The sequence below is a fragment of the Microbacterium sp. CGR1 genome, from assembly GCF_001266755.1.
Classification (GTDB): domain Bacteria; phylum Actinomycetota; class Actinomycetes; order Actinomycetales; family Microbacteriaceae; genus Microbacterium.
Genome location: NZ_CP012299.1, coordinates 2,707,323 through 2,763,254, shown reverse-complemented (window position 1 = coordinate 2,763,254; position 55,932 = coordinate 2,707,323). Strand labels below are relative to the sequence as shown.

The 55,932-nt window shown below is 69.0% G+C and carries 56 protein-coding genes (2 of these 56 running past the window's edge); 31 read left to right on the top strand and 25 right to left on the bottom strand.

Annotation, left to right across the window (positions count from 1 at the left end):
- The 6 genes from AKG07_RS13390 to AKG07_RS13365 all read left to right on the top strand — a co-directional run.
- Window positions 1–623, top strand: the 3' portion of a protein-coding gene (locus AKG07_RS13390) for an SGNH/GDSL hydrolase family protein (RefSeq protein WP_053098375.1). Its footprint begins 109 nt before the window's first position; the window shows 623 of its 732 coding nt (coding positions 110–732); its start codon lies beyond the left edge, outside the window; its stop codon occupies window positions 621–623.
- A 99-nt stretch (window positions 624–722) separates the two neighbouring features.
- Window positions 723–2,087, top strand: a complete 1,365-nt coding sequence (locus AKG07_RS13385) for a threonine/serine exporter family protein (protein ID WP_082297941.1) — start codon at window positions 723–725, stop codon at window positions 2,085–2,087.
- 206 nt (window positions 2,088–2,293) lie between these two features.
- On the top strand, window positions 2,294–2,653 hold the full coding sequence (locus AKG07_RS13380; RefSeq protein ID WP_053098373.1) for a PadR family transcriptional regulator: 360 nt from the start codon (window positions 2,294–2,296) through the stop codon (window positions 2,651–2,653).
- A gap of 1 nt (window position 2,654) precedes the next feature.
- Entirely contained in the window at window positions 2,655–3,026 is a 372-nt protein-coding gene (locus tag AKG07_RS13375) for a DUF1048 domain-containing protein (RefSeq protein WP_053098372.1), read from the top strand.
- The gene (locus tag AKG07_RS13370) at window positions 3,023–3,808 is read left to right on the top strand and encodes an ABC transporter ATP-binding protein (protein ID WP_053098371.1); all 786 of its coding nucleotides are present in this window, start codon (window positions 3,023–3,025) and stop codon (window positions 3,806–3,808) included. Before AKG07_RS13375 ends, AKG07_RS13370 begins: the two co-directional genes overlap by 4 nt.
- Entirely contained in the window at window positions 3,805–4,572 is a 768-nt protein-coding gene (locus tag AKG07_RS13365; RefSeq protein WP_053098370.1) for an ABC transporter permease, read from the top strand. Before AKG07_RS13370 ends, AKG07_RS13365 begins: the two co-directional genes overlap by 4 nt.
- 248 nt (window positions 4,573–4,820) lie before the next feature.
- Here the strand turns inward: AKG07_RS13365 and AKG07_RS13360 are convergent, their stop codons facing one another.
- From AKG07_RS13360 to AKG07_RS13335, 6 genes are all read right to left on the bottom strand, one after another.
- Window positions 4,821–6,293 carry a lipase maturation factor family protein gene (locus AKG07_RS13360; protein ID WP_053099333.1) on the bottom strand — a complete coding sequence of 491 codons (1,473 nt, stop codon included), beginning with the start codon at window positions 6,291–6,293 and terminating at the stop codon, window positions 4,821–4,823.
- A gap of 190 nt (window positions 6,294–6,483) precedes the next feature.
- Window positions 6,484–8,784, bottom strand: a complete 2,301-nt coding sequence (locus AKG07_RS13355; RefSeq protein WP_150115134.1) for a GEVED domain-containing protein — start codon at window positions 8,782–8,784, stop codon at window positions 6,484–6,486.
- Window positions 8,785–9,072: 288 nt separating this feature from the next.
- Window positions 9,073–9,990, bottom strand: coding sequence for a glycine betaine ABC transporter substrate-binding protein (locus tag AKG07_RS13350; protein ID WP_053098368.1), 918 nt, complete (start codon window positions 9,988–9,990; stop codon window positions 9,073–9,075).
- 76 nt (window positions 9,991–10,066) lie between these two features.
- Window positions 10,067–11,095 (bottom strand): ABC transporter permease, encoded by a 1,029-nt coding sequence (locus AKG07_RS13345; RefSeq protein ID WP_053099332.1) that lies wholly within the window; start codon window positions 11,093–11,095, stop codon window positions 10,067–10,069.
- A complete protein-coding gene (locus AKG07_RS13340; protein ID WP_053098367.1) occupies window positions 11,095–12,399 on the bottom strand; it encodes a quaternary amine ABC transporter ATP-binding protein in 1,305 nt (434 codons plus the stop codon). Before AKG07_RS13340 ends, AKG07_RS13345 begins: the two co-directional genes overlap by 1 nt.
- Window positions 12,400–12,832: 433 nt before the next feature.
- A complete protein-coding gene (locus tag AKG07_RS13335; protein WP_053098366.1) occupies window positions 12,833–13,954 on the bottom strand; it encodes a class I SAM-dependent methyltransferase in 1,122 nt (373 codons plus the stop codon).
- Between the two features lie 61 nt (window positions 13,955–14,015).
- On the opposite strand from AKG07_RS13335, the gene AKG07_RS13330 reads away from it, so the two are divergent.
- From AKG07_RS13330 to AKG07_RS13295, 8 genes are all read left to right on the top strand, one after another.
- Window positions 14,016–14,672 (top strand): TetR/AcrR family transcriptional regulator, encoded by a 657-nt coding sequence (locus AKG07_RS13330; protein ID WP_082298066.1) that lies wholly within the window; start codon window positions 14,016–14,018, stop codon window positions 14,670–14,672.
- Window positions 14,669–15,652, top strand: a complete 984-nt coding sequence (locus tag AKG07_RS13325; RefSeq protein WP_053098364.1) for an ABC transporter ATP-binding protein — start codon at window positions 14,669–14,671, stop codon at window positions 15,650–15,652. The genes AKG07_RS13330 and AKG07_RS13325 overlap by 4 nt, the downstream gene beginning before the upstream one ends.
- The gene (locus AKG07_RS13320) at window positions 15,649–16,449 is read left to right on the top strand and encodes an ABC transporter permease subunit (protein WP_053098363.1); all 801 of its coding nucleotides are present in this window, start codon (window positions 15,649–15,651) and stop codon (window positions 16,447–16,449) included. Before AKG07_RS13325 ends, AKG07_RS13320 begins: the two co-directional genes overlap by 4 nt.
- Before the next feature lie 169 nt (window positions 16,450–16,618).
- Complete coding sequence (locus AKG07_RS13315) at window positions 16,619–17,017, top strand: GntR family transcriptional regulator (protein ID WP_053098362.1); 399 nt, start codon at window positions 16,619–16,621, stop codon at window positions 17,015–17,017.
- Window positions 17,014–17,931: an ABC transporter ATP-binding protein gene (locus tag AKG07_RS13310; RefSeq protein WP_053098361.1), complete on the top strand. Its 918-nt coding sequence runs from the start codon at window positions 17,014–17,016 to the stop codon at window positions 17,929–17,931. The genes AKG07_RS13315 and AKG07_RS13310 overlap by 4 nt, the downstream gene beginning before the upstream one ends.
- Window positions 17,931–18,617, top strand: a complete 687-nt coding sequence (locus AKG07_RS13305) for a hypothetical protein (RefSeq protein ID WP_053098360.1) — start codon at window positions 17,931–17,933, stop codon at window positions 18,615–18,617. Before AKG07_RS13310 ends, AKG07_RS13305 begins: the two co-directional genes overlap by 1 nt.
- Before the next feature lie 158 nt (window positions 18,618–18,775).
- On the top strand, window positions 18,776–19,912 hold the full coding sequence (locus AKG07_RS13300) for an FUSC family protein (RefSeq protein WP_053098359.1): 1,137 nt from the start codon (window positions 18,776–18,778) through the stop codon (window positions 19,910–19,912).
- Between the two features lie 96 nt (window positions 19,913–20,008).
- Window positions 20,009–20,467, top strand: a complete 459-nt coding sequence (locus AKG07_RS13295) for a GyrI-like domain-containing protein (RefSeq protein ID WP_053098358.1) — start codon at window positions 20,009–20,011, stop codon at window positions 20,465–20,467.
- A gap of 3 nt (window positions 20,468–20,470) precedes the next feature.
- Here AKG07_RS13295 and AKG07_RS13290 read toward each other — a convergent pair whose 3' ends face one another.
- The gene (locus AKG07_RS13290) at window positions 20,471–20,689 is read right to left on the bottom strand and encodes an SCO4848 family membrane protein (RefSeq protein WP_222839149.1); all 219 of its coding nucleotides are present in this window, start codon (window positions 20,687–20,689) and stop codon (window positions 20,471–20,473) included.
- A gap of 153 nt (window positions 20,690–20,842) precedes the next feature.
- On the opposite strand from AKG07_RS13290, the gene AKG07_RS13285 reads away from it, so the two are divergent.
- From AKG07_RS13285 to AKG07_RS13270, 4 genes are all read left to right on the top strand, one after another.
- Window positions 20,843–21,469: an RNA polymerase sigma factor gene (locus AKG07_RS13285; RefSeq protein WP_233277273.1), complete on the top strand. Its 627-nt coding sequence runs from the start codon at window positions 20,843–20,845 to the stop codon at window positions 21,467–21,469.
- On the top strand, window positions 21,466–21,948 hold the full coding sequence (locus AKG07_RS13280) for a hypothetical protein (protein ID WP_053098355.1): 483 nt from the start codon (window positions 21,466–21,468) through the stop codon (window positions 21,946–21,948). Before AKG07_RS13285 ends, AKG07_RS13280 begins: the two co-directional genes overlap by 4 nt.
- 185 nt (window positions 21,949–22,133) lie before the next feature.
- Window positions 22,134–23,708 (top strand): S8 family peptidase, encoded by a 1,575-nt coding sequence (locus tag AKG07_RS13275; protein ID WP_053098354.1) that lies wholly within the window; start codon window positions 22,134–22,136, stop codon window positions 23,706–23,708.
- Window positions 23,709–23,769: 61 nt separating this feature from the next.
- Window positions 23,770–26,199: a CHAT domain-containing protein gene (locus AKG07_RS13270; RefSeq protein WP_053098353.1), complete on the top strand. Its 2,430-nt coding sequence runs from the start codon at window positions 23,770–23,772 to the stop codon at window positions 26,197–26,199.
- Between the two features lie 248 nt (window positions 26,200–26,447).
- Here AKG07_RS13270 and AKG07_RS13265 read toward each other — a convergent pair whose 3' ends face one another.
- From AKG07_RS13265 to AKG07_RS13245, 5 genes are read right to left on the bottom strand one after another with little or no spacing between them, the layout of a single operon-like run.
- Window positions 26,448–27,224 carry a DeoR/GlpR family DNA-binding transcription regulator gene (locus AKG07_RS13265; protein ID WP_053098352.1) on the bottom strand — a complete coding sequence of 259 codons (777 nt, stop codon included), beginning with the start codon at window positions 27,222–27,224 and terminating at the stop codon, window positions 26,448–26,450.
- Window positions 27,225–27,252: 28 nt separating this feature from the next.
- Complete coding sequence (locus tag AKG07_RS13260) at window positions 27,253–28,107, bottom strand: class II fructose-bisphosphate aldolase (protein WP_053098351.1); 855 nt, start codon at window positions 28,105–28,107, stop codon at window positions 27,253–27,255.
- Window positions 28,104–29,045: a 1-phosphofructokinase family hexose kinase gene (locus AKG07_RS13255; RefSeq protein ID WP_053098350.1), complete on the bottom strand. Its 942-nt coding sequence runs from the start codon at window positions 29,043–29,045 to the stop codon at window positions 28,104–28,106. The genes AKG07_RS13260 and AKG07_RS13255 overlap by 4 nt, the downstream gene beginning before the upstream one ends.
- Window positions 29,042–30,034 (bottom strand): ROK family protein, encoded by a 993-nt coding sequence (locus tag AKG07_RS13250; RefSeq protein ID WP_082297939.1) that lies wholly within the window; start codon window positions 30,032–30,034, stop codon window positions 29,042–29,044. The genes AKG07_RS13255 and AKG07_RS13250 overlap by 4 nt, the downstream gene beginning before the upstream one ends.
- Window positions 30,035–30,058: 24 nt before the next feature.
- Window positions 30,059–30,955 (bottom strand): SIS domain-containing protein, encoded by an 897-nt coding sequence (locus AKG07_RS13245; RefSeq protein WP_053098349.1) that lies wholly within the window; start codon window positions 30,953–30,955, stop codon window positions 30,059–30,061.
- Between the two features lie 288 nt (window positions 30,956–31,243).
- Here AKG07_RS13245 and AKG07_RS13240 point away from each other — a divergent pair, with 288 nt between their 5' ends.
- From AKG07_RS13240 to AKG07_RS13230, 3 genes are read left to right on the top strand one after another with little or no spacing between them, the layout of a single operon-like run.
- Window positions 31,244–32,488 (top strand): extracellular solute-binding protein, encoded by a 1,245-nt coding sequence (locus AKG07_RS13240; protein WP_053098348.1) that lies wholly within the window; start codon window positions 31,244–31,246, stop codon window positions 32,486–32,488.
- 30 nt (window positions 32,489–32,518) lie between these two features.
- Window positions 32,519–33,493: a carbohydrate ABC transporter permease gene (locus tag AKG07_RS13235; RefSeq protein ID WP_053098347.1), complete on the top strand. Its 975-nt coding sequence runs from the start codon at window positions 32,519–32,521 to the stop codon at window positions 33,491–33,493.
- 2 nt (window positions 33,494–33,495) lie between these two features.
- Window positions 33,496–34,416 carry a carbohydrate ABC transporter permease gene (locus tag AKG07_RS13230; protein ID WP_171821966.1) on the top strand — a complete coding sequence of 307 codons (921 nt, stop codon included), beginning with the start codon at window positions 33,496–33,498 and terminating at the stop codon, window positions 34,414–34,416.
- Window positions 34,417–34,512: 96 nt separating this feature from the next.
- Here the strand turns inward: AKG07_RS13230 and AKG07_RS13225 are convergent, their stop codons facing one another.
- A complete protein-coding gene (locus AKG07_RS13225) occupies window positions 34,513–35,247 on the bottom strand; it encodes an SDR family NAD(P)-dependent oxidoreductase (protein ID WP_053098346.1) in 735 nt (244 codons plus the stop codon).
- 112 nt (window positions 35,248–35,359) lie between these two features.
- On the opposite strand from AKG07_RS13225, the gene AKG07_RS13220 reads away from it, so the two are divergent.
- Window positions 35,360–35,836 (top strand): hypothetical protein, encoded by a 477-nt coding sequence (locus AKG07_RS13220; RefSeq protein ID WP_053098345.1) that lies wholly within the window; start codon window positions 35,360–35,362, stop codon window positions 35,834–35,836.
- A gap of 43 nt (window positions 35,837–35,879) precedes the next feature.
- Here the strand turns inward: AKG07_RS13220 and AKG07_RS13215 are convergent, their stop codons facing one another.
- Window positions 35,880–37,046 (bottom strand): ROK family protein, encoded by a 1,167-nt coding sequence (locus AKG07_RS13215; protein WP_053098344.1) that lies wholly within the window; start codon window positions 37,044–37,046, stop codon window positions 35,880–35,882.
- 138 nt (window positions 37,047–37,184) lie between these two features.
- Window positions 37,185–37,484 (bottom strand): chorismate mutase, encoded by a 300-nt coding sequence (locus AKG07_RS13210; RefSeq protein ID WP_053098343.1) that lies wholly within the window; start codon window positions 37,482–37,484, stop codon window positions 37,185–37,187.
- A gap of 95 nt (window positions 37,485–37,579) precedes the next feature.
- Between AKG07_RS13210 and AKG07_RS13205 the strand changes: the two genes are divergently transcribed.
- The gene (locus AKG07_RS13205) at window positions 37,580–38,857 is read left to right on the top strand and encodes an AI-2E family transporter (protein ID WP_053098342.1); all 1,278 of its coding nucleotides are present in this window, start codon (window positions 37,580–37,582) and stop codon (window positions 38,855–38,857) included.
- Between the two features lie 67 nt (window positions 38,858–38,924).
- Here the strand turns inward: AKG07_RS13205 and AKG07_RS13200 are convergent, their stop codons facing one another.
- From AKG07_RS13200 to AKG07_RS13160, 9 genes are all read right to left on the bottom strand, one after another.
- Window positions 38,925–39,848 (bottom strand): ABC transporter substrate-binding protein, encoded by a 924-nt coding sequence (locus AKG07_RS13200; protein WP_053098341.1) that lies wholly within the window; start codon window positions 39,846–39,848, stop codon window positions 38,925–38,927.
- Window positions 39,849–39,929: 81 nt separating this feature from the next.
- The gene (locus AKG07_RS13195) at window positions 39,930–40,658 is read right to left on the bottom strand and encodes an ABC transporter permease (RefSeq protein WP_053099329.1); all 729 of its coding nucleotides are present in this window, start codon (window positions 40,656–40,658) and stop codon (window positions 39,930–39,932) included.
- On the bottom strand, window positions 40,655–41,335 hold the full coding sequence (locus tag AKG07_RS13190; RefSeq protein WP_053098340.1) for an ABC transporter permease: 681 nt from the start codon (window positions 41,333–41,335) through the stop codon (window positions 40,655–40,657). The genes AKG07_RS13195 and AKG07_RS13190 overlap by 4 nt, the downstream gene beginning before the upstream one ends.
- Window positions 41,332–42,219 (bottom strand): ABC transporter ATP-binding protein, encoded by an 888-nt coding sequence (locus AKG07_RS13185; RefSeq protein WP_053098339.1) that lies wholly within the window; start codon window positions 42,217–42,219, stop codon window positions 41,332–41,334. Before AKG07_RS13185 ends, AKG07_RS13190 begins: the two co-directional genes overlap by 4 nt.
- A 68-nt stretch (window positions 42,220–42,287) precedes the next feature.
- Window positions 42,288–42,590: a DUF427 domain-containing protein gene (locus AKG07_RS13180; RefSeq protein WP_053098338.1), complete on the bottom strand. Its 303-nt coding sequence runs from the start codon at window positions 42,588–42,590 to the stop codon at window positions 42,288–42,290.
- A gap of 199 nt (window positions 42,591–42,789) precedes the next feature.
- Window positions 42,790–44,223: a dihydrolipoyl dehydrogenase family protein gene (locus AKG07_RS13175; protein WP_053098337.1), complete on the bottom strand. Its 1,434-nt coding sequence runs from the start codon at window positions 44,221–44,223 to the stop codon at window positions 42,790–42,792.
- A gap of 111 nt (window positions 44,224–44,334) precedes the next feature.
- A complete protein-coding gene (locus tag AKG07_RS13170; protein ID WP_053098336.1) occupies window positions 44,335–45,705 on the bottom strand; it encodes an MFS transporter in 1,371 nt (456 codons plus the stop codon).
- Between the two features lie 57 nt (window positions 45,706–45,762).
- On the bottom strand, window positions 45,763–46,872 hold the full coding sequence (locus AKG07_RS13165; RefSeq protein ID WP_053098335.1) for a lactonase family protein: 1,110 nt from the start codon (window positions 46,870–46,872) through the stop codon (window positions 45,763–45,765).
- 7 nt (window positions 46,873–46,879) lie between these two features.
- Window positions 46,880–48,166 carry an adenylosuccinate synthase gene (locus AKG07_RS13160; protein ID WP_053098334.1) on the bottom strand — a complete coding sequence of 429 codons (1,287 nt, stop codon included), beginning with the start codon at window positions 48,164–48,166 and terminating at the stop codon, window positions 46,880–46,882.
- 210 nt (window positions 48,167–48,376) lie between these two features.
- On the opposite strand from AKG07_RS13160, the gene AKG07_RS13155 reads away from it, so the two are divergent.
- Entirely contained in the window at window positions 48,377–49,312 is a 936-nt protein-coding gene (locus AKG07_RS13155; protein WP_053099328.1) for a DMT family transporter, read from the top strand.
- A 64-nt stretch (window positions 49,313–49,376) separates the two neighbouring features.
- Window positions 49,377–50,117, top strand: coding sequence for a Pr6Pr family membrane protein (locus tag AKG07_RS13150; RefSeq protein WP_053098333.1), 741 nt, complete (start codon window positions 49,377–49,379; stop codon window positions 50,115–50,117).
- 44 nt (window positions 50,118–50,161) lie between these two features.
- Here the strand turns inward: AKG07_RS13150 and AKG07_RS13145 are convergent, their stop codons facing one another.
- A complete protein-coding gene (locus tag AKG07_RS13145; RefSeq protein ID WP_053098332.1) occupies window positions 50,162–51,040 on the bottom strand; it encodes a hypothetical protein in 879 nt (292 codons plus the stop codon).
- Window positions 51,041–51,274: 234 nt separating this feature from the next.
- Between AKG07_RS13145 and AKG07_RS13140 the strand changes: the two genes are divergently transcribed.
- The 6 genes in view from AKG07_RS13140 to AKG07_RS13115 are tightly spaced (at most 6 nt apart) and all read left to right on the top strand, a layout consistent with a single transcriptional unit that may run on beyond the window.
- On the top strand, window positions 51,275–52,426 hold the full coding sequence (locus AKG07_RS13140; protein WP_201778463.1) for an AAA family ATPase: 1,152 nt from the start codon (window positions 51,275–51,277) through the stop codon (window positions 52,424–52,426).
- A 6-nt stretch (window positions 52,427–52,432) separates the two neighbouring features.
- Window positions 52,433–53,320, top strand: coding sequence for a DUF58 domain-containing protein (locus AKG07_RS13135; protein ID WP_053098331.1), 888 nt, complete (start codon window positions 52,433–52,435; stop codon window positions 53,318–53,320).
- A complete protein-coding gene (locus AKG07_RS13130; RefSeq protein WP_053098330.1) occupies window positions 53,307–53,798 on the top strand; it encodes a hypothetical protein in 492 nt (163 codons plus the stop codon). The genes AKG07_RS13135 and AKG07_RS13130 overlap by 14 nt, the downstream gene beginning before the upstream one ends.
- Window positions 53,789–54,775: a vWA domain-containing protein gene (locus tag AKG07_RS13125; RefSeq protein ID WP_053098329.1), complete on the top strand. Its 987-nt coding sequence runs from the start codon at window positions 53,789–53,791 to the stop codon at window positions 54,773–54,775. Before AKG07_RS13130 ends, AKG07_RS13125 begins: the two co-directional genes overlap by 10 nt.
- The gene (locus tag AKG07_RS13120; RefSeq protein WP_233277272.1) at window positions 54,757–55,794 is read left to right on the top strand and encodes a vWA domain-containing protein; all 1,038 of its coding nucleotides are present in this window, start codon (window positions 54,757–54,759) and stop codon (window positions 55,792–55,794) included. The genes AKG07_RS13125 and AKG07_RS13120 overlap by 19 nt, the downstream gene beginning before the upstream one ends.
- A protein-coding gene (locus AKG07_RS13115; protein ID WP_053098327.1) for a tetratricopeptide repeat protein crosses the window boundary here: on the top strand, window positions 55,791–55,932 show its beginning. It continues 644 nt past the right edge of the window; only the first 142 of its 786 coding nucleotides appear in the window; its start codon is at window positions 55,791–55,793; the stop codon falls past the right edge of the window. Before AKG07_RS13120 ends, AKG07_RS13115 begins: the two co-directional genes overlap by 4 nt.

Here is a 55,932-nt window from a genome sequence, read left to right as displayed (position 1 = left end):
CGCACGGGCTGCTGCACACGCAGGGCGGGCGCAGCTACTCCGAACATCTGCACGAGCTGATCCGCGGCGAGCTCGGGCGCACCCGTGATGTCGTCATCAACAGCGCCATCAGCGGGCACCGCATCACCGACATCCTGAACGACTGGGACCGTCGTGTCGCATCGTGGCACCCCGACGTCGTGACGCTGATGATCGGCACGAACGACCTGGCGACCGGCCCCGGCCAGGTCACCGTCGAACCCGGCGACTTCGCCGCGTCACTGCGCGAGTTCGTGTCGCGCGTCCGTGCCACCGGCGCCGTCGTCGTGCTGCAGACCCCACCCGCGATCGACATCGTGAACGCCCCCGGTCGCGAGAGGATCGCCGAGTTCGCGGATGCCGTGCGCACCGTCGCGGCATCCGAGGACGTGATCCTCGTCGACCAGCACGCGCGCTTCACCGAGCTGGGCAACGGCGGTGTTCCGTGGGGGCTGATGGGCGACCCGTTCCATCCGAACGCCGCCGGTCACGCCGCGCTGGCTCTCGAACTCGCGAACGCCCTCGACATCTGCCCGCAGCCCGACGCCGATCGCACCCTGCCGCTGCTCGAGGCGCAGGTCGCGATGGCGCGCCTGAACGGCTGATCGCGGCGGTCGCCCCGCCCGGGTGAGATCACCCCCCCCCGCGGCGCCCCGAACCCCAATACGCTGAGCGCATTCGCAGACGACAGCGGGGGTGGCGACGTGTCTCATGTGGTGGCGACGGGCGCAGGCAAGGCCATGATGGAGCGTCGGAACGATCCGACGCACGACTACATCCTCGGGCTCACCCGCAAGGAGAGACCTCGAGTGCTGTTCGTCGGCACGGCGACGGGCGATGACGCGGCATACATCGTGAGCTTCTACGCGACGTACGACTCGGACCGCTGCGCACCGCATCATCTGCCCCTCTTCCACCGATCGGTCGACGACCTCGCCGACGAGGGATCGCGAGTCGCGATCCGGTCGGCGACCAACGCCTCGTTCCGCTTCGACCAGATCGCGGCCCTGTACGAGTTGATCGCGCAGGCGCGCACCGCCTCGGTGTCGCCGCTCGACGGCATCCGTCGCCTGAACGAGATCGGGGCGATGCGTCCACGGCTGGGCTGGGTCACCCGCACGTTCGGGCATGCCGTGCTGACGACCGGCTTGGCGCTGCTGCTCGCCCCCACCTGGCAGGGCGCGATCGTCGCCTTCGTACTGGGTGCGGGCATCGGGCTGCTCAAGCTCGTGCGCTCGCCCACCCTGCAGCTCGTGATGCCGATCGCCGCGGCGTTCGTGTGCGCCGCCGCGGTGTTCCTGCTCGCCGAGGTCATCGAGATCGGCGATCCGATCCGGCTGCTCATCGCCCCGCTGGTCACCTTCCTGCCCGGAGGCGTGCTGACGACCGCGACCGTCGAGCTCGCGGCGGGGCAGATGATCTCGGGCGCCTCGCGTCTGATCTACGGCTTCGTGCAGCTCGCCCTGCTGGCATTCGGCATCCTGGCGGCAGGCACCGTCGTGGGTGTCGAATCGCGCTCCTACGAGGCGCTCGAAGCGGCATCCTTCCTACCGTGGTGGGTCGCGCTGATCGGCATCCTGGTGTTCGCGCTCGGCAACTATCTGCACTTCTCGGCCCCCACCTCGACATTCGGGTGGGTGCTGCTGGCGCTCGTCGTGGCGTACATCGGACAGTGGGTCGGCACCGCGCTGCTCGGCGCGACCCTGGGCGGATTCGTCGGGGCCGTGGCGATGGCACTCGTGGTGTTCTGGATCGCCTCGCTGCGCCGCGGTGTCCCGGCGCAGATCACGTTCCTTCCCGCGTTCTGGCTGCTCGTCCCGGGCGCTGCGGGACTCGTCGGACTCACCGAGGCCGTCGCCACCGACAGCGGCCTCGCCGACTTCATGGCGGCGCTGCTGTCGATCATGTCGATCGCGCTCGGAGTGCTCATCGGCACCGCGCTGTATCGGGTGGTGCACCACGGGGCCGAGGAGATCGTGCAGTTCGCCGTCGCTCCGCCCACGGTGGTGTCCGAGGCGCCGCGGCGGTTGCTCGACCGGCTGCTGCCCTGGCGGCGCGCTCGCGACTGAGCCGCGCTCGCGACTGAGCCCGGCCGCGGATCGCTCAGCCACCCGGGCGGCAGCAGCCCGCGCAGCACGAAGCGCGACCGTCAACGCGGCCACCGGGCGGCTTCCGAGAAAGTTCAGTATTCGGTGTTGCTAAGTACCGGTACTCAGTGTTACTTTGTACCGGTACCCAGCAACACTGAGTACCGAACCAACGAAAGGAGGCTCTCATGGGCAAGCAGATGACCGAGATGCTCAAGGGCACACTCGAGGGCATCGTCCTGGCACTCCTCGCCGAGCAGCCGGCTTACGGCTACGAGATCACCAGCCGCGTGCGCGACCACGGATTCACCGACATCGCCGAGGGCACGATCTACGCACTGCTGGTGCGCGTCGAGCAGAAGAAGCTCGTCGACGTCGAGAAGGTGCCGAGCGAGAAGGGACCGCCCCGCAAGGTGTACTCCCTGAACGCCGCAGGCACGCAGGAGCTCGAGGAGTTCTGGAAGACGTGGAGCTTCCTCTCCGAGCACATCGAACAGCTGAACACGAACAGCACGAACAGCACGAACACGAACAACAAGGAGAACTGACATGGCCGCCAAGTGGATCGAAGCGCTCACCGGATCGCTCGAGCAGAAGAAGCAGTACCGCGATGCGAAGAAGCGCATCGACGCCCTCCCCGAGCCGTATCGCACGGTCGCCAACGCCCAGCACCGCTACACGATGTACTACGGGGGCATCACCGACGGCGACATCCTCGTGCAGATCTTCCTCGACCTCGCCGATCTGTGGGAGCGCGCCGCCATAGACGGCACCCCGATCGACGACATCGTCGGCGACGACCCCGTCTCGTTCGCCGAGACCTACGCCGAGGCGTACGGCGGAACCCACTGGATCGACAAGGAGCGCGCCCGCCTCGTCACGGCGGTCGACGACGCGAAGAAGAAGGAGTCACGATCATGAACGCACCAGCGATCGCCGTTCGCGGCATCGAGAAGTCCTACAAGGACCTCCACGTGCTGCGAGGCGTCGACTTCGAGGTCGAGAAAGGGACGATCTTCGCCCTCCTCGGCTCGAACGGCGCCGGCAAGACGACGATGGTCCGCATCCTCTCGACGCTGCTGAAGTCGGATGCCGGCGCAGCCACCGTGCAGGGGATCGACGTGGCCGCCGACCCCCTCGGCGTCCGTCAGCGCATCAGCCTCACCGGTCAGTTCGCCGCAGTGGACGAGATCCTCACTGGACGCGAGAACCTCGTGCTCGTCGCCCAGCTGCGCCACCTGCACTACCCCGGAACGGTGGCCGACGAACTGCTCGCGACGTTCCGGCTGACGGATGCCGGGGGCCGCAAGGTCGGCACCTACTCCGGCGGTATGCGCCGCCGACTCGACATCGCGATGAGCCTCGTCGGGAATCCCGAGGTGATCTACCTCGACGAGCCGACCACCGGTCTCGACCCCGAGGCCCGCATCGAGGTGTGGGACGTGGTGAAGAAGCTCGCGAACACCGGCACCACCGTGCTGCTCACCACGCAGTACCTCGATGAGGCCGAGCAGCTGGCCGACCGCATCGCGATCCTGCACGAGGGTCGGATCATCGCCAACGGCACCCTCGCCGACCTCAAGCGGCTGCTGCCCGCGGCGAAGGTCGAGTACGTCGAGAAGCAGCCCACCCTCGAGGAGATCTTCCTCACTCTCATCGGACCGAAGTCGGGTTCGACCACCGGAAAGGAGAACGCAGCATGAGCACGCACTTCGCCGCCGATACGGCGACACTCACCGGCCGCTCGATGCGGCACATCTTCCGCAGCCCCGACACGATCATCACGACGGCGGTCACCCCGATCGCCCTGATGCTGCTGTTCGTCTACGTCTTCGGCGGGGCTCTGCAGACGAGCACCGGAGTCGACAACTACGTGAACTACCTGCTTCCGGGCATCCTGCTGATCGCGATCGCGTCCGGCATCGCCTACACGGCGTTCCGGCTCTTCACCGACATGCAGAGCGGCATCTTCGAGCGCTTCCACTCCATGCCGATCGCCCGATCGAGCGTGCTGTGGGCGCACGTGCTCACATCACTCACCGCGAACGCCATCACCCTCGCGATCATCTTCGCGGTCGGGTTCGTGATGGGATTCCGCACCGGGGCGAGCGTCTGGGCCTGGCTCGCCGTCATCGGCATCCTGATGCTGTTCACCCTGGCGCTCACGTGGCTCGCGATCATCGCGGGGCTCAACGCCAAGACGGTCGACGGGGCGAGCGCGTTCTCGTATCCGCTGATCTTCCTGCCGTTCATCAGCTCGGCCTTCGTGCCGACCGACACGATGCCGGGTCCGGTGCAGTGGTTCGCCGAGAACCAGCCGGTCACCTCGATCGTCGACACCATCCAGGCGCTGTTCGCCGAGCAGCCGGTCGGCACCGACATCTGGGTCGCTCTCGCCTGGTGCGTCGGCATCCTGGTCGTCGCCTACGTGTTCGCGATCATCTCGTACCGCAAGAAGGTCAGTTGAACGTCTGCAGTGAGACGGAACGCTCCGTCCGGGCCCCGCGCCCGGCCGGGGCGTTTCGCCGCGCTCGGCGTCGGCTTCTTCTGCGCACTCCCGCGCCCCTCGTGCACTCACTCCCGCACCCTCGTGCACTCATGCGGGAGGAGATCTGCGATTCGGAGGGTGAGTCTCGGCAATGTGCCCTCCCGATCGCAGATCTCCTCCGGAACGATGGTGGGGGATGCCTGGCGCCGGACGCCGGATGCCGCGGCCTACCGCAGCCCGAGGGGGCCGAGCACGACGGACTGGCGCGTGCGCACCCACACCCCGGCGCCGTCGCGCCGTTCGGCCCGCGTCGCGAAGCGGTAGCGGTATGACACGGCGCGCACCCACCGCGGCGGCTCACCGTCGAACGGGTCGGACCGCAGCAGAGCGAGCGTCGGAGCATCGGCCTCGAGCAGTCGCAGCAGGAAGACCGTGAACCAGTCGTCGAGCGAACGGCCGAGCGGCAGGAACCACATCAGCCAGTCGAGGCGCAGGTGGTACGGCGCGAACTGCCCCGGGATGCGTCGCACATCGCCCGGCTTTCCCTTGAACTCGTACTCGCGCCACAGCAGACCGTCGTCGTCGACCGATCCCTCGACGACGATCTCGACCCGCTGCTTCGTGACCGTGCCGAACGCTCCGTAGGAGTTGCCGATCTGCCACCGGTTGAAGCTCGCGTTCATCAGCTGCCGCCGCGCGAACAGGTTGCGCAGGGCGGGCCCACTCAGCGCCACGACGAGCACGCCCACGGCCGCCGTGAGCACGAACCAGTACAGCGGGATGCCGGGCCACAGCGTGTCGTCCATCGCATCGTCGCGCGGTGCCGCGCCCACCCCCGGCAGTCCGATCGCCGAGAAGGCGATCACGATCGTCACCCAGTTCAGCCAGGCGAAGTTGCCTGTCGCGACGAGCCACACCTGGGTCGCGATCATGATCGTCGCGGCCACCGCCCCGACGATCTGGGGCACGGGACCGGGAATCCAGACCGACAGCAGCGGAGCGAACACGAAGAAGGGCACGACGAGCTGCGCGACGTGGTTGCCGACGACCTCGGCGCGATGGAACCACCGTGGCAGCAGATGGGCCTGCCTGCTGAGCGGCCCCGGCATGGGCTGCGTCTCGTGGTGGTACATCAGCGCCGTGAGGTCACGCCACTCCCGCCCGCCGCGGATCTTGATCATGCCGGCACCGAACTCGACACGGAACAGCAGCCACCAGAACAGCACGATCACGACGGTCGGCGGAGGCTGATCGTTCGAACCGAGGAAGGCGGCCAGGAACCCCGCCTCGAGCAGCAGCATCTCCCAGCCGAACGAGTAGAAGGTCTGACCGATGCTGACCACCGACATGTATCCGAGCCACAGCGCGAGGAAGCACAGCATCGGCACCCACGGCGGACCCCACTGCGGGATGCCGACGACCAGCGCCGCGGACACGACGATCCCTGCCCCGCACAGCAGTCCGAGCCTGCGGTCGGAGTACCGGACACGGAGGAAGAGGGTCGGATGCAGCATCCGCCGCCGTGACTCCTTCTGCCCGATCCAGTCGAGCAGCGCCGGTGCCGGCAGCAGCCCGTGCTCGCCGAGCAGCGGTCGGAACTGGTTCAGGGTCGAGATGAACGCGACGAGATAGAGCGCCGCGACGCCCCGTTGCAGGACCTCGCGGGCGAACCCGAAGTCGACCGCCGCGAACCCGTCCACGGCCACAGGCTAACCCCGGGTGCGACAGGTCGAAGAGGGGGTTGCGCGTGCCGGGTGGCGCCGTGTCGGGAGTCGCCGTGTCGGGAGACGACCAGCGATCGGGAGGAGAACGGCGATCGGGAGGAGGATCCACCGGGGACCCCCCTCCCGAGTGCAGATCTCCTCCCGATCGCAGACGACTCGACCCGGGTCAGCTGACGGCGTCGAGCACTTCCTCGCGACGCCCACGCCGTGCGCGACGGATCTCCAGCGCGACCACGCCCGCGATCGCGAGCGCGATCAGCAGACCTCCGGTGAGCGTGAAGCCGTGCGTCCCCGTTCCGCCCGCGGCCGGCAGCTCGAACACCGGCACGTCCCGCACCGACACCGTGCTGCCGGCGAGGGTGACCTGCGGACTCGACTGCCCGTCGGCGATCGACAGCACACCGGCCGCCGACACGATGATCTTCACCGGCTCGGCGAGGAGTGAGAACCCTTCCGGAGCCGTCGTCTCTTCGAGCCAGTACGTGCCAGGGCGCAGGCCAGCGGCGGTGAACAGCCCGACCTCGGCCCCGGCGATCAGCCCGGGAGTCACCGGCGCACCGGGAACCCCCGCGGCGTCGGCGAGCAGCCGGAAGCCCGACCCGTCCATCCGCACCCAGTCGCCGTTGACGTCTTCGCCGAGCTTCTCGACGATGAGCGAGGCCAGCACCTCACGCGTGGTCGCGTGGGCCGGATCGGTGTCCGTGACCCGAGCCCCGCCCGACGCCGGCTGCCCTGAGGCGGTCGCCGTGTTCTTGTGCAGCACGCCGCCCGTGGTCGGGGCGGGGTAGGTCGCGGTGAACACGGCCGACTCCCCCGGATCGAGCGTGCCGTCCCACGCGCCGACGGGAAGGATCGAGGCGGCCGCGATGACGTCATCCGCGAGCTGCACGGCGGTCAGCACGACATTGCCCGTGTTCGTGACCCGGAACTCGAACCTCATCGCCGATCCGGCGTCGACGGCGACTCCCGGCGCGGTGTTCGCGTCGTCGCCGTTCACGAGCTTGACGACCTCGATCGCGGGTGCCGCCGCGGCGAGGGTGAGGATGTAGTCCTCGACCTCACCGGACTGCGAGATGCCTCGCGGGTCAGCCACTTCCGCAGCGGTGAACGACGTGCGCAGACGCAGGTACGTGTCACCCACGACGGCCGTGCCCGGCACCGTCCACGAGAGGTTCACCGAGGTCGCACCGGCGAGGAAGGCGGCCTGCACCCGCTCGGTCGCATCGAAGATGCCGTTCTTGTTGAAGTCGATCCATCCGGCGACCGTGCCGGGCGACGTGGTGCCCGACAGCGGGATCGGCAACGAGTACGCGGTGCCGCGGATCGCGCGCGGAGCCCGGATGCCGTCGGCGATCGCGTCATCCGTGTCGAGCGAGGCTCCTGCACCGGCGTTCGGCGAGAGCGTCGGCTTGGCCGTCGCGTCGGCATCCGATGTGATGCCCGCACCGAGGCGCAGCGGCCCCTGGACGTGCACGGCGGCCTGAGCGGCGTCGTAGCTGCTCGGCGCGTCGCCCATGTCCTCGTGCAGACGGATCGAGAGTCGGATCAGGTCGCCGAGGCTCTTGCCCGGGTCGTAGGTGTTGTACCCGTTCGCCCAGCCACCCGCCGCCGGCGCCCGCTGGATGTGCGTGCCGAGATTCATGGTGACCGTCTGGAAGGTGCCCTTCAGCACGACGGAGCCGCAGCCGGCGAGCGCGGTGCTGGTCATCGTCCGCCCAGCCAGCTCGGCCGCAGTGGGGAGCATGGTGTTGCACCGCGAGCTGCTCGTCTTCGTCGCAGCGGTGAGCGTGGTGGGCGTGACGCTGAGGTTCTGCGCGCCGGCGATCGGAGCGAAGGTCACTCCGGGTGTCACGATGTCCATCTGCATGGCGATCCAGCCCGCGGCTGTGCGGTCACCATCGGCATCCGTCTTCATCGTGAATCCGTTGCCGGTGATGATCTCACAGAACGTGTCGGCTGTAGTGCGCTCCTCCACGCACTGGGCGTAGCCGCCGAGACCGGAGATGTCGATGATCGGATCCGTGACCGCGCGGCTGAATGCCACCGTGAGGGTGCCGTTCTTGTTCGCGCAGTAGCCGGAGAAGTCCAGGCCGTCGCACATGCCGGCGCCCGCCTCGAGTCCTACCGTCGGCGTGGTCGCGACGTCCAGGCCGGGCGCGAACATCGCGTTGGTCGCGCCGTATCCGTTGTGCGGCGTGGTCGCCAGGAACTGCACGCCGGCCGAGCCCGACTTCGTGGTCGCCGGGTTCACCGTCAGTGTGGCCGTGACTCCGCCGCGGTAGTTCATGGTCGCGCTCGTCGCGGTGCGCGTCGTGCTCAGCGCTTCCTCGATGGCCTCTGCCGGCTGCTGCGTCATCGGCAGCCCGCCGGCGAGCAGGATCGCGCCCATGAGCGCGACTCCGAGGATCGTTCGGAGGCGACGGCGCCCTCGGGGTACGCGTGCGGATGCCGGTGCGGGTGCTGTCATGAGGTCCTCGAATCACAGGGACATCTCGCAGGAGTTCCGGGATCCGAGCAACGGACCGATGCGCATGGCAATCAGCCCCGGCGAAGCATGTCTGGGGTGTCGTCGATCTTTCGACGGCACTCACAAGACGTGGGGCTCGCGACATCGTGACGGGGGTGCATGGCCGCTGTTTCGGTACATCAATACACCCGCCCAGACACAGCGATGGGCGGAGGATCCGTGACAGATCCTCCGCCCATCGGAGGGGAGTCCACCCGCGTGAGGACGGACTCGTTCCCGTGAGTCAGGTCAGCTGACGACCCAGTCGAACTGGTCGCCGTTCTCCTCGAGCCACGCGTCGATGGCATCCGCTTCCTTGCCCTCGCCGTACTCGTTCACGACCATGTCCTCGAGCGAACCGTACTGCTCGTCGTCGAGCTTGATCTGCTCGATCAGCTCGGCGGCCTCGGGGAACTCCTCCGCGAAGCCCTTCGTGCCGAGGAAGTGCAGGGCCTCGGACTCGCCCATCGCACCCTTGGGGTCTTCGAGGTCCTTCACGGGGAAGGCGTCGTTGGCCCAGAACGGACGCCACAGCGTCACGACGATGTCCTCCTGCTTGTCGGTCGCCGACTTCAGCTCGGTGAGCATCGCCGCGGTCGACGAGGTGACGAGCTCGTACTCGCCGTCGAGACCGTACTCCGGCATCATCTTCTGGGTCTGCGCGGTGAGGCCGGCACCCGGCTCGATGCCGTAGATCTTGCCGTCGAGCTCTGCGCCCTTACCCGCGAGGTCCTCGATCGAGTTCAGGTCGGAGTACTCCGGAACCGCGAGGGTCAGCTTCGCGTTGTCGTAGTACGCGCCGAGGTCCTCGATGTCGTCGCCGTACGTCTCCATGTACTCGGCGTGGGTCAGCTCGGGCCAGGCCGACGGGTACATGTCGACATCGCCCTGCGCCAGGCCGGTGTACAGCGGACCCGCCTCGGTCAGCGTCTTCATCTCGACCGTGTAGCCGATCTTCTCGAGCTGGTCCTGCAGCAGGTATGCGGTGCTGAGTCCGTCGGTCCACGAGGGCAGGAACCCGAGGGTGATCGTGCCCTTGTCGCCCGAACCGGACTCGCTGCCGCCGGTGTCTCCGCCGGTTCCGCCCATGCCGTCACCGCTGCAGCCGGCGAGGGTCAGTGTCGCTGCGGCGCCGATCGCCGCGATGGTCAGGATCTTCTTCTTCATGTGTATGTCTCTCGTTCCGTATATATAGGTGCTGTGTTGCTGTGTACTGCGTGTTCTCTTGTGCGGAAGGGATGAGTCAGTGCACGCCGCCGCCGACAGGGGCGCGGCGCGGGGAGGCCTTCAGTCGCTCGACCTCGGCGTCGGCATCCTCTGCGTCGGCTGCCTCGGCCGATGCGGGAGCGGATGCCGTCGCCGTCGTCTCCGCCTCGGCGGATGCGGCATCGAGACGCTTCTGCGTGCGGCGACGCGCCAGCATCCCGAGCAGCGACGAGCGGTTGCTGCCCAGGTCGCCGAGGGCCGCGGTGACGCGGTCGAGGAAGACGGCGATGAGCACGACGCCCAGACCGGCTTCGACGCCCTTGGCGATGTTGATGGTCGAGATCGCCTCGACGACGATCTTCCCGAGGCCGTCGGCGCCCGCCATACCGGCGATGACCGCCATCGATAGCGCGAGCATGATGACCTGGTTGACCCCGGCGAGGATCGTCGGCATCGCGAGCGGGAGCTGGATGCCGCGCAGGATCTGACCCGGCTTGGCGCCGAACGCCTGACCGGCCTCGACGGTCTCGGAGTCGACTCCGCGGATGCCGAGCTCGGTCAGTCGCACACCCGGAGGCAGCGCGAAGATGACGGTGGCGACGAGACCGGGCACGACGCCGATGCTGAAGAACACGATCGCCGGGATCAGGTAGACGAACGCCGGCATCGTCTGCATGAAGTCGAGCACGGGCTTGAGCACCGCGCGCACGGTGGCGTTGCGGGCCGACCAGATGCCCAGCGGCACCGCGATCAGCACGGCGATCACCGCGGCGACGAGCACGAGGGCGAGGGTCTGCATCGCGGGGACCCAGAGGCCCATGGCCACGATCAGACCGAACGAGACGATCGTCCCGATCGCGAGCTGCCACGAGCGCACGAGCCACGCGATGAACGCCGCGATCAGGATGATGACCACGAAATGCGGGCTCAGCAGGGCGCGGGTGAGGCCGTCGACCAGGAAGCTGACCACGAACGAGATGACGTCGAGCAGACCGTCGAGGTTCGTCTTGATCCAGTCGACTCCCGTTGCGACCCAGCTGCCGAGAGGAATGCGGAAACCATCCATCAGCGCACCTCCTCCGTCGTCGTCGCGACCGGCAGCGGCTCGGCCGTCCATCCGTCATCGAGCACGGCGTCGATCTCGGCCTGCGGCATCGGAAGAAGCGGCAGGGTGAGCTCGCCCGTGGCACCGGGGCCGGGGCCCAGGGCTGCGAGCAGGGTGATGCGTGGGATCACGCCGACGAGGCGCCCCTCGGCATCCACCACGGCCAGAGGCAGCGGCGATTCGACGGAGGGGATGAACAGGTTCATCAGCACCTCGTCCTTGCTGACGCTCTGCGGCGCCGGCTTGATGATGGAGTCGAGGGTCGACACCCCCTGGCGCACGAGCTTGACGGCATCGCGGTCGGTGACGATTCCCAGCAGCTTGCGGTCGCGACCGGTCACGTAGGTCGCCGACATGAACGCATCGCGCATCTGGCGAAGCGCCGTCCGGGGGCCGGCGGTCTCGGCGACGACCGGGCGCGGGCGCTCCATGACGTTCGCGGCGGTGAGCACGCGAGCGCGGTCGACGTCCTGCACGAACTGCTCGACGTAGTCGTTGGCGGGGTCCGTGAGGATGTCCTCGGGCGTGCCGATCTGCACGATGCGACCGTCGCGCATGACAGCGATGCGGTCGCCGAGGAACATGGCCTCGTTGAGGTCGTGGGTGATGAAGACGATCGTCTTCTGCAGCTTCTCCTGCAGTTCGAGGAGCTGCTCCTGCATCTCGCGACGGATCAGCGGGTCGAGGGCGCTGAACGCCTCGTCCATGAGCAGGATGTCGGAGTCGGCGGCGAGCGCACGGGCGATGCCGACGCGCTGCTGCATGCCGCCCGAGAGCTCGGACGGGAGCTTGTCGGCCTGGCCTTCGAGACCCACCAGGGTGAGGATCTCCTCGGCCTTCTTCAGTCGCTCGTCCTTGCCGACGCCCTTGAGCTCGAGCGGATAGGCGACGTTCGCGGCGACCGTGCGGTGCGGCAGCAGGGCGAAGTGCTGGAACACCATCGAGACGCGGTCGCGGCGGATCTCGCGGAGTCGTGACGACGGGATGCCCGTGATCGGGTCGCCGTTCACGATGACGGATCCGTCGGTCACATCGTGCAGGCCGTTGAGCATGCGGATGATGGTGGACTTGCCGGAACCGGAGAGCCCCATGATCACGAAGATCTCGCCGCGGTTCACGGTGAAACTGGCGTCGATGACGGCGGCGGTTCCTGCGTCGCCGACGGCGGATCTGCTCTCACCGGCCTTGAGTCGACGGACGGCACTGCTCGGATTCTTCCCGAACACCTTGTACAGGTTGCGCGCTTCAAGAGCGATTTCGGACACGTTTCCCCTGCGGCTCGCCTTCGGGTGGCTGAGCCTGCTTCGGTTACGCCCGGGTGATCCTCCCGGCCGTTTCGAGTTGGAGCTGTGGCGGCGCGGACGGCGGATTTCGGATCCACCGCGATAGAGCATCGACCGTACGTCCACGCCTCTTCGCAGCACAGCACATTCGAAAGAAGGACGTGGTCGCGGACTGGTCTTCGGGCCGTCAGGCCCACCAACCAACGTAACGAAATGGCCGGTCAGGGGCAAATCCACGATCCCTAGTGCCGTTCAGTTTCGTCGGCTGACCGGGGGATTGCGCGGGTTTCGGACGCGGTCGCGGCGCGGTTCTGGTCGGCGATTTCGGTCGGCCGTTCGCGCCTGCGTCGGCCCGATCCCGAGCATTCGGCCGCGGGAAGTGCGTGTGACCGAACGACGCCCAGTCGGCGACGGATCAGCGCCGGATGCTGCGCGTGACCGTGAACTTCGGGGTGCGCGCGAGCTGCTCGGTCGCCCCGACGAGCCGGGTCAGTTCGGCGCGGTACCCGAGCGACGAGTTGAAGACCGTGAAGAGCTCTCCGCCGGGGCGGAGGATGCGGGCGGCGGCCTCGAACAGTCGGGTCGCTGCCCCGGTGTGCACGCTGCTGCCGAGGTGGAAGGGCGGATTGAGCAGCACGACGTCGACAGTCGCGTCGGCGATCTCCGAGCCGGCGTCGTCGTGCATGACGGTGACTCGATCGTCGACGCCGTTCGCGACCATCGTGGCGCGGGCCGAGGCGACGGCCGCCGCAGATCGGTCGGTGGCGATCACGCGGGATTCCGGGTGCGCGAGGGCGTAGGAGGCCGCGAGCGCGCCGGTCCCGCAGCCCAGGTCGACGACGATCGGAGCCGGGCTCGGCTGTTCATCGAGACCGAGCACCTCGAGCAGAACCCGCGTGCCGATGTCGAGTTTCGCCCCCGCGAACGCGCCGCCGTGCGCGACGAGCACGAGCCCGTCATGCCGCTCCGCGACCGGGAACGGCGGCTCAGCGGGGGCCGGCCGCGGCTCGGACGCGACCACCAGCCGCGACTTCCGCTCGGCGCGCTGCGCCTGCACCGTCTCGAAGCTCCGCGCGAGCACCTCGTTCTGCGTGATGGTCATGTGCTTCACGCGCCCGCCGGCGACGAGCACCACATCCGGGGCGGCCCGACGCGCTACGGCATCGGCGATCTCCTCGAGCTCGGCGAGCGCCTTGGGCAGCTGCAGCAGCACGAGCCGCGCGCCGTCGAGCAGAGCGGCGTCGAGCTCGTGAGTGGAGAATCCCGACAGCCCGAGCTCCTCGGCGTTGCGGGCGAGCGCGCGTCGCCCGGTCGCGAGGTCCTGATGCACGCGGATGCCGTCGAGTCCGCCGTCCGTCAGCGCGAGTGTGATCGCCCCGTATTCGTCGCCGATCACCGCGATCTCGCGCCCCGAGAGACCGGAGAACTCCGGCGCCAGCGCGCGCTCGACGAGCAGCAGGTCGGTCGCGTCGTGCGCCTGCAGATTGTCGGCCTCGACGTCGGGCCAGCGGCGCAGGCGGCTGTAGGGGAAGTCCACTCCTCCAGAGTACGAGCGACCCCTCTTGACCGCGGCTGAACATCTGTTTAGTGTGCTGTACATGCGTTCAGCTTCCGACGATCTCACCGCTCGTGCCCGCATCCGCGACACTGCCATCGCCGCTTTCGCGCGCAACGGCTTCGATGCCACCAGCCTTCGCGCGATCGCCACGGAGGCCGGAGTCAGCGCCGCGCTGATCGTGCATCACTTCGGCGACAAGAACGCCCTGCGCACGAAGTGCGACGACTACGTCGTCGGCGTCTTCACCGATGAGGAGCACGACCTCATCACGGCCCCGACCGGCGACCGCATCCGCACCGCGCTGAACGACCTCGGCCGATACGGGCCCTATATCGACTACCTCGCCCGGATGCTGATCGACGGCTCTCCGGCAGCGGATCGGCTGTTCGACAGCTTCCTCGCGAGGACGCGCGATGTGCTCGCCGAGCAGCGCGAGGCGGGGATGCTCGAGCCGATGAGCGACCCCGAGATGACGACGCTGACCCTCACCCTGATCGGCCTGGCGCCGGTCGTGATGCGCGCTCAGATCGCCCGGGCCCTGGGCACTGATCAACTGAGCCCGGCCGGGCTGCGACGCACGACGCTGCCCACACTCGAGCTGCTCACCCACGGCATCTATTCGACGACCGCGCTGCTCGACGGTGCGCGCGAAGCCCTCGGAACAGAGGGTCCCACCCCGGAAGGAGACGCATCATGACCGACACCATCGAGATCGAACGTCTGCACAAGCGCTTCGGCAGCCGCGTCGCGCTGCACGAGCTCGACCTCCGAGTTCGTCCGGGAACCGTGTTCGGGCTCATCGGACCGAACGGCGCGGGCAAGACCACCACGCTCCGCACACTGGTCGACATCATCCGTCCGTCCTCCGGCACAGTGCGCATCCTCGGCGAGGACCCGCGTCACGGCGGTGCCGCTCTGCGGCGGCGCATCGGCTACGTGCCGGGCGAGCTGCACCTCGAGGGGCGCACGAGCGGACACCGGATGCTGGCGTTCTACGCTCAGGTCTCGGGTTCACGGGACTCCGCCGCGACCCTGCGCACCGCACGCGACCTGGGCGACCGTCTCGGCGTCGATCTGTCACGACCGGTGCGCACCCTGTCGAAGGGCAACAAGCAGAAGGTGGGGCTGATCCAGGCGTTCATGCATCGTCCGGAGCTGCTGATCCTCGATGAGCCCACCAGCGGCCTCGATCCCCTCGTGCAGCGCGAGTTCCTGCAGATGGTCCGCGAGGCGAAGGATGCCGGGCAGACCGTGCTGCTGAGCTCGCATGTGCTCAGCGAGATCCAGCAGACCGCCGACGAAGTCGCCGTCCTCGCGAACGGACGGGTCGTCGCCGACGGCGACGTCGCCTCGCTGCGACTGGGCTCGATCCGCCGGGTGCGCGTCGAGCTCGCGACGACGGATGCCGCGGCAGCGCGCGCCGGCTTCGACCGGGTGCCGGGGCTCACCGGCATCGACGCGCACGATGCCGGCGGCATCCTGCAGCTGTCCGGCACGGTCGACGGCGCGATCGACCCGTTCATCAAGGCGCTCGCGCCGTTCGAGGTGCGCGACCTCACCGTCGAGGAACCGGACCTCGAGGAGTCCGTGCTGCGGCTCTACGGCTCCTCTGTCACTCCGGCATCGGCCCGACCCGCGACCCGACGATCGCGGCGCGACAGGGAGGAGCCGCGATGAACGGCATCCTGCCCGTGTTCCGACGCAGCCTGCGCGAGTCCTGGCGAAGCCTGCTCGGATGGACTGCCGGCCTCGCCGCGGTGCTGTTCCTCTATCTGCCGCTGTACCCGAGCCTCGCCGGAGACGGCCAGCTAGAGGCCATGATCTCGTCGCTGCCGAAGGAACTCGTCGGCACCCTCGGGTACGACCAGATCGCGACCGGCGCGGGATACGCGCAGAGCACGTTCTTCGGCCTGATCGGCTTCCTTCTGCTGACGATCGCAGCAGTGACGTGGGGGTCGGCGGCCATCGCCGGCGCGGAGGAGAGCGGACGGGCCGAACTCGACCTCGCGCACGGCATCGGCCGCGGCCGGTATGCGCTGGAGTCGGCCTTCGCCGTGCTCGTGCGACTGCTGTGGCTCGGCGTCTTCTCGGGGCTCGTCCTCTGGGCGTTGAACGACTCGGCCGAACTCGGCCTCGACGGCTGGCGCATCGTCGGAGCGAGCGCCGCGCTCACCGGACTCTCGTTCCTCACGGCATCCGCCGCTCTGCTCGTAGGAGCAGCGACGGGTCGCCGCATCTGGGCGACCGGCGCCGGCGCGGGAATTGCCGTGGTCGGCTACGTCCTGCAGGCCCTCGCGAAGCAGTCCGATGACCTCGAATGGTTGAACGCGCTCTCGCCCTACGCCTGGGTGTACCGTCAGCCGCCCCTCGCCGAGGGCGTGGATGCCGGTGGACTCGCGCTCACCTGGGGCCTGGCCGTGGTCTTCGCCGCAGCTTCGGCCGTCGCGCTGCGCGCCCGGGACCTGCGCGGCTGAGCCGCTTCGCACCGCACCAGCCGTGCGGGGTCACTTCCGCACCGCAACGCGGCCTTTCGGATGCAGAACTGACCCCGCATGGCTGTCTGCCCGAAACGACTGTTGACACAGCCGCGGTTCAGTGGTTACCTACTCTAGTAACTAACCCACTAACCGCAGCGGAGGACTCGTGATCGAAGAAGGCAAGCCGCTCTTCCTCCAGATCGCCGAGCAGATCGAGGACTCGATCCTCGACGGCTCTCTCGAGGAGGAATCGCAGGCGCCCTCGACGAACGAGCTCGCCGGCTTCTACCGGATCAACCCCGCGACGGCAGCGAAGGGAGTCGCCATGCTCACCGACAAGGGAGTGCTCTACAAGCGCCGCGGCATCGGCATGTTCGTCGCCGCCGGGGCGAAGGATCTGCTGCTCGGCGAGCGCCGTGCCGCATTCGCCGACCGCTACATCGAACCGCTCATCGCGGAGGCCCGCACACTGGGCCTCGGCTCCGACGACCTCGTCGCGCTGCTGCACGAGCGCGCGACCCAGACACAGCAGAAAGACCAGACAGAAGGGAAGACCACCGCATGACCGCCGTCATCGAGGTCCAGAACCTCACCAAGCACTACAAGGAGAAGAACGCGCTCGACGACGTGTCGCTCAGCCTCGAGGGCGGCGCGATCTACGGACTGCTCGGCCGCAACGGCGCGGGCAAGACCACGCTCATGTCGATCCTGACCGCGCAGAACTTCGAGTCCTCCGGCACCGTGCGCGTCTTCGGCGAGCACCCCTACGAGAACACGCACGTCCTCAACCGGATCTGCTTCGTGCGCGAGAGCCAGAAGTATCCGGATGACGCCTACCCGCGTCACGCGTTCAAGGCGGCGAGCCTGTTCTTCCGCAACTGGAATCAGGAGCTGGCCGACGAGCTCATCGCGCAGTTCCAGCTGCCGATGAAGCAGACCATCAAGAAGCTCTCCCGCGGACAGCTCTCGGCCGTCGGGGTCATCATCGGCCTGGCGTCGCGCGCCGAGCTCACCTTCTTCGACGAGCCGTACCTGGGGCTCGACGCGGTCGCCAGGCAGATCTTCTACGACCGCCTGCTCGAGGACTACGCCGAGCACCCGCGCACGATCGTCCTCTCGTCGCACCTGATCGACGAGGTCTCGAACCTCATCGAGAAGGTCATCGTGATCGACAACGGCAAGATCCTCCTCAACGAAGACACGGATGCCGTGCGCGACCGCGCCGTCACCGTAGTCGGCGATGCGGTCAAGGTCGACGCGTGGGCGGCAGACCGTGAGGTCCTGCACCGCGAGGCGCTCGGCCGAGTGGCATCCGTCACCGTACTCGGAGCGCTGTCGGCCGCCGAGCGCGCCGAGCTCACGGCATCCGGTCTCGATCTGGCCCCGGTGTCGCTGCAGCAGCTGATCGTCCGTCTGACACAGAAGGCCGAGGCGGGCGCAGCCACCAGAGCCTCCGTCGCGAAAGAGGAGGTGCGCTGATGCGACGCACACTCAACGTCATCCGTCTGCAGCTCATCAACCGTCAGACGTTCATCTGGGTGCCGCTGATCATCCTCGGCTCCGCGGTCGTGATCTCGGTGCTGATCTACGCGATGATCCCCGTCGACACCCCCAAGTACGGCGGTGGCGGCCAGGCTCCGCTCTGGTACTTCTTCGCGATCGGCCTCTCGGCCATGACACTCACCTTCCCGTTCTCGCAGGCGATGAGCATCACGCGGCGCGATTTCTTCTTCGGCACGCTGCTCACCGCGATCCTCGGCAGTGCGCTCATGGGCGTCGTCTTCCTGATCGGCGGCGGAATCGAGACGCTGACGAACGGCTACGGCGTGAACGGCTACGTGTTCTACCTGCCGTGGCTGTGGGAGGCGGGTCCGCTCGGAGCATTCACCGTCTACTTCACGCTCGCCCTGTTCCTGTTCGTCGTCGGCTTCACCGGGGCGACGATCTACAAGAGCTGGGGACCCACCGTGCTCACGATCGCGGGCGTCGGGCTCGGTCTCGTGCTCGTGGGTCTCGCGTTCCTCGCGACGAGGCTCGAGCTGTGGGACGAGGTGTGGCGGGGCATCCTCGACGCCGGAGCTCTCGGTCTCGCACTGTGGGGTCTCGTCGTGACCGCGGTGCTGGCGGGCATCTCGTTCCTCGCGTTCCGCCGGGCCATCCCCTGATCGTCCGCTGATCACTCGACGCCGGTCGCTCCGAAGAGGGGCGGCCGGCGTCGACCCGCCGCGACCGCTACTCGCCCTCGCCGCCGGACGCAAGCACATGCGTGAACGGATGCCGAGCGGCTAGCGTCACCCTTCGGGGAGGATGACGAGAGGATGCCGTGACGAACATCAGGACACGAGTGCGCGCGCGCCGTCCCGGCATCGTGCGCTCACTGCGCGAGGCGGTCGACCCGGCCCGGCTGCTGCTCGTGGCCAAGACCGCTCTGGCTGTCGGACTCGCGTGGCTGATCGCCCCGCACATGCCCGGCGTCACCGACGAGTACCCGTACTACGCGCCGCTCGGCGCCCTCGTGAGCATGTATCCCACGCTGATGGGGTCGGTGCGGTCGGGGCTGCAGACCCTGCTCGGACTCGCCACCGGCATCGGACTGGCAGCGATCGTCGTGCTCACCGTCGGCCCGACGTGGTGGACCATCCCGGCCGTGGTCGGCATCGGCGTGCTGGTCTCGGGAACGGGGTGGTTCGGCGTCGGCCGCGAGTACGTGCCCATGGCCGCGCTCTTCGTGCTGATCATCGGCGGCCAGAATGCTGACGACTACTCGATCGGGTACCTGGTGCAGACGGCGGTCGGCGTCGTCGTCGGACTCCTCGTGAACCTGGTGATCGCGCCGGCGCCGCTGACCCTCGCCGCCGCGGCCAAGGTCGACGCGTTCCGCACGCAGCTGAGCGAGCACCTGCACGACATCGGGTCGGCGGTCTCGGAGTCGTGGCCGCCCGAGCACCAGCAGTGGGCCAATGATGCGGCCTCGCTCGCCGACACGACGGCGGAGCTGCGCACGGCCCTGTCGGAGGCCGACGACAGCCGGCGAGGCAACCCACGGGCGCTGGGACGACGGGGGGAGACGCGACACATCCACGCCGAGCTCGCCCGGCTCGACAGGATCGCGCATCTGATCCGCGACATCTCGGACGAGATCGCCGACACCATCTGGGATCGCCCAGGGGCTCTGGTGCTCGACGCGGCGCTGCCCGAACCGCTGTCGAACGCGTGCCATGCCGTCGCCGAGGTGATCGCCCAAGAGGATCCCCTGTCGCCCGAGGATCACCGGGTCAGGGGTGAGGCCGCGCGCGCCGTGAGGCTGCTGCTCGAGACCGTCGACGACCGGACCATCGACGCCCGCCGCTCGATGGGGCCGGGAGTGCTCGCGGCCATGCACCTGCGGCGCATCCTGATCCTCAGCGGCCACCGCGACGAGGACGAGGACGAGGACGAGTCGGACGACGGGGCGGGATAGTCGGATCCGACGAGCGACCAGGATCGACGACGGTAGCCGATGTCCGTGCCCCTGCGTAGGATCGGCGGCACGCACCCACGAGCTGAGGAGACGACGATGTCCGCCGAGCAGATCACCGAGAAGCCCCTTCCCTACGTCCGCCTCGCGGCGCTGACCCAGAGCGTCGCCTCACAGCCCGAGGTCGCGGGGGTGGTGGGTCCGCTGTTCGATCAGGTGGCCGATGCGATCGTCGCGTCGGGCGGAGAACCGGGGCTCCCGATCGCGGAGTACGACATGAACAAGCACGGCGTGCGCATCACGGTCGGCTTCACCTATGACGGGCCGGCGATCGACGGCCTCGTCATCGTCGAGCTTCCCGCCGTCGACGATGCGTTCACCGCCACGCACCTCGGCACCATGGCGACGATCGATGACAGCTGGCACGCGCTGAACCAGGCGATCGCCGCGCACGGGGCGACGGCGCAGGGCGCCTGCCGTGAGGTCTATCTGCAGTCGGAGTCCGAAGATCAGGCCGACTGGATCACCGAGCTCCAGCAGCCGGTCACCCGCAGCTGATCGTCAGAGCGCTCCGGCGAGCGCCGCGATGCCGACGATCACCGAGACGAGCGCGAGCACCAGCGCGATCGCGATCAGCACGGCGTGCACCTTGAGGAACGCCGTCGCCTTGCCGTCGGCATCCCGTGCCCGCGGGTCGGTCGCGACGCGCTTGTAGAAACGGGGCCACACCAGCACGTTGAAGGCGGCGTTGAGGAAGAGCACGACGGCGAGAGCGATCACCACTCCACGCTAACGCCCGCGGCACGGGTCGCCGGACACCCGGCATCCGTCTCCCCGGGACGGAATCCCGCCAGAACCCCGAAAAAACATACCGAGTCCATGTATCAGGAGCCTCTTGCCGTGCTCCTTACCGGTGTGATCACAATGGGACTCATGATCGACGGCGCACCCGACGGCGCCGCCCTCGATCCTGCACCGGACGACGGAGCAGCACGCTGGAGGCGTGCCGCCGAGTTCTTCGACGCATGGCGGGACGGCGAGAGCCGCGCGATGGACGACCTCGTGCGGCTGATGACGCCTGTGCTCTGGCATGTCGTGCGCGCCTACGGACTCGACCGCACACTGGCCGAAGACGTCGTCCAGACGACGTGGCTGCAGCTGGTTCGCGGGCACCGCTCGATCAGTGATCCGAAGGCGGTGTCGGCCTGGCTGACGACCACCGCTCGCCGCGAGGCCTGGCGTGCCGGGAAGGCCCAGAACAGGGTCGACACAACCGAGTCGGATGCTCTCGACGCACTGCTTCCCACGCAGCAGTCGGCCGAGCACCACGCCACCGTCGGCGACGAGAAGCGACGGCTGTGGGCAGCGGTTCACCTCCTCGCCGACCGATGCCAGCGGCTGCTGCGAGTGATCGCCTTCGAGGAGCGACCGGACTACGCCCGCCTCGCCGCCGATCTCGCGATGCCGGTCGGCAGCATCGGCCCCACCCGCCAGCGCTGCCTCGCGAAGCTGCGCGAGCTGCTCGACGCACCGACACCACGAACGGAGGGCAGCTCATGAGCGAGAACGATCGCGCCAACGGCGGCGACAACCATGAGGATGCCGAGCTGTTCGCGCAGCTGCGTTCGCTCTGGCGCGACGTCGACCCGATGCCGGCCGCCCTCATCGACCGCATGATCGCGGCCGTGGCAGCCGAGGGGCTGTCGGAGGAGTACGCGCTGCTCACCCTCATCGAGGAACCGCTCGGAGCCGTTCGCGGCGACGCCGACGCGCTCACCCTGCAGTTCAGCGACGGTACGACCAGCATCCTGCTGCATGTCACGCGCACGGCGAGCGGTGCGCACCGGGTCGACGGCTGGGTCGACTCGATCTCGGGTGCGATCGAACTGGCTCAGGGCGAGAGCATCCGCACGACGACGGCGAACGACACCGGCCGCTTCCTGTTCGACGACGTGCCCGACGGGTTGACCCGCGTGCGCCTGAGCGCCACGGTCGGCGACCAGGAGCGCACCCTGACGACCCCGCAATTCGAGTTGTGATCGACCGCGGGGCGACCCGCGCATGACGGGGCGCCCCGTGCACACCACCGCTGGGCGACTCCCGCACCACGCAGGACCTCACTCACCGGAAGCGGGCCGACCCGCACACACCGCGGGGTCCCCCGCACAGGACGCGGGCTCATCCCGCAGAGGACGCGGGTCCGCCCGCGAGGAGAGGATCGACGATGGAGCAGCCCAAGGGGTGGAGCTGGCAGGACCGGGCCGAGGGATCGATCAGACGGGGGACGGCGCTGGACCCGTCGGTCGAACCCGTCGAGGGCGTCAGGGCGTTCCCCACCGCGTATCTGCAGGAGCGGCTGCTGATCACGCAGGATCAGGAGAACAGTCAGGAGGAGTACGACGAGGAGATCCGCGAGCTGCGCGATGCTGCCGGCTCGTTCGGCTGGACGCTCGAGATCGATTCGCCGGATGCTCTGCGCGCGGCTGATCCGCTGGTCCCCGGCGTGCCGGGGTTCCTGCGCGCTCGCCTGACCACTCCCGACGAGCCGACCCGCGGCGAGTCGCCGGTGCCGCCGGACGCCTGGCGCGTGCTGCAGCGCGCGCGGCGCGGCTCCGGCACGTCGATGCCGCGAACCAGCCTCGAGCATGTGCTGTCGATCGACCCCGTCGGACTCAACCCGTTCAGCCGAACGAATCCCTTCAGCCGCACCAACCCGTTCAGCCGCACCAACCCGGTGCGCGGCGCGGGCGGAGGGGCCGGAGGCAGCGACGACTACCTCGAGCCGGGGCGCGGCGCGCGCCAGCCGGTGACCTGGCTCGGACCGGCTCCCCGGCGCACGGCGGCCCCGAAGCGCGGCCGACGTCCGGTGGTGGCGGTGCTCGACACGGGATGCGGTGTGCACGACTGGCTGCCGGACGACATCGTCACCCGCCACATCGAGATCGACGGCGTGCCGATCGGACTCACCGACGACGCAGACCCCGAGGTCTATCCGGATCTCTACGGGCAGCTCGACGGCGAGATCGACGCCGTCGCCGGGCACGGCACGTTCATCGCGGGCATCATCCGTCAGACGGCGCCGGATGCCGACATCCTGTCGATCCGCATGGCCGGCGCACTGGGCGTGATCGACGAGAGCACCTTCCTGACGACCGTCGCGCAGGTCGTCGAGCTGCTGCGGCGACACCGCGAGGACCCGTCGACCGGGCATCCGATCGACGTGCTCAACCTGTCGCTCGGGTACTACCACGAGACCCCGGTCGACGGTCAGTTCAGCCGGACCCTCGACGCGCTGCTCACCGCGGCGCGAGAGCTGGGGTGCGTGGTGGTGTGCTCGGCGGGCAACGACGCGATCGACCGGCCGTCGTTCCCGGCATCGCTGTGGCCGTGGCCCGGTGCCGACAACGGCATCTCCCGTGATCACGCTGCGCCGCATGTGTCGGTCGGGGCTCTCAATCCGTCGGGCCGGTCGGTCGCGCTGTTCTCGAACGTCGGCCCCTGGGTGCAGGTCTACGCCCCCGGCGCCGCCGTCGTGAGCACGTCACCGGCCTTCGTCGGAGGCGAGCAGGCGACGACCAGAGCGGACGTCGACGGACTGCGGCGCGAGACGATCGACCCGGACGACTACCGCGGAGGCTTCTCGATCTGGAGCGGCACGTCGTTCGCGGCTCCGTATGTCGCGGGGCGCATCGCGGCACAGTGGGGCTCCGTGCCGGCACAGGGCGTCACGGCGGATGCTGCGGCCAAGGCCGTCTCCGCCGTGCTCAAAACCCTGCCTTCACCCGTGACGGGAGGGTAGCCGCGCGCGTCGGATCACAGCACACCTTCCCTGAGGCCAGACATACCGGCATTCTGGTGCAATGCCCCTGTCTGCTCTCGAGCTGCATCAGCGCGGCGTCGACGCAGCCAATTCCCGACGGTTCGCCCAGGCGCGGCGTGCGCTGACCGCCGCATCGGCGCGCACGGACGACGCCGATCTGCGTGCCCGCATCGACGGGACCATGGCCTACGTGCTCGCCCAGACCGGCCAGCCGGTGGAAGCCGAGCGACTGTCGCGCGAAGCGCTGTCACGGCCGGGCCTCAGCGACGAGACAGTCGCCCTCGCGAACGGCCAACTCGGCACGTTGCTCATGCACGGCGGACGGCTCGACGACGCCGACCTGTTCCTCACGAGGGCGATAGACGGCCTCGACGAGGGCTCGATCGAGAGCGCCAACTGCCTGATGAGCCGGTCGATCGTCAGTATGCAGAGGCACCGGCTCGACGCCTGCACGGCCGATCTGCAGCGGGCGATCGCGGCCTACGAGGCCCACGGAGCCGAGGAGCCGCTGGCCGAAGCGCGCCACAATCTCGGCTACGCCGCGCTGCTCGGCGGCGACCTCGTCACCGCACTCGGGCTGATGACCCGATCGCGTCCGATCCTCGCCGCGACCAGCGACCTCGCCGCCGCGATCAGCGACCTCGATCGGGCCGAGGTGCTGCGCGATGCCGGCCTCACGACCGAGGCCGAAGAACTGCTCGGCACGGTCGCGGTGCGATTCGGCGCACAGCGGATGCGGCAGGCGCGAGGCGAGGCCGAATTCCATCTCGCCCGATCGCTGCTGCGGCACGACGCATCGTCCGCCGAGCGTGCCGCGGCGACCGCATCCCGTCGCTTCGCCACCCTGGGAAGCGCGAGCTGGGCCGCCCGCGCCGACGCGGTGCGGCTGGAGGCGCAGCTGCGAACCCGACCTCAGAAGCCGCCGGCCGCCGAGGACTTCTCGCGCACGGTGGACGCGCTCACCCGGGGAGGATTCCGCACCGAAGCGGCTGCGGTGTCGCTCACCGCTCGGCTGGCCGACGGAGGTCGCCTGCCCCGACTCACCCCTGACGCCCCGACGCCGCTGCGTCTGCGCGCGCACGAGGTGCGTGCGGTGCGTGCCGCCGCACGGGGCAGGGATGCCGATGCTCGCCGGGCCGCCGCCGAGGGCCTCGACCTGCTCACCACGTGGCAGCAGTCGTTCGGAGCGCTCGACCTGCAGGCGTCGGTGGCCATGCACGGCACCGAGCTGATGTTCGCCGGTCTCGCCGCGGCCGCGCGATCGCGCGATCCCGAGGTGCTGTTCGAGTGGTCCGAGCGTGCCAGGCATCTCAGCCAGCAGGTCGCACCGGTGCGCCCGCCGCACGATGCCGAACTGTCGGCCGACCTCGCCGAGCTGCGGATGCTGCGCGCCGACCTCGCGGGGTCGGACTGGACGACGGATGCCCGGGTGCGCGAGCTGCGGGATCGAGTACGTGACCGCCAGTGGTCGTCGACCGGCGTCGGCGAGAGCCACGAACGCCTGGGTCTCTCCGAGACCCGAGCGCGACTCGACGATGACACAGCGATCCTCGCCTACGTCTTCACGCGCGAGGAGCTGCTGTGCGTCGTCGTGACGACATCCGGCTCGTCGATCGTCGAGCTGGCGCTGCCGCGCATCGAGGCCGCGCTCGACGGACTCCGCGCCGACCTCGACGTGGCGGCTCTGACCCACGGCGGGCCGATGGCGCACGTCGTGGCGCGTTCGCTCGACGACAGACTGCGACGACTCGACGAGGCCCTCCTGGCACCTGCGCGCGCGGCGTCGGGAGGAGCGGCACGTCTGGCCCTGACGGTTCCCGGCATCCTGGGCGGCATCCCGTGGGCGATGCTCCCGGGAATGCGCGGAACTCCGTTCACCATCGCGACGTCGGTGTCTCGCCTGCTCGGCGGCTCCGATCGCCGCCCGCCACAGGCCTCCCGGGCAGGTTTCGCGACCGGCCCCCGCGTCGCGCGCGCCGAAGAGGAGGTGCGCCGGGCCGCCGCAGCGTGGGCAGGCGCCAGGATGCTGACCGGCGACAGCGCGCGGGTCAGTGCCGTCACCGAGCTCGCCGAGCAGGTCGACGTGTTGCACATCGCCGCCCACGGTCGTCATGCGGTCGACAACCCGCTGTTCTCAGGGTTCGAACTCGTCGACGGCACCCTGTTCGGGTACGACGTCGACCTGATCTCGCGCCCGCCCGAGACCGTCGTGCTCTCGGCGTGCGAACTCGGCCGCTCGTCGGTGCGCTGGGGTGAGGAGGCGCTGGGCATGACGCGCGTCTGGCTGCACGCCGGCACCGGCTGCGTCATCGCCGCTCCTGTCGTGGTCGCCGACGACGTCGCCTGCGAGCTGCTCGGGGCCGTGCACTCCGAGCTGGCGACCGGCGCCAGGCCCGCGGACGCGCTGGCCGCGGCATCCGAATCCACAGGCCTCAGCGCGCCTTTCCAGTGCCACGGAAGCGGACTCTGAAACTTTTCTCCAGTCGATGTATCAGAACATCGGTGACCCGCTCCTTATCTCCAGAAGGTGCCAGCGAAGGGCTTCGGAAACGAAGCGCGAGGGAGGCGCAGTCGAACTGGGGAAACCCTCGTGCACTGGGGAGTGTGAGGGGACGACAGGACACCATCTACTCCGGGGATGTCGCGAGAGGGGTCGCGGCATCCCCACCAGGAGTCCGGCACCGCGTTGCTTGTGAGGTCCGAGGACCGATCGGCAGGTCAGGCCGTCATGACCTCGTACCCCGCGTCGCGGAACGCGGCGAGCGCGGCGTCGTCGGAACCGTCGTCGGTCAGGAGAACGGGGAACAGCTCCGGGCCGCCGACGGCCGCGAACGCCACGGTGCCGATCTTGCTGCTGTCGGTGACGACCACGGCTCGGCGGGCGCGCTCGGCCATCATGCGGTTCACCGCGGCTTCGCGTTCGTCCTGCGTGGTGGCGCCGGCCGCGGCATCCATCCCGTTGACCCCGATGAAGGCGATGTCGAGTCGCACTCCGCGCAGCAGCTGCTCGACGAACGGACCCACCAGCTCGTAGCTGCGCGAGTGGATCACCCCGCCGGTCACGACGACCTTGATGTCGGGTCTGGTGGCGAGCTGGGCGGCGATGTTCACGGCGTTGGTGACGACCGTGATGCCCGGGCCTGCGGCGAGATCGTCGCGAGCGGCGAGCGCTGCGGCGATGGCGGTGGTCGTGGTTCCGCCCGAGAGCCCGACGACCATGCCCGGCGCCACGAGGGCGGCGGCGGCCTGGGCGATGCTCTCCTTCTGCTGCGAGCGCTGGTGGCTCTTGTAGCGGATCGGCAGCTCGTAGGCGACCGAGTGGGCGACCGCCCCGCCGTGGGTGCGCGTGAGCAGACGCTGCTCGGCGAGCGAGTCGAGATCACGGCGCGTCGTGGCGGCCGAGGCTCCGAAGCGCTCGACGAGCTCGTCGACGTTCACCTCGCCGTCCGCGGCCAGCAGGTCGAGGATCGCGTTCAGTCGGGCGGCGCGCTTCATGTCACCATCCTGCCCGGCATCGCGTGACTCACCCCGCCACCTCGGTGGACTCGAGGGCGAACAGGCGCAGCATCCGCGCCGCCTCCCCGGCGAGCGCATCGCGCGCAGGGGTGAGGTACTTGCGCGAGTCGACGAGCCTCTCATCGGTGTCGAGGGTCGCGCGGATCGCGCGGGTGAAGAACCCGTTCAGGTGCGTCGAGACGTTGATCTTCGTCATGCCCGCGCGCACGGCGTCGGCGATCACGGCGTCCGAGACTCCCGATGATCCGTGCAGCACCAGGGGAACGGGGAGGGCTTCGCGCAGGCGTGCGATGAGAGCGAGGTCGAGGGATGCCGTGCGGTCCGTCATGGCGTGCGACGACCCCACGGCGACGGCGAGCGCGTCGACGCCGGTCGCTGCGACGAACGCGCGGGCCTCGTCGGGGTCGGTGCGCACACCGGGGGCGTGGGCGCCGTCCTTGCCGCCGACCTCGCCCAGCTCGCCCTCGACGTAGACGCCTGCCGCGTGCCCCCGCTCGGCGACGGCAGCGGTCAGCGCCACGTTCTCGTCGTACGGCAGCGCACCGCCGTCGAACATGACCGAGCCGAAGCCGAGGGCGATCGCCTCATCGACGAGCTCAGGGCGCTCGGCATGATCGAGGTGCACCGCGACCGGGGTCTGCGCGCGCCGCGCGACGGCGAGCGTCGCCAGAGCGATCGGCTCGAGGCCGCCGTGGTAGTCGGCGCAGTTCTGCGAGATCTGCAGGATCACCGGCAGTCCGGCGTCGGCAGAGGCGCGTACGAGCCCCTCGGCGGTCTCGAGGTGGATCACGTTGAAGGCGCCGATGCCGGCGCCGCGGGCTGCGGCATCCGTCACGAGCTCTCGGGCGGAGACCAGGGTCACAGGGGGTCCTCTCGAAGGGCGGAGTTGTAGGGGGCGACGACGAGGCGCTGCTCGAGCGCCTGCCAGTCGTCGGAGATCTCGCCGGCGAGCGGCATGAGCACAGCGGCGGCCGACCACGCGGTGGCGCGTCGCAGAATCGTTGCGGGATCCCGGATGCCGTCGGCGTAGAGCACGGCGCACGCGGCCACTCCCGCGTCGCCCGCACCGGTCGGGTTGCCGGCCAGCGGGGCATCGAGGCGCGCATGCAGCACGTCGGAGGCCGTGACGGCGAGCATGCCCTCAGCGCCGAGCGACAGCAGCACGAGGTCGACGCCGCGCTCGATCAGCGAACGCGCGCCGTCGACCGGGTCGCTGATGCCGGTCGCCTCGACGAGCTCGGCGGCGTTGGGCTTGAGCACGGATGCTCCGGCATCCGCCGCGTGCAGGAGAGCCGGACCCGAGGTGTCGACGATCACGGGCACACCGGCGTCCCGCGCCGTGCCGATCAGCAGCGGAAGCAGCGTCTCAGGAGCACCGGGCGGCAGGCTGCCCGAGACCACGAGCACGCGCGCGCCGGGAAGGGCATCGACGACCTCGCCCAGCATCGCAGCCCACTCGGGGTCGGAGGGGTTCACGCCCCGCTCGTTCACGATCGTCGTGTCGCCGAGGGTCTCGTCGACCAGCGCGATGCTCTGCCGTGTCGCTCCGACCACGGGGACCAGGCGATGGGGCACGCCGCTGGCCCCGAGCTCTGCGGCGAGCTCGACACCGCTGCGACCGCCTGCCGTCGACACGGCGAGCACCGAGGCGCCCTGCGCGTGGGCGACCCGGGCGACGTTCAGGCCTTTGCCGCCGGCACGCACCGCACCGGCATCCGCTCGGTGGGTCTCGCCGAGGGTCAGTCGCTCGACGTGCCAGGTGAGGTCGAGCGCGGGGTTCGGGGTGACGGTGAGGATCATGCCAGCTCCCTTGCGCGCAGCGCCGCGCCCAGGATGCCGGCATTGCCCGACAGTTCCGCCGGCACGAGCTCAGGAAGGCGATGGAAGCTCAGACGCTCCGCCAGTCGTGCCCGCAGCTCGTCGAAGAGCGCTCCCCCGGCGCGGGAGAGTCCACCACCGATCACGATCGCCTCGGGGGCGATGACGGCGGTGAGCTGCGCGAGGGACAGGGCGAGGGCGTCGAGCGCCGAGTTCCAGATCTCGGAGGCGACGCGGTCGCCGGCCGCCGCGCGGGCGATCACGTCCTTCGCGCCGTCAGGGCTGATTCCGGTCGCCTCGCGATAGCGGCGAGCGATGGCGCCGGCAGACGCGACGACCTCGAGGCACCCGCGCGCTCCGCACGCGCACACCGGTCCTTCGGCGATCGGCGAGTGGCCGATCTCGCCCGCGTAGCCGCCGGCGGTGTACGGCTCGCCACCCACCAACAGGGCGCCCGCGATGCCCGTGCCGATGACCAGCACGACGGAGTTCGAGTAGGCGCGGGCGCCGCCGAGGCGGTGCTCGGCCCAGCTCGCCGCCCGCACGTCGTGATCGAACGCGACGGGCAGACCGAGCTTCTCCGACGCGAGGTCGCGCAGCGGCGAGTTCCGCCAGCCGAGATTGCTCGCGAAGACGCCGAGGCCGGCCTCCGCGTCGACGATCCCCGGCACCACGAGTCCTGCCGCCTGCGGCACGACATCGGGGTGGTCGGCCCGCAGTTCGGCGGCGAGCACGCCCAGGCGCTCAATCAGCACCTCCGTGCGGTCGCCCTCGGCGACGGGGGTCGGCGTGCGGCGGAGGCCGAAAGCCGTGCCGTCGGCATCGAACAGCGCCGACTTGATGTCGGTGCCGCCCACGTCGAACGCCAGCACCGGCGCGCCGTGACCGAGCGGGCGCGCGGCGGCGAGCCGCTCGCCCGACGCGTCGCTCACGACGTCGGCGATGCTCGCGGCATCCTCAGTGCTGGTCATCGATCGCTCCGCTGGTGGGTCGGGTCATGCATCCAGGATGACGGATCGCGTGAGGTTGCGCGGCTGATCGGGGTCGAGCCCGCGGGCGACGGCCCTGTCGAGGGCGACGCGGTGCAGGCGCACGAGGTCGGCGAGCGGGTCGACCGGATGCTGCACGAAGCGGGCTCCGGTGGCCTCGACCTGCGCGGCCAGGCCTTCGGGCGCCTCGCCGAACTGCCAGGTGACGCGGCCGGGGGCGGCGATCGCGATCGGACCGTGGCGGTACTCCATCGACGGGTACGACTCGGTCCACGACTGCGACGACTCGCGCATCTTCAGCGCGGCCTCGTGCGCGAGGCCGACCGTCCACCCACGGCCGAGGAACGAGTACTGCTCGGCGTCGCGGAGCTCGTCGTCGTAGTCCGCCGTGAGCACGGCGGCCGCATCCGCGATCGCCGCGGTGAGGTCCTCACCCAGCGAGGCACGGAAGAGTGCCAGGGCCGTGGTCGCGAAGCGGGTCTGCACCACCGACTTCTCATCGGCGAAGGGCAGCAGCACGGCGTCGTCGACGAGCGAGACGAGCGGCGATGTCTCGTCGCCGATCACGCCGATCGTGGGAACGCGGCCCTTGATGCGCTCGACCAGCTCGAGCACCTCGGTCGTCGTGCCCGAACGCGTCAGTGCGACGACCGCGTCGTAGCCGCGGTCGACGAACGACTCGGATGCGGCGAACGCATCGGTCTCGCCCTGGCCCGCGGTCTCGCGGAGGAACGCGTAGGACTGCGCCATGAACCACGAGGTTCCGCAACCGACGACGGCGATGCGGGCTCCGGATGCCGGGAGCAGCGCCTGCGCGTCGCGGAGATCCGCCGCGCGGGCCCAGGTCTCAGGCTGCGAATTCAGTTCTTCGCGCATGTGTGCGCCGGGCAGAAGTTCGGTCATGTCGGGCCCTCCGGACCAGATGTTGCAAGTTTGTGATTGTTTAGCGGCTTATTCGATCATAGTATGTCGACATTAGGAATCGTTGCAAGGTTCCTCTTGATTTGTTTATTCTCCTGACAAATAATCGAACAAGTTCCACCGCCCCTCCGGAGATCCGGTCCATGGAGGGTTCCTCGAGCCGACCCGGCTTGAACCGATCGTCCCGCCACCGGGGGAGGCGATCACACGCATCGTCGCGTGCTGTGCTTGCGACTGTGCACCACCTACACAGTGAGGAATGCAATACACATGAAGAAGTCACTGCGATTCGGTGCTGTCGCTCTTGCGGCCACCGCCACGCTCACGCTCGCTTCGTGCGGGTTCGGCGGCTCGACAGGAGGCGGCGGAGACGCCGAGGGCGAGACGACGCTCAACCTTCTGGTCCCCAGCTACTCCGACGCCACCAAGGGCCTGTGGGAAGACGTGATCGAGGGTTTCGAGAAGGAGAACCCTGGCATCACGGTCGACCTCGAGGTGCAGTCATGGGACAACCTCGAGAAGGTCGTCTCCACCAAGATCCAGGCCGGCGAGGCTCCCGACATCTACAACGGCGGTCCGTTCGCCGGATTCGTCGGCGACGAACTGCTCTACCCGGTCGAAGACGTCGTGTCGGAGGAGACCTACTCCGACTTCCAGGACGCGTTCCTCGCGAACGCCGAGGTCGACGGCACGGCCTACGCCCTGCCGCTGATCGCATCGGCCCGTGCGCTGTTCGTCAACAACGCGCTGCTCGAGCAGGCCGGCGTCGAGGCTCCGACGACCTGGGACGAGCTGCTCGACGCTGCGACCAAGGTGTCGGCACTCGGTGGCGGCGTGGCCGGCTACGGCATGCCCCTCGGCTCCGAAGAGGCTCAGGCCGAAGCGGCCGTGTGGCTGTGGGGCGGCGGCGGATCGTTCGGCGACGCGTCCGAGATCACGATCGACACCCCCGAGAACCTCGAAGGCGCCGAGCAGATCAAGAAGATGATCGACGCCGGTGCGACGCAGGCCGACCCCGGCTCGACGCAGCGTTCGCCCCTGATGGACATCTTCATCCAGGGCAAGATCGGCATGCAGGTCGGCCTGCCGCCGACGGTCGGCCAGATCGAAGAGGGCAACCCCGAGCTCGACTACTCGATCGTCCCGATCCCGACGAAGGACGGCTCGCCCTTCACCCTCGGCGTCATGGACCAGCTGATGGCCTTCCAGAACGACGGCGACAAGCAGGAGGCGATCACCGCCTTCTTCGACTACTACTACTCGGCAGACGTGTACGTGCCGTGGGTGCAGGCAGAGGGCTTCCTGCCCGTCACCAAGTCCGGTGCCGAGCAGCTCGCCGGTGAGGAGGCGCTCGCGCCGTTCCTCGAGGTCCTGCCCGACGCGCAGTTCTACCCGTCGACGAACGAGAAGTGGTCGGCCACCGACGGCGCCTTCAAGTCGCTGTTCGGCCAGCTGCAGTCGAAGCCGGCCCAGGACGTCCTGGCCGAGATCCAGGCACAGGTCGACGCGGGCTGAGCCCCGCAGACGGAGAGGTTCGGGTATCCCATGAGCCAGACGAAAGAATCCTCGAACCTCGCGGGGGCGGCCACCGGCCGCCCCCGCACCCCGGGCCGCCGATCGGGCGCCGCCCGCGGCAAGCCGGGAGGGAAGGACCTGCTCCAGGCGCTGCCCTGGATCGCGCCTGCCCTGCTCCTCATCATCGGCGTGGTCCTGTTCCCCGCCGGGGTGATGTTCTTCAACTCCACCCGTGACATCTCGCTCTCGGGCCTCGACAAGGGCTCGGTCGGCTTCGACAACTTCGTGACCGTGTTCACGTTCGCCGAGTTCTGGCCGATCATGTTCCGCACGATCATCTGGGTCGTCGCGGTGGTGACCTTCACCGTGATGATCTCGCTCGGGCTCGCGCAGATCCTCAACAAGGCCTTCCCCGGTCGCCAGATCGTCCGCATGGCCGTGATCGTGCCGTGGGCGGCATCCGTCGTGATGACGACGATGGTCTTCTACTACAGCCTCGAGCCGTACTTCGGCGTCTTCAACAAGTTCCTCTACGACATCGGGCTCGCAGACGACGCGGTCGGCTACGGCTGGACCAAGAACCCGGCCACCGCCTTCGCCTGGTCGATCGTTATCGCGATCTTCGTCTCGCTGCCGTTCACGACCTACACGATCCTCGCGGGCCTCCAGACGGTTCCGGCCGACACCCTCGAAGCCGCGAAGATGGACGGCGCCGGCGCGACCCGCACCTACTGGACGGTCGTCGTGCCCCAGCTGCGCAGCGCCCTCGCCGTCGCGATCCTCATCAACATCATCAACGTCTTCAACTCGCTGCCGATCCTCAAGGTGATGACCGGGTCGATCCCCGGATACGGCGCCGACACGATCATGACGATGATCTTCAAGTACATCGAGCTGCAGAAGAAAGTCGACGTCGCGAGCGCACTCTCGGTCGTCGCCTTCCTCATCGTGATCGTGATCGTCGCGATCTACGTCAAGGCCGTCAAGCCCATGAAGGAGGTCTGATCATGACCCTGACCGAGACCGCCCTCGTCACCACCGCGGGCGATGACGCCGCCCCTCGTATCCCCGGACGCAAGCGCCGCTACACCGAGGACCAGGTCACGCTGCCCCGCGTCATCCTGCGCATGGCCGCCGGCATCCTGGTGCTCGCGATCTTCGTGCTGCCGTACCTGATCATGTTCTTCGGCTCCGTGAAGACGAAGTCGCAGATCCGCTCGGTCGACCCGACGTACCTGCCGATCGAGTGGCACTGGGAGAACTACATCTCGATGTGGTCGACCCCCGAGACGCCGCTGCCCTACAACCTCATCTCGACGATCATCATCGCCGTGTTCGCGACGCTGCTCGTGCTGCTGGTCTCGCTGCCCGCGGCCTACTACACCGCCCGTTTCAAGTTCCCCGGGCGCATGGTCTTCCTGTTCCTGGTGATCGTGACGCAGATGCTGCAGCCGGCCGTGCTCACCTCGGGCCTGTTCCGCCAGTTCACGGTGCTCGGACTCAGCGACACGTGGGCAGCGATGATCTTCATCAACGCCGCGTTCAACCTGTCGTTCGCGGTGTGGATCATGCACTCGTTCTTCGCGGGCATCCCGAAGGAGATCGACGAGGCCGCCCAGATCGACGGCGCGGGGCGCTTCACCGTGCTGTTCAAGATCAACCTGCCCCTCGTCTGGCCGGGCATCGTGACGGCCATCGTCTTCACGTTCGTCGCCTGCTGGAACGAGTTCGCCGCATCGCTCGTCATCCTCTCGACCGACAAGAACCAGCCGCTCTCGGTCGCATTGACCAAGTTCGTCGGTCAGTACGAGACGAGCTGGCAGTACGTGTTCGGCGTCTCGATCGTCGCGATCCTGCCCGTCGTCATCCTGTTCATGCTCATCGAGAAGCGCCTCGTCGGCGGCCTGACCGCCGGCAGCGTCAAGTAGACCTCCGACCCGTCGCGGGGCGTCCGGTTCGCAGTTCGTGCCGCCGGGCGCACCCGCGAGCGGCACGAACTGCGACGGGAACCTCGACTCTGACGCCTACCGCGCAGGCAGCTCGACCCCGGTCGCGTCAGCGAGGGCCGCGAGGAGCCGCTCCTGGAAGGATGTGTCGTCGACGGCCGGGTGGGGTGTGCGCCGCTCGCCGTGGTGCCAGTATCCGCCGGTGACGTCGAGACGCGGCTCGGTCGCGAGGCGCTCCTGCGTCTCATGCCCGAGATCGAAGTCGTCGGGGGCGCCGGCACCGCCCATCTTCGTCGGCACCCATCCAGGATCGACCGAGTCGGCCGCGACGCGAGGCGCCCACCGTCGGGCGACCGCCGCCGACAGAGCCGTGACGAACAGCTTGCTGTCGGAGTAGCTGGCCGTCGTCCGCGAGCCGTCCCAGTCGAGCTCTGTGAGATCGGTCGAGCCGCCGCGATGCATCCCGCTGCTGAGGTAGACGTGACGTGTGGGCGTGCGCAGCAGCGCGGTGAGCAGGTAGGGACTGACCACGTTGACGGGCAGGATGCCGGACCCCGAGATGACACCGGCGTTGTGGATGACCGCGTCGACCTCCGCTCCCCCGTTCAGCTCGTCGGCGACATCCCTGACGGCGCGGCGATCCGTGAGGTCGGCGATGACGAGATCGGCACCGCGATCCGTCAGCGATGAGACGGCGGCTGCTCGATCCGCGCTGCGCGCATGGACGATCACCCGATGGCCCTGGTCGAGAAGTGCGGCGGCCGTCGCGCGGCCGAGACCGTCCGTGGAGCCCGTGACGAGGATGCGTGTCATGACCCCATCCTCTCGCGATGCTCAGCATCCTCTCCACCGACAGGAACCGACCGCTCCCGGTACTCTGGCACGGTCGACTCCGCCATCCGGCGCGGTGAGACGGGGGGATCACATGACCTGGCAGGATGCGGGGCGCGTCGAGAGGCGGCCGACGGAAGACGCTCACCCCGGGTGGGGGTGGGGCGTGGTGCTGGTGCCCGTGGCCGTCGGACTCGCGGCTCTCGGGCTGTTCTTCATCCGTGAGCTCGACCCCGGCATGGGCACCGTGATCGGCGTCGCGCTCATCGCCTGGGCCGTGTCTCTCGCAATGCCGTTCTTCGTCATCGCCTGGTATGCCGTGCAGGCTGCGTGGAAGGCATCACGCGAAGAGCGCGGGCAGACGTTCGCCGCACCGTCGCACGCGCTGCGGCGCATCGGGTTCGGCATGCGCTGGAGCTTCCGCGCACGCGGCACGCTCTTCAATCCCGCGTCGTACGACGGACCCGACCTGCCGATGCTCGTCGTGGGCAAGGTGGTGCACATCCTCGCGATCGTCGTCCTGGTGATCGCCGGGCTCGTCGCCGCCCTCGTCGGGATCGCCTCGCGCTGAGCGGGATCCCGCATCCTCCGATGCGTCGTTGCCGATCTGCGAATCAGGATGCCGGAACGGATGCCGCGCGCAGCTGCGCGGGACTCCAGCGGACCCCGAGCGCGCTCGACAGCGCCACCTGTGCGACCCCCGTCGAGATCGACGCGTCGGCATCCGCGAAACGCACCGGAACGTTCGCGGTGCCCGTCGCCGTGTAGTCGATCTCCGCCTGCACGAGGCCGAGGAACGGGTCTCCGAGCGCGCGCGCCGGCCCCCCGATCACGACCTCGGCCGCGTCGAGCACTGCGGCGATGAGCTTGATGGTGCGCGCGAGTGCGCGTGCGCCCTCAGCCAGCTTCTCTTCATCGGCAGACGCGGCCAGCGCGGTGATCGCCTCGTCATCCATGGCGTCATCGAAGTCATCGCCCAGCATCGCCGTCATCGACGACGCCGATTCCAGGCATCCCTGGCGTCCGCAGCGACACGCGCGCGCATCCTCGCCGAACTGCACCTGGACGTGACCGATCTCGCCCGCGCGATCGCGTGGGCCCGGTGCGAGTTCGCCGTCTAGAGTCACCGCCGCACCGATCCCGGTGCCGATGTGGATGAACAGCCGGTATCCGGACGACTCATCCTCTCGGGCCGCTTCAGCGATCGCCTCGGCATCGACGTCGTTCACGAGAAGGACGGGAACCGATAGCAGGCGCTCGAAACGCTCGGCGAGGGGCACGTCGGTCCATCCGAGCTGCACGCTCTCGAACACGCGGCGGCCGTCTGTCGTTCCGGGAAGCTGCACGCCCGCGACGAGCAGCCGTCCGGCGTATTCGGCGGCGATCTCCGTCAGCGCAGCGTCGAGCATTCGCACCCGTGATTCATCGGAGAACGCGACTCGCCGCGTCTCGACCTCGGTGCCGTCGAGCGCGACCAGAGCGATGCGAGCATCGGTCGGTCGGATCACGAGCACCAGGATGACGTGATGCTCGGCCTCGATGCTCAGCGTGGTCGCGCGTTTGCCGCCCGTGCTGGCGGCCTGCTCGCCGTCGACGACCAGCTGCAGCTCGATGAGCTCGGCGACCAGCGACGAGGCCGTCGCCGCAGTCAGGCCGGTGGCTCGGGCGATCCCCGCCCGGGTCTCGGAGCCCGGGTTGCGGAAGACCAGCTGCAGCGCCCGGCGCAGGTTCGCGCGGCGGACCGAGGCCTGGGTGTCGAGTGCGTCATCGCCGTTCAGCATGGTGCCGGTCCCGGTGCAGGAATCAGTTGACAGACCTGGTGGTTCTGCGTACCCTCGGTCATAGTTTATTCAATAAACTTAGTTCGGTCCCCGGGCGAGTGAGTGCTGCACACACTGTCACTCGCTCGGAAGGCCGGATCATCGTCCTTCGGCGGCTTCGGTGTGATGGCGGATCACTTCGGCCACGACGAAGTTGAACCACTTCTCGGCGAACTCCGGATCGAGATGCGCCTGCTCGGCGAGTGCCTTGAGCCGCGCGACCTGCTGCTCCTCGCGACCGGGATCGGATGCCGGCATCTCGTGCTCGGCTTTGAGCTGACCGACCTGCTGCGTGGCGCGGAAGCGCTCGGCGAGCATGAAGATGAGTGCGGCGTCGATGTTGTCGATGCTCGAACGCAGTCGGAGGAGTTCAGCTCGGGGGTCTTCGGCGGCGGTCATGCCCCCTACTCTACGGAAACACGCGTCAGAACGACCCCACCCTGAAGGGGGGATGCCTCCCGGATGGACCCGCGCTCGGCCGCTATCGTGAGCACATGAGCCGAGAAGAGCAGGACCCGTCGAAGAGCGCGTCTGCTGCCGCATCCGAACCCTCCTCGGCACCCGACGTCGCAGCGTCGATCACCGAAGCATCCGCCGACACCCCGGGGTCCGCGAGCTCCCCCGCAGGAGACACCGCCGTTCCGGCGATCTCCCCACACACCCCGAAGACGTCGCCGGCAGTTCATCACGGGGTCGTCGAGCCGATGACTCCGAGCCGCTCGTTCTGGACGCGCATCGACCGGCCTTTCGTGTTCGGATTCCTGGTGACGATCGGCGGCCTCGCCGCCATCGTGCTCGGTCTGGCCGTCGCGAACCTGTCGACCGTGCTCATCTACATCGCCCTGGCACTGTTCGCCGCCCTGGGCCTCGACCCCACCGTGCGCTTCCTCGAGCGGCGCGGGCTGTCTCGCGCCATCTCGGTGGTCGTCGCGATCCTCGGGCTCGTGATCGTGGCGGGTCTCGTCGTGTGGATGGTGCTGCCGGTCGTGATCGACCAGGTCGCGAGCTTCGTGCGGTCGGTGCCGGGGATGATCCAGGAGTTCACCCGCAGCGACATCTACGCGACGCTCGACGCCCAGTTCGGCGACCAGTTCCAGGACCTCGTCGCCGATGTGCAGAGGTTCCTCACCGACCCGGGAAACATCGCCGCGATCGGCGGGGGAGCGCTACAGGTCGGCGCCTCGATCGCCAACGCCATCTCAGGCATCATCGTGGTGCTCGTGCTCACGCTCTACTTCGTCGCGACGCTGCCGTCGATCAAGTCGGGGATGCTCCGTCTCGCTCCCGCACGTGACCGCGCTCGCGCAAGCGACATCACCGAGCAGATCACCGATTCCGTAGGCGCCTACGTGATGGGAATGGTCGTGCTCGCGTTCTGCAACGCCGTGCTCGCTTTCCTGCTCTATCTGTTCCTGGGCCTGCCTTTCCCGCCGCTCATGGCGACCGTCGCCTTCTGCATCACGCTGATCCCGCTCGTCGGATCGGTTATCTTCTGGATCATCGGCACGAGCCTCGCCCTGTTCACGAACCCCGTGGCAGCGCTCGTCTTCGCCCTGATCTACCTCGTGTACATGCAGATCGAGGCCTACGTCATCACCCCGCGCGTCATGAACAAGGCCGTCGCCGTTCCGGGTGCCCTCGTCGTGATCGGCGCCCTCGCCGGCGGCACGCTGCTCGGCCTGCTCGGCGCTCTCGTGGCGGTGCCGGTCGCGGCATCCATCCTCATCGTGATCAAACAGGTGCTGATACCCCGGCAGGACGCCAGGGTCTAGGCAGTCCCTGGACGCAGAAGTGCCCGGCCCCCTGAAGGGCCGGGCACTTCTGTGAGGACGACTCGGATCAGACGAGGTCGTTGTCAGCGAGCCACTTCTTCGCGATGTCCGCGGAGGACTGCTCCTCGACCGTGCTGAGCACGTTGAGGGCGACGAGCTCCTCGCCGGTCAGCTTGGCGCTGATGGCGTTGAGGACATCGGAGACGTCGTCGGCGATGTCGCTCGAGACGATCGGCACGACGTTCGACGAGATGATCAGGTTCTCGGGGTCTTCGAGAGCGATGATCTCCTCGGTCTCGAAAGCCGGGTCGGCGGTGTAGATGTCGGCGACCTGGATCTGGCCGGCGAGCAGCGACTCGAGCGTGGTCGGGCCGGTGGCCGAGAACGTCAGGTCGACGCCGTAGACCTCTTTGGCCTTGGCCGGGCTGTACGGACGCTGCTCGAACTCCGGAGCCGCACCGATCGTGACCTCGGAGGTCACCTTCGAGAGGTCGCCGATCGTCTTCAGGTCGTTCTCCTCGGCGAAGCTCTTCAGCACCGTGTAGGAGTCCTGATCGGTCGCCTCGGCGAAGTCGAGAGCGGTCAGGCTCTCGGGAAGGGCCTCCTGCAGCGCCGCGTAGACGTCGTCAGGGCTCGTGACATCGACCTCGTCATCCGAGATGTACTCGAGCAGGCTGCCCGTGTACTCGGGGAAGACGTCGATGTCGCCCGACTCGACATCCGGCATGTACGCGTCACGCTGGCCGATGCTGAGCTGCTTCTCGACGTCGAAGCCGGCGGCCTCGAGCGCCTGGGCGTAGATCTCGGCGATGATCTCGTTGGAGTAGTACGCCTGCGAGCCGACGACGATCGTGTCGCCGCTGCCCGAGCTCTCACCGGAGTCGGACGGCTCGTCGAGCGGGTTGCTCGACGAGCAGGCGGACAGGGCGAGTGCAGCCGCGGCGACAAGACCGACGGCGAAGACAGAGCGCTTGCCTCGTGCTGTGAACATGGACTTCCTCTTTTCTGAAACTGCTGTGGGGACTGCTGCTGTGTGGAACTGCGCGGTAGGGACGAAGGAGCCGGTGCGCGATCAAGCCGTGGCCGGAGCCGCGGCGGGAGCGAGGTCGCGCGACCGGCGACGGGTGGGACGGCCGGCACGGAGCCCCGCCGGCACCGCGGCGTGCTGGGCTGCGGCGAGGATCAGGTCGACGAGCAGCGCCAGCGTGGCCACGAGGATCGCCCCGGCCAGCACCTGATCGAACTTCTGCAGGGGAATGCCCTGGATGATCGGCCAGCCGAGGCCGCCGAGATTCACGTAGGCGGCGATCGTGACGGTCGCGATGACCTGAAGGAGGGCTGAGCGGAGGCCGCCGACGAGCAGAGGCAGTCCGAGCGGCACCTCGACCTTCCAGAAGATCTGCCAGCCGGTCATGCCCATCGCCTTGGCCGAATCGATCACGCGGCGATCGATCGCCTCGAGCCCCGTATACGCGCCGGCGAGCAGCGAGGGGATCGCGAGCAGAACGAAGGTGATGATGGCCGCCTGCGGCACGCGCAGCACGCCGAGCAGGAGGACGAGCAGGATCATCAGGCCGAACGCGGGAATCGCTCGCGCCGCGCCGGAGATCGCGACCGCGACCTCGCGCCCCTTGCCCGTGTGGCCGATCAGCCAGCCGATCGGCACCGCGATCACCGCGGCGATCAGCACCGAGATCACCGTCAGGGCGAGGTGCTCGGCCAGCAGCTTCGGCAGCGCGTAGTTTCCCGTCCACTGCTCGGGAGCGAGCATCCAGGCGAAGGCCTCGGCGAAGAGATTCATGCCGGGGCCCCCAGCGCGATCGGGCGAGACGCGACCTTCTTCGAGGCGGCGCGCGTCCACGGCATCAGCGCGCGACCGATCAGCAGCAGGATCAGATCGATCACGAGGGCGATGATGACCACGGCGACGACGCCCGCGAACACCTCGGCGATGATGCGCCGGTCGAGGCCGTTCGTGAACAGGTAGCCGAGGTTGGTCACGCCGATCAGGATGCCGACCGTGGCGAGCGAGATGGTGCTGACGGCCGTCACGCGGAGTCCGGCGAGGATCACCGGACCGGCGAGCGGGAACTCCACCGCCCAGAATCTGCGGAAGGCGGCGAAGCCCGTCGCCGTCGCCGCCTGGCGCACGTCGTCATCGACCGAATCGAGACCGTCGGAGACCGCGCGCACCAGGATCGCGATCGCATAGATCGTGAGCGCGATGATGAGATTCGACTCGCTCCGGGCCGAATACCCGGCGACCGAGGGCAGCAGGATGAGCAGCGCGAGCGACGGGATCGTGTAGAGCAGACCGGTGAGCACGATGATCGGGCCGCGCACCAGCCGGAAACGCCACGCGACCCAGCCGAGCGGGAGCGACAGCACGAAACCGAGCACGATCGGGATGATGCTCTGACGCAGATGCACCAGAGTCAGATCGAGGATCAACCCGAGGTTGTCGGTGACCCAGTTCACGCGCCCTCGCCCTGCACAGCGCCGAGGGCGGCGGCATCCGGCCCCGCCAGAGGGCCGTCGGACGTCTCGGCCGCCGCGACGATCGCACCCTGCGTGCGTCCCTCGGAGTCCACCACGACGGTGCCGTGCGGGGTCTCTTTGAGGTGCAGGGCCCGACGCCCACGGTCGGCTCCGATGAACGAGGCGACGAAGTCGTCTGCCGGGTTCTCGATGATCTCGCTCGGGCTGCCCACCTGCACGATGCGCGCGCCCTTGTCGAGGATCACGACCTGATCGCCGAGCAGGAAGGCCTCGTCGATGTCGTGGGTGACGAACACGACGGTCTTGTCGAGCTCGTGCTGCAACCGCAGCGTCTCCTGCTGCAGGTCGGCGCGCACGATCGGGTCGACGGCGCCGAAGGGCTCGTCCATCAGCAGGATGTTCGGATCCGCCGCAAGACCGCGGGCCACACCCACACGCTGCTGCTGACCGCCCGAGAGCTGACTGGGATACCGGTCGGCGAGTGACTGGTCGAGCCCCACCGTCTTGAGCAGCTCACGCGCGCGCTCGTGCGCCGGCCCCTTCTTCACGCCGGTCAGACGCAGCACGGTGGCGACGTTGTCGATCACCGTGAAGTGCGGCATCAGGCCGGAGTTCTGCATGACGTAGCCGATGCGGCGGCGCAGGGCGACGGGGTCGCCGCCGAGCACGCTCTCGCCGTCGATCTCGACCTCGCCCGAGGTCGGCTCGACCATGCGATTGATCATGCGCAGCAGAGTCGTCTTGCCGCATCCCGAGGATCCGACGAACACCGTCGTCTTGCGGGACGGCAGCACCAGGCTGAAGTCCTTCACGGCGGTCGTGCCATCGGGGAACTGCTTGGTGACGTTGCGGAACTCGATCACGATTTACTACTCTCCGGTCGATCGATCGACGAGGCGCGCATCAGCGCCTCGACTGCGGCATACAGAGGTCATGCAGAGACCTCGACCCGCGGGTCGAAGGCGACGAAGCCCGAGAAGTCCTTGCCCACACGGTCGAAGGCGCTCGGATACGGCGTCGGATACGACCAGGCGTAGTCGGCGTGCAGCTCGCCACCGGCCTGGACGGAGAAGTACTGGGCGGCGCCCTTCCACGGGCATGTGTACGGAGTGGGGCTCTCGACGAGCACACCCTCCGTGATGGATGCCGGCGGGAAATACCAGTTTCCCTCGATGCGCGCGAGATCGCTCTCGTCGGCTTCGGCGATGACGGTTCCTGCGAGTACAGCCTTCATGGTCCTGCCTCCTCGGATGTGTGTTCGAGCGTATAAGAGGTGTGCGACATTCGGCCGGGGGTTGTGCCGGAGGTCGTCAATGTGGGAAACAATCCTGCTCCGGGCGCGCCGATCGCGCCAGTCTCTCGTCGGTTGTTCGGAGCGGATGCCGAAACGGATGGGCCGCGCGGCGTCCGTCGTCGGCATCCGTCCGATGCGCTCAGGCCGAGTCCCTCCCATAGGACTCGAGCAGCCGCAGCCAGATCTCGCTGATCGTCGGGTACGCCGGAACGGCGTGCCACAGGCGGGCGATCGGCACCTCGCCGACGATCGCGACCGTGGCCGTCTGCACGAGCTCGGCGACCTCGGGGCCGACGAAGGTCGCTCCGATGATCACGTCGCGCTCCTTGTCGATCACGAGGCGGGCCTGCCCCTCGAAGCCGTCCTCATAGAGGCTCGCGCCGGCGACAGAACCCAGGTCGTAATCCACGACGGCCACGTCGGTTCCGGCCTTTCGGGCGTCGGCCTCGGTGTGCCCGACCGAGGCGACCTCGGGGAACGAGAAGGTCACCTGAGGGGCGCCCGCGCTGTCCGCGGTGGCGACGTGACGACCCCAGGCCGCATCGTCGACATCCTCGCCCTTGGCGCGCGCCGCGATCACGTCGCCCGCTGCTCGCGCCTGATACTTGCCCTGGTGCGTGAGCAGCACACGACCGTTCACATCGCCGACCGCATAGAGCCAGTCGGATCCGGGAACACGCAGCGTGTCGTCGACCGTGATCCAGCGACCGGGCTCGAGACCCGCGACGTCGAGGCCGATGTCGCCGCTACGAGGAGACCGGCCGGTCGCCACGAGGACTTCGGCAGCCGTGACCGTCGATCCGTCGTCGAGCACGATCTCGACTCCCCCGTCGCCTCGCGTCACGCTGGTCGTGCCGGTGTCGGTGCGGACGTCGACACCGAGCTCCTTCAGCCCGGCCGCGACGCGCTCGCCGGCGAACGGCTCCATCGAACCCAGCAGACCGCTGCGGGCGATGATCGTCACCGTCGAACCGAGGGCCGCATAAGCCGTGGCCATCTCGACCGCCACGACCCCGCCGCCGATCACGGCCAGCGACTCGGGCAGCTCCTCTGCGCTGGTCGCCTCGCGGCTGGTCCAGGGGGACGAGTCGCGCAGGCCCTCGATGGGCGGGATCACGGCATCCGACCCGGTGCTGATCGCGACGGCGTGGCGGGCGCGGAGCACGCGGGTGCCGCCGTCGGCATCCGTCACCGTCACCTCGCGCTCACCCGTCAGACGACCGTGCCCGCGGGCGAGGTCGATGCCGGCGGAGTCGAGCCACTTCACCTGCCCGTCATCCGACCAGTTGCTCGTGAACGAGTCGCGGCGGTCGAACACCGCGCGCACGTCGAGCGACCCCGTCACCGCCTCGGCCGAGCCCTTGACCTTCTGCGCGGCTCGCAGCGCCTGGGCCGGACGCAGCAGCGCCTTCGACGGCATGCATGCCCAGTACGAGCACTCACCGCCCACCAGCTCGCTCTCGACGATGATCGCGGTCACTCCGTTCTGCACGGCGCGGTCGGCGACGTTCTCGCCCACCGGCCCGCCGCCCAGCACGATCAGGTCGTAGTCGTCGGTCTTCTCAGCAGTCATGGGGTGCACCTCTCCGTCGCCCAGTCTTGCTCAAGTCCAACGTCGAGTCACGGGGTGGTTGTTCCGCGACGCGCCGTCGGGCGCGTTGCGACCTGAGTTGTGAACGTCCGGTCAGGCACCCCGAGGCGCCACCCGAGGAGCGAGCACCGCCGCGGCCAGCGCGATGATCCCCGCGAAAGCGAACACCGCGACGAACGGGTCGCCCACCCCCGCGATGCCGGTGAACAGCACCCCGGCGATCGCGAGCGCGAGCGCGCTGCCGGACGAGTCGGCGACGGTCATCGCCGAGCTGTTGAAGCCCTGGTTCTCGGGTGCCGACATCTCGAGCGTCAGCGCGCTGGTCCGTGGGCTCATGAGCCCCATGCCCGCACCGGCGACGATCCAGGCGACGATGATCACGGCGACCGGCGCGGCGAGCACGGCGGCGACGAGCGCCAGCAGGACGCCTGCGACGACCAAGACCGTGCCGACCCGCACGGCCACCGCACTCGAGAGCCGGACGCCCAAGCGTCCCTGAAGGGTGGCGGCCGCCGACCAGGCCAGCGCCCCGCCGGTGAGGGAGAGCCCCGCGATGGTCGGCGACACCGCGTAGCGGTCGGTCAGCAGGTAGGGGATGTAGACCTGAGCGCCGAAGAATCCGGCGGCGGCGAGCCCTCGCACGAGGAGCACGGAGGGAAGGCCGCGTCGGGCGCGGAGGGTTCCCGCGGGCAACAGCGCACGAACCGCGACGAGCGTCACGACGACCGCGACGACCGCGAGAACAGGACCCGCTCCCGGCACATCGCCCACCAGATTCAGCGCGAGCACGGCGACCGCCGCGAGCACCGACCATCCGATCCGCCCGAAGGCCCATGGCGTCGTCGCAACGCCGTCGCCGGAGAGGCCCCGGAGCGCGGGGACGACCATGAGCAGCGCCGGCACCACGAGGAACACGACGCCGAGGAAGACCCAGTGCCAGCTCCACAGTTCGGTGACGGCACCCGCCACGGTCGGCCCGATGAGCGAGGGCACGACCCAGGCTGCGGCGAACCCCGCGAAGATCGCCGGATGCAGCTCGCGTGGATACACGCGGGCGACGACCACATAGAGCGCCACCATCAGGCCGCCGTTGCCGAGCCCCTGTGCGAAGCGTCCCGCGACGAGCACCTCCATGCTCGGCGCGAGTCCGGCGACGACCAGACCGAGGACGAACAGCGCCACCGACGCGTAGAGGGGGGCAACGGGTCCGCGGCGATCCGCCCAGTTGCCCGCGACCGCCATGCCGATCACACTGGTCGCGAGCGGACCCGCGAACGCGAGGGCGTAGAGGCGCTCGCCGGCGAGGTCGGCGCTCACCGCCGGCATGACCGTCGTGACGGCCAGGGACTCGAACGCTCCGAGGAACACTAGCGCGCACGCGCCGATCGTGATCCATGCGTAGGTGCCGCTCAGGATGCCGGTGCGGGCGTTGGCGGTCGGAACCGCACCCGTGTCGACAGTCATAGGCTCGACCGTAAAACCTCAACAATGGTTGAGGTCAAGCCGCGAACGGCGGGCGCGTCAGCGAACCGGCAGGATGTGCGTCGGCGCCGGGGCCTGCGCGAGGTGGCGGATGCCGAGCGGCGCGCCGGTGCGCTCGTCGAGGTCGATCAGCGCGACGGTGTCGGAGCGCTGCCCCGCGACCAGCAGCTTGCCCTCGTGCACGACGTGATGACGCGGCCAGTCCACGCCCGAGTCGGCGAGGGCGATCGACTCGAGAGCCTCGCCTCCCCCGCGCACACGGAGCGCGGCGATCGTGTTGCTTCCACGCAGGGCCGTGTAGAGGAACTGCGCGTCACGGCTGCGGGCGAGTTCGGCGGGGAAGTCCACGCCGATCTCGGCGATCGGGCTCGCGAGCACCGACGACACGACAGCCCACGTGCCGTCGCGCCCGGCGCCGAGAGTGAACACCTCGCACGAGTACTCGGTCACCACGTGCAGGTGGCCGCTGGGGTGCACGACCATATGCCGGGGGCCGGTGCCGACGGGCAGCACGACCTCGTGATCGAGCACCAGGCCACCCCCGGTGGGCCGCCAGATCCGCACCAGGTCGAAGCCGAGATCGGTGGTCGCGATGCGACCGTCGGCGAGGAAGGCTGCCGAGTGCGCGTGCGATGCACGCTCCTCGCCCGTCGCGGTGAGCTCGCCGGGGTACGGATCGGATGCCGCGGCCGCGACGCCCGCCGGAGGCGCCGCCTCGAGCGGCTCGCCGAGGAGAGCGGCACGCAGCTCGGCTGCCTTGTTCACGGCATCCGGCACCAGGCGGCCCTGCGCGTCGACGCCGATGCGGACGACCCGGCCGTCGCCGTAGCAGCTCGCGACGAGGAACGATCCGCTCGACGAGACCGCCACGTGGCAGACGCCGTCGCCCGCGGCGACCGGCTCACCGAGCGGCTTCAGCGTCGAGTCGCCGCTGCGCGCGAACGCCTGCACTCCGGCATCCCCCTCGAGCGCCGCGTAGACGACGTCGAGCGACGGATGCTGCGCCAACCACGACGGGGAGGGGGTCTGCGTGACCGCTCCCCGATACTCGAGTGCGGTGGGCGCGCTCTCGTCGCCCGCGAGCAGGCCGATGCCGTCGGCCGAGCCGTCCATCGCGGGTCCGTACCCGCCGAGCCAGAACCGGGTCATGTCAGCCTCAGTCGAGCAGGTCGTGACGCACGATGACCTGGTCGCGCTCGGGGCCGACGCCGATGACGGAGATGCGCGTGTTGCTCATGCCCTCGAGCGCGATGACGTAGTCCTGCGCGTTCTTCGGCAGGTCGTCGAACGTGCGTGCGGTCGAGATGTCCTCGCTCCACCCCGGGAAGTACTCGAGGATCGGCGTCGCGTGGTGGAAGTCGGTCTGGTTGACCGGCACCTCGTCGAAGCGCCGACCGTCGACGTCGTATGCGACGCAGACGGGGATCTGCTCGAGTCCGGTGAGGATGTCGAGCTTGGTGAGGACGAGATCGGTGATGCCGTTCACACGCGTCGCGTAGCGGGTGATCGGGGCGTCGTACCAGCCGACCCGGCGCGGACGGCCCGTGGTGGTGCCGAACTCGAAGCCGCGCGACCGCAGCCACTCGCCCTGCTCGTCGAACAGCTCGGTGGGGAACGGACCGGAGCCGACACGGGTCGTGTAGGCCTTCACGATGCCGACGATGCGGTCGAGCGCTCCGGGGCCGACGCCCGATCCGGTGGACGCGCCGCCCGCCGTGGCCGACGACGACGTGACGAATGGGTAGGTGCCGTGGTCGACGTCGAGCATGGCGGCCTGACCGCCCTCGAACACGACCACCTCATCGCGGCGCAGGGCCTCGTCGAGCAGGTATCCCGTGTCGGCGACCATCGGCCGCAGGCGCTCGGCGTACGAGAGCAGGTCTTCGACGACCTCGTCGGCGGTGATCGCGCGACGGTTGAAGATCTTCACCAGCAGGTGGTTCTTCTGGTCGAGGGCGCCTTCGACCTTCTGGCGCAGGATGTTCTCGTCGAAGAGGTCCTGCACGCGGATGCCGACGCGGTTGATCTTGTCGGCGTAGGCCGGGCCGATGCCACGGCCGGTCGTGCCGATCATGCGCTTGCCGAGGAAGCGCTCGGTGACCTTGTCGAGAGTGCGGTGGTACTGGGTGATGATGTGCGCGTTGGCGCTCACCTTCAGACGGGAGACGTCGATGCCGCGGCCGCCGAGCGCCTCGAGCTCGCTGAAGAGCACCTCGAGGTCGATCACGACGCCGTTGCCGATCACCGGCGTGACGCCCGGCGACAGGATGCCGGACGGCAGCAGGTGCAGTGCGTACTTCTCATTGCCGACCACGACGGTGTGGCCCGCGTTGTTGCCGCCGTTGAACTTGACGACCCAGTCGGTGCGCTCGCCGAGCAGGTCGGTGGCCTTGCCCTTGCCCTCATCGCCCCACTGGACGCCGACGATAACGATTCCTGGCATGGGTATCCCCCTTGCTTTCGCCGGGTTTGCACCGGCTGATGAGCTGGCCCTCTTCGGGCGGCTCCATCCTATCGAAGGTCGTTCGCCGACCCTCCGGGCTGTGGGCGGCGGACGCTCTCGAACGGACTGCAGCAACCCGTGGCGGAAAACGAGCGGATGCTGTCGCTCGGACGCATCGCCGATGTCGGTGGCCGGTGCCAGGATCGAAGGATGCCGAAGACCGGTCGCGGGCGCCGCGACGACAGCCTGAACCCCGCGAAGCCCCGACCACAGGGTCCACTCGTGCTTGTCGCCGCACTGGTGACGGTGGTGCTGTGGGCCTCGGCGTTCATCGGCATCCGCGGCGCCGGTCCGCACTTCGACCCGGGCGCGCTGGCGCTGCTGCGCATGGCCGTAGGAAGCGCCGTGCTCGCGATCATCGCGGTGCGCCACGGCATCCGTCTTCCCGACCGGAGGCACTGGTGGCTCGTCGCGGTCTGGGGCGTCGGGTGGTTCTGCGTCTACAACCTGGCCCTCAATGCCGCCGAGCGCACGCTCGATGCCGGCACGGCCGCGATGGTGGTCAACCTCGCGCCGCTCATGGTGGTGGTCTTCAGCGGGCTCTTCCTGCGTGAGGGCTTTCCGAAGCCGCTGATCATCGGTGCGCCGATCGCCTTCCTCGGTGTCGTCCTGATCGGCATGAACTCGTCGACGAGCGAGGGTCCCGACATCACCGGGCTGCTGCTCGCGCTGCTCGCGGCCGTGATGTACGCGGGATGCACTCTGCTGCAGAAGCATCTGCTCAGCGCGGGGTCCGACGCGACCACGCTGACGTTCCTCGGCGCGGTGGCCGGCACGGTCGCGCTGCTTCCGTGGGCGGGCAGCCTGGTCGGAGCACTGCAGACGGCCCCGCTCGGCTCGACGCTGTGGGTGGTGTATCTCGGCATCTTCCCGACGGCGGTCGCGTTCACCACCTGGGCGTACGTCCTGCAGCGCAGCACGGCCGGCCAGACGTCGGCGACGACCTATGTCGTGCCCGCGATCGCGATCCTCATGTCGTGGGCGATCCTCGGTGAGGTGCCGACCCCGCTCATGTTCGTCGGCGGCGCGCTGTGCCTGCTCGGGGTGCTCGTGACACGGATGAAGTGGGGACGCCGCGCCGCGTGAGGTGACGGCATCGCGGTCTAGCGTCAACCGGCATACTGACCGATAAAGTGTGCGCGGAGGCGAAATGACGACCTGGTGGCCCTACGCCCGACTGGCAGCAGCAGCGCTCGGACTCGCGGCGATCATCGCCCAGCTCGCACGCAGCGTCGAGAACGCTCTCGCGGCCACCACCCAGTGGGGCCAGCATTTGCCGACGGTCGCGGCGAACTTCCTCAGCTTCTTCACGATCCTGTCGAACCTGCTCGCGGCCATCGTGCTGATCGTCGCCGCGGTGTGGGCGCTGCGCCACCGTCACGACGACGGGCGGGAGCCCGGCTGGCTCGCTGTCCTCCTCGTCTGCGTCAGCACGTACATGATCGTCACGGGCATCGTCTACAACACCCTGCTCCGCGGCGTCGAACTGCCCCAGGGCGTCACGGTCCCCTGGTCGAACGAGGTGCTGCACGTGGTCTTCCCGTTGTTCCTGCTGGTCGACCTGCTGTTCGCTCCGCGGCGGCGCGCGCTGCGCTGGCGTGCCGTGGCGATAGCGACGATCTTCCCCATCGTGTGGGTCGTCTACACGATGATCCGGGCGGCTCTCATCATCGCCCCCGCCACCGGCGAGGCCTGGTGGTATCCGTACCCGTTCCTCAACCCCCACATCGTGCCGGGCGGCTATCTCGGGGTCGCCGGCTACATCGTCGGCATCGCCATCGCCATCATCGGCGTGGCCTGCGTGGTCGTCTGGGTGGGCCGCAAGCGCGGCGCCCCTCAGGACGTCGCCGACACGACCCACGCCGAGGAGTCCCCGCGCGCCCGAGGATGATGCGGCGAGAAGCCTGCCCCGAGGCGGAGCGGCTCACGCTGCGGCTATCGGGTTCCGCCCTCGGGCCTGAACGTCGCGAGCACCGGATCGCTCACGTGCTGAGGAGTCGTGGCCAGGGCCTCGCGCGGATCGAGGAGGCGAGTCGGAACACGGTCACCGCGAAGCTCCTCCCGCGTCGATGGTTCGAGTACGTAGAGACGAAGGGCGAGCCAGAGCAGTGTCCCGTCCAGCCCCAGCGCTGCCGGGTCGATGTCAATCACGCCGCGCCTGCGTGAGAAAGGATGACGCCACCGTTCCCGATAGCTCTGGGCGTCAGGACGAACACCCACCTTCAGAACCATCGAGTTGTTCATGCCGACGCCGAGGTCGATGCTCTGGATGTCGTCCCAGTGCACTTCGGCATCCAGGTGGAAGGTCGCGGATCCGAGTCCGCGGGGATGCAGGAACAGTCGCCGAGGCTGCCGCAGTGAGATCAGGTGACTGACGACAGGACCCAGCAGCAGCACGGCGACCAGTGCCCAGATGATGCGCCACACACCGCTGACGGTCGCCGCCACGACCGCGACGGTCGACGCGGCGGCGAGCGCCGCGACCAGCGTCATCGCGGGCACGAGCTTCGATCCGGGAAGGAGGATCCCCCCGGGGACGCTCGCACTCGCCCGACTGATGTCCTCCGCGCTGACGCGCCGGCGAGAGAGCGTGGTGAGCCAGAGTGCCACCGCGATCACCCACCACAGCGAAGGGACAGCGATGAGCACGCCGATCATGGATCGCATGGACTCGGTGTCGTGCAGGTACGCCCAGGCGCAAGCAGAGGTGGCGACGGCCGCGAGGATCACGTTCAGCACGACGACGGCCACCCACAGCGGTCGTCCGATCGAGTACTCGAGCGCACTGCGCGGCATCGTTCTGGGCTGCTTCATCGTTCCCGCATCATCCGAAGATCGAGCTCTCAGCTAAGCACGCGTCCGTTGCTCCGCCGATATACGCGTCGAGCCGGATCAGATCTCATGATGTCGAGTCACGGATGCCGTCCCCCCTGCGTGCCCCGCCGCCGCGCCATCCGCGCCGGGGCCGGAGCCGCGCCGGCCGATGCGGTTACGCTGGTCGACGGGGGGTCGTCGACGCGTCCCCCGTGGGAACGAGGAGACACACCGATGAACGAGCCCTACGCGCCCGGCCCCTCCGCAGCTTCGACGCCGCCGCCTCCGCCTGCGCCCTCCGCCCAGGCCGCCGCGCCGGCTCCTCCCGCTCCCGCGACCCGCGCCGAATCGTCGGCCCCCGCGGCCCCCGCGGCCTCCCCGTCGGCGAGCAGGAAGTCCGAAGCGCCGACGGACGCCGAGCTCCAGCGCGCGAGCGCCGTGCTCAAGACCGTGTCCGACGCGTACTCGGCCAAGATGGTCGGCCAGGAGCGTCTGCGCATGAGCCTGCTGATCTCGCTGATCGCGGGCGGGCACATCCTGCTCGAGAGCGTTCCGGGTCTGGCGAAGACCACCGCGGCCAGCACCCTCGCCGACACCGTGAGGGCGCAGTTCAAGCGCATCCAGTGCACCCCCGACCTGCTGCCCAGCGACATCACGGGCAACCAGATCTACGACGCGGCGACCGGGTCGTTCCGCACCGTGCTCGGACCGGTGCACGCGAACTTCGTGCTGCTCGACGAGATCAACCGCTCGAGCGCCAAGACCCAGAGCGCCATGCTCGAGGCCATGCAGGAGCACCAGACCACGATCGGCGGCGAGGTCCACCACCTGCCCAAGCCGTTCCTGGTGATCGCGACGCAGAACCCCATCGAGCAGGAGGGCACCTACGAGCTGCCCGAGGCGCAGATGGACCGCTTCCTGCTCAAGGAGATCGTCGAGTACCCGAGTCCCGCCGAGGAGTTCGAGATCCTCGGCCGCATCGACTCGGGAGTGCTCGATCCCGACCGTCACGTCTCGAGCGCCATCAGCCTCGACGACGTGCACATGCTGCAGGACGTCGCGAGCCGCATCTACGTCGACCCCGCGATCCGCAACTACATCGTCTCGATCGCCTACGTCACGCGGAACCCCGGCCCGTACATCGGCGAGGAGCGCGCGCGCTTCATCAAGTACGGCGCGAGCCCGCGTGCGAGCATCGCGTTCCTGCAGGCGTCGCGGGCGCTGGCGCTGCTCAACGGCCGCGGCCACGTGATCCCCGAGGACATCCGCTCGCTGCGCCACCTCGTGCTGCGACACCGCGTGCTGCTGACGTTCGAGGCCGACGCCGAGGGCATCCGCAGCGAGGAGATCATCGACCAGATCTTCGCGTCCGTCCCCACGCCCTGACCCGCCATGGCCAGCCTGATCGCCCAGGTGAAGAGCAAGCTCTTCATCCACTCGTCGCGCAAGTCGCTGCACGCGCTCGACGGCGCCTACGCGTCGCTGCTGCACGGCCGCAGCCTCGACTTCGAGGATCTGCGCAAGTACGAGTACGGCGATCAGGTGCGCGACATCGACTGGCGCGCGACGGCTCGACTGGGCACTCCTCTGGTCAAGCGGCACCGTGCGATGCGGATGCACACGGTCCTCTTCGTGGTCGACACCGGCCGCTCGATGGGCGCGCTCGCGCACGACGAGAAGTCGAAGAAGGACCTCGCGATCCTCGCCACCGGCGTGCTCGGCGTGCTGGCGCTGCGGCACGGCGACGACTTCTCACTGGTCTACGGCGACTCCGACCGCATCCGCCGCCGCGCGCCGGGCCGCAGCGAGGGCGCACTGGAGCACGCGCTGCGCACGATCGACCGGTCGATCGACACGAGCAGGGCAGCCAGCGACCGCGACGCGCTGCTGTCGTACGTCACGCGCACGATCTCTCGCCGCATGATCGTCGTCGTCATCACCGACGAGGCTCCGGTCACGACGGAGACCGAACGGATGCTGCGCCGACTGCGCGTGCAGCACGACGTCCTGTGGCTGACCGTGAGCGACGCCGATCCGGTGCTCGACCACGCGACGGCCACCATCCGCAGCGATGTCGACAGCATGTGGGAGGTGCCGGACTTCGTGCAGGGCGATCCCGACATCATCCGCGAGCTCGCCGCGCAGACCGAGGCCGACGCGGCGCGTCTTGCTGAGCTGCTCAAGCGCATGGAGATCAGCCACAGCGTGCTGGCGGGTCAGGACGACGCCGTCTCGCAGCTGCTCCAGCTGCTGAATCGGAGGTCGAATGCCCGACTCTGATGAGCTGTACCCGCCTTTCCAATACGGCTGGGGCTGGATCCTGGTCGCATTCGGCATCCTCCTGCTGCTGATCGCGGCAGCATGGGTGGTCGTGGCGCTCACCAGGCCGCGGCGTGACCTCACGCTGTCGCGCGACGCCCAGGGACCGACCCTGCTCACCACCGACGTGCTGTCGCAGCTGCGGGTCGAGTACTTCGACCGGATCCAGCGCATCGAAGACGACTACCGCGCCCGCACCCTGTCCGCACGCAACGCGAATCTCGAGCTCAGCCGCGTCGTGCGCACGTTCGTGAACGAGTACAGCGGACTCGAGGCACCGGTGCTCGCGCTCGACGACCTCGTCTCTCGAGGGGTCCATCCCGCGCTCGTCGACGCCATGGGTCGCCACTACTACCCCAGCATCTTCCGGCCCGGTCCCGCGATCGACCCGATCGCCGGCGCCGAGGCGGCCCGAACGGTGGTGCGCACATGGCACTAGCGAACGGGTGGCTCACCCTCGTCGCCGTGGCCGTCGTCGTCATCGCGATAGCGCTCGGAATCGTCATCGGGCTGCGCAGCGGTGCGAAGACCGAGGCCCACGAGCGCGCCCGCGTCGCCCGAGCCGAGCGCCTGCGCGCGCTGCCGACTTTCCGCCAGGCGTTGAACCGCCGCGTGCTCGCACTGTCGAGCATCCTGCTCATCGGCGTGATCGCGACCCTCGCGGCCGGGGTCGTCTCCGCCCGGCCGATGGCGTCGCAGACCATCCAGCCCGTCAACACGAGCCGTGACATCATGCTCTGCCTCGACGTCTCGGGGTCGATGAGCGAGGTCGACGTCGAGGTGCTCACGGTCTTCGAGGAGCTGCTCGAGGACTTCGAGGGCGAACGCATCGGCCTCACGATCTTCAACAGCTCTCCCGTGCAGATCTTCCCCCTGACCGATGACTACGAGTTCATCCGCAGCCACCTGCAGAGCATCCGCGAGAGCTTCGAGTTCACCGAATCGGTCCCCGAGCACTGGGTCGGCACGCTCAACGGCAACGGCGCCTCGCTGATCGGCGACGGCCTCGCGGCATGCGCGATGGCGTTCGACCACCCCGACGACGAGCGGTCGCGCTCGATCATCTTCGCGACCGACAACGAGGTCAACGGCGCCTCGATCGTGACGCTCGACGAGGCCGCCGCGTATGCCGCATCGAACGGCGTGCGCGTCTTCGCACTCAACCCGGTGCAGGGCAAGGACGCCGACGTCAGCGCCGAGCTCACGAAGGCCGCCGAGGCCACGGGCGGACAGGCGTACGGCCTGCGGGACACCACCACCGTGAGCGACATCGTCACGCAGGTGCAGGAGCAGGAGGCGTCCGCGCTGAAGGGTCAGGCGCAGGTCGTCTGGACAGACGCGCCGAACCTCTGGATCGTCGTGCTGATGATCTCGATGCTCTCGTTCATCGTCGTGCTGTGGAGGGTGAGACTGTGATCTTCCAGCCCGTGCTGAACGTCTTCCTCCTCGCTCTGCTCTGCGCGCCGGTGGCCGCCCTCGCCGTGGTGGCGCTGGTCAGGGCGACCGGCCGCGGGCGGGCGCTCTGGGCCATGCGGCTCGTCATGCTGCTCGCCTGCTTCGTCATGCTCCTGCGCCCGGGGATCCCCGGCGGTGCCACCGAGACCCTCGCGACCGACACCGACATCGTGCTCGTCGTCGACACCACCGCGAGCATCGTCGCCGAGGACTGGGACGGCGACAGGCCTCGCCTCGACGGCGTCCGCGCCGACGTGCAGGCGATCGTCGACGAGTACCCCGGTGCGCGGTTCGCGCTGATCACGTTCGACGCCACGGCCGATCTCCGCATGCCGCTCACCACCGACACCACCGCGCTCGTCTCGTCGCTCGAGGTGCTGCGCCCCGAGGTGACGAGCCAGTCGCGCGGCAGCTCCATCGGCATCGCGAACCAGCTGCTCTCGGACACCCTGTCGAACGCGGCCGAGTCGTCGCCCGATCGCTCGCGCATGGTGTTCTACTTCGGAGACGGCGAGCAGACCGTCTCGTCGGCCCCCGAGCCGTTCGACGGGAGCGCCGAGCTCACCGACGCCGGCGCCGTGCTCGGGTACGGCACCGCGGAGGGCGGATCGATGAAGCTCACCACGGGCGGCGTGGACGGTTCGTCGAGCGAATACATCGAGTACGAGGGTGCGAACGCGCTGTCGGTGATCGACGAGGGGAACCTCGAGGCGATCGCCTCGGATCTCGGAGTCGAGTACCAGCACCGGACCGCGGATGCTGCACTCACCCTGCCCGAGGCGCCCTCGACCACCACCACCTACGCGGAGTCCGGAACCGTGGGCAACGTGACCGAGCTCTACTGGGTCGCCGCCCTCGTGATCGTGGCGCTGCTCGGCGTGGAGCTCACGAGGGCGAGCATGCTCGTGGCCCGACTGCGTCTGCTGCGAGCGCCGTCGACATCGCCGCGACGCCGGACGGCCGACGGAGGTGCCGCATGACAGATCTGTCTGCACGCGCCGGCGGGACGCCGTCCGACAGCCCGGAGGACCTGAGGGCGTCGGCCGCCGCCGCGCTGCTGGCCTCGAATCGTCGCCGTCGCCGCATCCGCCGGTGGATCGCGATCGGCACGCTTCCGC

Bases quoted from the DNA above. Each gene is read 5' to 3' on its own strand.
- AKG07_RS13250 (WP_082297939.1), bottom strand. From the start codon at position 30,034: ATGACCAGCACTGAGGATGCCGCGAGCATCGCCGACGTCGTGAGCGAC.
- AKG07_RS13205 (WP_053098342.1), top strand. From the start codon at position 37,580: ATGAGCCGAGAAGAGCAGGACCCGTCGAAGAGCGCGTCTGCTGCCGCA.
- AKG07_RS13355 (WP_150115134.1), bottom strand. From the start codon at position 8,784: ATGACAGCACCCGCACCGGCATCCGCACGCGTACCCCGAGGGCGCCGT.
- AKG07_RS13200 (WP_053098341.1), bottom strand. From the start codon at position 39,848: ATGTTCACAGCACGAGGCAAGCGCTCTGTCTTCGCCGTCGGTCTTGTC.
- AKG07_RS13380 (WP_053098373.1), top strand. From the start codon at position 2,294: ATGGGCAAGCAGATGACCGAGATGCTCAAGGGCACACTCGAGGGCATC.
- AKG07_RS13230 (WP_171821966.1), top strand. From the start codon at position 33,496: ATGACCCTGACCGAGACCGCCCTCGTCACCACCGCGGGCGATGACGCC.
- AKG07_RS13235 (WP_053098347.1), top strand. From the start codon at position 32,519: ATGAGCCAGACGAAAGAATCCTCGAACCTCGCGGGGGCGGCCACCGGC.
- AKG07_RS13330 (WP_082298066.1), top strand. From the start codon at position 14,016: ATGCGTTCAGCTTCCGACGATCTCACCGCTCGTGCCCGCATCCGCGAC.
- AKG07_RS13170 (WP_053098336.1), bottom strand. From the start codon at position 45,705: ATGACTGTCGACACGGGTGCGGTTCCGACCGCCAACGCCCGCACCGGC.
- AKG07_RS13125 (WP_053098329.1), top strand. From the start codon at position 53,789: ATGGCACTAGCGAACGGGTGGCTCACCCTCGTCGCCGTGGCCGTCGTC.
- AKG07_RS13180 (WP_053098338.1), bottom strand. From the start codon at position 42,590: ATGAAGGCTGTACTCGCAGGAACCGTCATCGCCGAAGCCGACGAGAGC.
- AKG07_RS13275 (WP_053098354.1), top strand. From the start codon at position 22,134: ATGGAGCAGCCCAAGGGGTGGAGCTGGCAGGACCGGGCCGAGGGATCG.
- AKG07_RS13135 (WP_053098331.1), top strand. From the start codon at position 52,433: ATGGCCAGCCTGATCGCCCAGGTGAAGAGCAAGCTCTTCATCCACTCG.
- AKG07_RS13280 (WP_053098355.1), top strand. From the start codon at position 21,466: ATGAGCGAGAACGATCGCGCCAACGGCGGCGACAACCATGAGGATGCC.
- AKG07_RS13270 (WP_053098353.1), top strand. From the start codon at position 23,770: ATGCCCCTGTCTGCTCTCGAGCTGCATCAGCGCGGCGTCGACGCAGCC.
- AKG07_RS13130 (WP_053098330.1), top strand. From the start codon at position 53,307: ATGCCCGACTCTGATGAGCTGTACCCGCCTTTCCAATACGGCTGGGGC.
- AKG07_RS13325 (WP_053098364.1), top strand. From the start codon at position 14,669: ATGACCGACACCATCGAGATCGAACGTCTGCACAAGCGCTTCGGCAGC.
- AKG07_RS13160 (WP_053098334.1), bottom strand. From the start codon at position 48,166: ATGCCAGGAATCGTTATCGTCGGCGTCCAGTGGGGCGATGAGGGCAAG.
- AKG07_RS13240 (WP_053098348.1), top strand. From the start codon at position 31,244: ATGAAGAAGTCACTGCGATTCGGTGCTGTCGCTCTTGCGGCCACCGCC.
- AKG07_RS13255 (WP_053098350.1), bottom strand. From the start codon at position 29,045: ATGATCCTCACCGTCACCCCGAACCCCGCGCTCGACCTCACCTGGCAC.
- AKG07_RS13350 (WP_053098368.1), bottom strand. From the start codon at position 9,990: ATGAAGAAGAAGATCCTGACCATCGCGGCGATCGGCGCCGCAGCGACA.
- AKG07_RS13210 (WP_053098343.1), bottom strand. From the start codon at position 37,484: ATGACCGCCGCCGAAGACCCCCGAGCTGAACTCCTCCGACTGCGTTCG.
- AKG07_RS13215 (WP_053098344.1), bottom strand. From the start codon at position 37,046: ATGCTGAACGGCGATGACGCACTCGACACCCAGGCCTCGGTCCGCCGC.
- AKG07_RS13145 (WP_053098332.1), bottom strand. From the start codon at position 51,040: ATGAAGCAGCCCAGAACGATGCCGCGCAGTGCGCTCGAGTACTCGATC.
- AKG07_RS13225 (WP_053098346.1), bottom strand. From the start codon at position 35,247: ATGACACGCATCCTCGTCACGGGCTCCACGGACGGTCTCGGCCGCGCG.
- AKG07_RS13220 (WP_053098345.1), top strand. From the start codon at position 35,360: ATGACCTGGCAGGATGCGGGGCGCGTCGAGAGGCGGCCGACGGAAGAC.
- AKG07_RS13165 (WP_053098335.1), bottom strand. From the start codon at position 46,872: ATGACCCGGTTCTGGCTCGGCGGGTACGGACCCGCGATGGACGGCTCG.
- AKG07_RS13195 (WP_053099329.1), bottom strand. From the start codon at position 40,658: ATGAATCTCTTCGCCGAGGCCTTCGCCTGGATGCTCGCTCCCGAGCAG.
- AKG07_RS13155 (WP_053099328.1), top strand. From the start codon at position 48,377: ATGCCGAAGACCGGTCGCGGGCGCCGCGACGACAGCCTGAACCCCGCG.
- AKG07_RS13305 (WP_053098360.1), top strand. From the start codon at position 17,931: ATGCGACGCACACTCAACGTCATCCGTCTGCAGCTCATCAACCGTCAG.
- AKG07_RS13285 (WP_233277273.1), top strand. From the start codon at position 20,843: ATGATCGACGGCGCACCCGACGGCGCCGCCCTCGATCCTGCACCGGAC.
- AKG07_RS13320 (WP_053098363.1), top strand. From the start codon at position 15,649: ATGAACGGCATCCTGCCCGTGTTCCGACGCAGCCTGCGCGAGTCCTGG.
- AKG07_RS13365 (WP_053098370.1), top strand. From the start codon at position 3,805: ATGAGCACGCACTTCGCCGCCGATACGGCGACACTCACCGGCCGCTCG.
- AKG07_RS13265 (WP_053098352.1), bottom strand. From the start codon at position 27,224: ATGAAGCGCGCCGCCCGACTGAACGCGATCCTCGACCTGCTGGCCGCG.
- AKG07_RS13245 (WP_053098349.1), bottom strand. From the start codon at position 30,955: ATGACCGAACTTCTGCCCGGCGCACACATGCGCGAAGAACTGAATTCG.
- AKG07_RS13175 (WP_053098337.1), bottom strand. From the start codon at position 44,223: ATGACTGCTGAGAAGACCGACGACTACGACCTGATCGTGCTGGGCGGC.
- AKG07_RS13150 (WP_053098333.1), top strand. From the start codon at position 49,377: ATGACGACCTGGTGGCCCTACGCCCGACTGGCAGCAGCAGCGCTCGGA.
- AKG07_RS13370 (WP_053098371.1), top strand. From the start codon at position 3,023: ATGAACGCACCAGCGATCGCCGTTCGCGGCATCGAGAAGTCCTACAAG.
- AKG07_RS13310 (WP_053098361.1), top strand. From the start codon at position 17,014: ATGACCGCCGTCATCGAGGTCCAGAACCTCACCAAGCACTACAAGGAG.
- AKG07_RS13295 (WP_053098358.1), top strand. From the start codon at position 20,009: ATGTCCGCCGAGCAGATCACCGAGAAGCCCCTTCCCTACGTCCGCCTC.
- AKG07_RS13140 (WP_201778463.1), top strand. From the start codon at position 51,275: ATGAACGAGCCCTACGCGCCCGGCCCCTCCGCAGCTTCGACGCCGCCG.
- AKG07_RS13375 (WP_053098372.1), top strand. From the start codon at position 2,655: ATGGCCGCCAAGTGGATCGAAGCGCTCACCGGATCGCTCGAGCAGAAG.
- AKG07_RS13345 (WP_053099332.1), bottom strand. From the start codon at position 11,095: ATGGATGGTTTCCGCATTCCTCTCGGCAGCTGGGTCGCAACGGGAGTC.